Source organism: Agrobacterium albertimagni AOL15, from assembly GCF_000300855.1.
Lineage (GTDB): Bacteria > Pseudomonadota > Alphaproteobacteria > Rhizobiales > Rhizobiaceae > Allorhizobium > Allorhizobium albertimagni.
Genome location: NZ_ALJF01000006.1, coordinates 57,672 through 113,708, shown reverse-complemented (window position 1 = coordinate 113,708; position 56,037 = coordinate 57,672). Strand labels below are relative to the sequence as shown.

The following is a 56,037-nucleotide window of genomic DNA, read 5'->3' as shown; positions in this document are numbered from 1 at the left end:
GTTGTCGTCGGCGACGAGGAGGTCAGCCTTCCTGCCGACCGCGATCTCACCGCGATCGGAAAGTCCGAGCGCCTGGGCTGGATTGGACGTCGCCAGCCGGCAGGCACCGGGAAGTCCGTGCTTGTCGGTCTTTGCCAGTTCCAGCACCGCCGGTAGGATGGCCGAGGGATGATAATCGGCGGCAAGGATATCAAGCAGCCCGGCGGCATGAGCGTCGCGCGCGGAAAGATTGCCTGAATAGGACTGTCCGCGCAGCGCGTTTGGTGCGCCCATGGCGTTCATCAGGCCGAGCCTCTTAGCCTCGGCGGCGGCCTCGAGGGTGACCGGAAACTCGCTGATCAGGACGCCAAGCGAGTGCATCAGTTGCACCTTGACGACGGTGTCGTCGTCATGGCTGGCGAGTACCACACCATGGGCATGACAGGCTTTGGAGATCGCATCCAGCGTATGCGTCATCACGTCGGCTGGCTGGGTGCGTTCCTCGATACGCCGCGCGATCGACTGTGCGGCCTCTTCGAGGCTCACGCCCTTTTCGCGGGCGAGCTTGTCGATGTGGCGCTCGACATCGCGATACTGACCCTGTCCCGGCGTATGATCGTTGAGCGAGATCAGATCCACCGAACCCTCGGCGATCAGCTCCTCGATCACGGCGAGCGCCTTGGGGAAGTTGATCTCGAAGCGCGCATGGACTTTGTGGTCGACCAATAGCTGGTCGCGCATAGTCTTGATCGCGCGGATGACGCTGCTGGTATGATCGTAGCTGCGCAGGTGCCCGTAGGTCGAGGCAGGGCTGAAGGACAGCGCGGCATAGGCGGTCGTGACGCCGGAAACGGCAAGACGGCGGTCGAGATCGCGCAAACCGAGCTCAAGCGGCATGCGCACATTCGGCCGGGGCTCTACCTCGCGTTCCACCATGTCGCCGTGCATGTCGATGAAGCCCGGCATGAGGATCAAGCCTTGGGCCGACATGTCGGCATTGGCGACGGGTTTTTCCGAAATTTCCGCGATGATGCCATCCTCGATGCGTACAGCACCATTTGGCAACACGCGATCTAACAGCACCACCCGGCAATCAGAGATCCACATTGGCAAGTTCCTCAAAGGCTTGAAGTTCGATTTCCCGGTCGATGAGCCCAGCCACGTCTCCCGGATGATGAAAAACGCCGATCATAGCGACGCCCTGCGCCTTGAGGTCGGCGAGACGGTCTACCAGCGCCTTTCGAGCGCCGGCATCGAGCGAGGCCGTTGGCTCGTCGAGGAGCAGTAGCCGCTGTGGAAGGATGAGTGCCCGGGCGAGGTTGACCTTCTGCTGTTCGCCGCCTGAAAAGGTGGTGGGATAGGCCTTCCAGAGAGTGCGCTTGACGCCGAAGGCTTCCAACCAGTGCCGTGCCTCGAAGAGCGCCTCGTCGCGCGGCATGCCCGCCTGTCGCAAGGGCTCGGCGACAATATCCTCGGCAGGAACCCGCGGGCGGGCGATCAGGAACTGGGTGACGAAGCCGATCTCGCGCCGGCGCAATAGCGCGATGTCGACGTCGGCTGCCCTGGCGAGGTCGATGCGGCCCTCGGCCGTGTGGTACCAGATCTGCCCCGCGCGCGGCAGGTAGCTGCGATAGAGTGTGCGCAGAAGTGTCGACTTGCCGACGCCGTTTGGTCCCCTCAATAGCAGGAACTCGCCGGGGTTCAGCGTAAACCCGATGCCGGAAAATGCGTGAAGGTTCTGGTCGAGATGGTGCATGTGGAAGGTTTTCGAGAGGCCTTCCACCTCCAGGACGGGCTGCATGGCGGCCTCACAATTTGGCGTGAACGAGTTGCTGGGTGTATTCGTGTTGCGGATCCTGGAAGATCTGGTCAACCAGGCCTTGCTCGACCACGCGACCGCGCCGCATGACCATGACCCGGTCGGCCATGGTGCGGATCACGCCGAGATCGTGGCTGACGATGACCATTGTGATCGCCCGATCCCGCTGCAACCGCTTCAAGGTGTCGAGCACCAGCGCCTGCACGGACACGTCGAGGCCGGTGGTCGGCTCGTCGAGCAGGAGCAGTGCCGGTTCGAGCGCAATCGCCTTGGCGAGCTGTACGCGCTGCTGCATGCCGCCGGACAGTTCGATCGGCCGCGCATCCATGCGCTCCAATGGAAACTCCGAGGCATCGAGCGCCTCTCGTGCCTTCGAACGCAGTTCGGCGAAACGCCGCTCGCCGGCGATGAGCAGGCGCTCCGCCACGTTGCCGGAACTGGTATGGCCCATCAACAGACCGAGATGCGGGTTCTGGTAGACGATGCCGATCTGGCGCGCGCAAAGCATGCGGCGGGCGAAGCGGTCGAGATCGAACAGGTTGCCGTCGAACTCCGGCAGGGCCAGGCGATAGTCACCGCTGTCGGGCGTGTCCTCTAGGTTCAGCATTCTGAGAAGGGTAGACTTGCCCGAGCCGCTTTCGCCGACGATGCCGAGCACTTCGCCTGGATAGACGGTCGCCGAAACCTCGTGGAGCGCGACCACGCTGCCGAAGCGCTTGCTGATATCGGTCACGGTCAACAGTGGCGGGGTGGTCATCAGTTGCGGCGCGTTCTGCAGCCGCGGGGTCAAATTTTCAGCGATCATGGGCGGAATTCTCCGTTCTTATACCAGGTTTCGCCCTGTTCAACATCGAGCCCCTCGGCGCGGCGGATGGCCTTGATGCCGAAATTGCTGTCGGACAGCTCGAATTGCGAGCCGCCGTCGTCCTGCGGAATCTCGTTCATGAAGTAGCCGGTGACACCCGAGCGATGGCAGGTGAGGGAAGCGTGGTCCTCCACCTTGTAGGGCACGTCGGAGAAGACCAGCGGCTCGACCCGAGTGAAGGGCGGCACGGCGTAGAGCCGCTTCTCGCGCCCAGCCGAGAGGAAGGTCAGGTGTCTTGCCATGTCGAGCTTCGGTACGTCCCAGCGCGGGATCGGCGACGGGGTCATGACATGGCGGCCGTTGACGAGCGAAGGATAGGACGCGCCCTGCATGATACGGCCCGAACGTACCATTTGCTCGTAGAGTGTCAGCCACAGGCGACCGTAATCGGCGTCGGCATGCATCTGGCGGGCGGTCGACATGTTGGGCTCGACCGGGCGCAAGGGCTCAGGATTCGGCACCTGCAGCACGAGGATCTGGTCTTCGCGCAGTTTTTCCTCAGGGATACGGTGCCGGCTCTGAATGATTGTCGCTTCCTGGGTGTCCCAGGTCTCGCCGGCGCCGGAGACGCGCGACAGGAAGCGGCGGATCGAGGCGGCGTTGACGCTGTCGTCGGCGCCCTGGTCGATCACCTTGATCACGGAGGAGGGCTTGATCAGGGTCAGTGTAACCTGCAGGCCGCCGGTGCCCCAGCCGCGCGCGATTGGCACCTCACGGCTGGCATAGGGCATCTGGCAGCCCGGCACAGCAATCGCTTTGAGCATCTTGCGACGCAGTTCGCGCTTGGCCGAGGCGTCTAGGAAGCCGTAGCTGAAGGCTTCCCATGGCTTTGTGAGTGAGGAAAGGCTCATGCCGGCTCCTCCACGAGCTTGCTGGTCTTGGGGGTGTCATCGGTGGAGGCGGCCTTCTTCTTCGCGTCGCGCAGGGCGTCGAGTGAAGACTGGAAGGTGACGTAATGCGGCAGCTTGAAATGGATGCAGAAGCCCGAGGCTTCGACGGGTTCGGTGTGGTAAAGGAAGAATTCCTCGCTGACGGGTGAATTCTGATCCGCTGCTGCGGAGTTGAGATCCAGCGTCGCGCCCGCGATGGTCTTGATTTCGTTCCAGCCGAGGGTCGCGCAGAAGCCGAGCTCAAGCTGACCGTCTTTTCCCTTGCTCGTGACTTCCGCCTGCGAGACGCGGACGCGACCAGCCGAGAAAATCGTGCCCGCCGGATGGCGCACACGCACGTCCGCCTCTGCGAGACGCAGTTCATTGACGGTCGGATGCGCATTGCCATAGCCGCGCATCGCGGAATAGCCAAGCGCCAGCACGCCGCCGGTGTCGGCGCGAGCCAAGCTTTGCAGCGTATGGGCACGCTTGGCCGGAAAGAGTAGCGGCTCGCGGGTGAGGTCTGGAATGTCGTCCGGGGCCACCTCGTCGGCGGCGATGTCAGCAACCAGCCCTTGCGCCTTCTGCCAGGCGGCAAGCGATGGCTGGCGCGCAGGCGCGGGTTTTGCCGCAGGTTCGACCGGGGCCGGCTGGAATGCTTTGCCTTCCAGCACCCCTGTCGCCAGCAGTCGGTGCGAATAGTCGAGCGTCGGACCGAGCAACTGACCGCCGGGGATGTCCTTGAAGGCGGCGGAGATGCGGCGATGGGTGAAGAGGCTTTCCTGCGTCACCGGCTCGGCGATCGCAAGGCGCGGCTGGGTGGTGCGCCAGGCGCGCAAAAGGAGCACGGCCTCGTAGAGATCGCCGCCGGCCTGGGCGAGCGCAAGCGCCGCGAGATCCCGGTCGTAAAGCGAGGCCTCGCCCATCACGCGGTCGATCAGGTAAGGCAGGCTGTTGCGGATTTCCGTGACGCGTTCGATGTCGATCGCGCCAATTTCGGCGCGGTAAAGCCGTTCAGACTGTTCAATGGCGCGTTCGCCGCCTCGGGTTGCCACATAGGCCATCAGAGTACCTCCACCGTGGTTGAGCGCGGCAGACCGACAACGTGGTCGCCGTCGACGAAAAGGAGTTCGAAGCCGGTCGGATAGAGGCAGCGCGTCGCGCGGAGCGTCCAGACATCAGGCTTGAGGCCTCCGATACGGATGTCTGCATAAGTTTCGATACCGGGGCCGCTCAGGCGGAGCCTCTGTCCTTCGCCAATCCTCGCCGATGAAAACACGGTCGCGCCGTCATCGGGATAGAGGTGCGACCCCGCGGGCACGACGGCCAGTTCGCGCAGGCCCGCCTCAGCTCCCAGATCGATAAAGGCGTGGTCGGCGTCCCGCGCGCCGGTAATTGCCGCTCCGGTCGAGGCGATCAGCGGCTGGAGCGTCTTGTGGCTCGAAAAGACCCGGCATTCGCGGTCGACCAGCGTGTCGACGATGGCCTCCAGACCCGGCTGAGGCAGAGTCTGGACAGTGCCGGGGCGGGCGAGCGCCCACATCAGGGCATCGTAGGTGGCATTGTGAAGCCGCTCCAGGTCGTTCGGAACGGGGATAGCGATCAGGGCGGAGGCATCCATCAGAAGGTCTCCATGTCTACGCGGGTCGCCTCGACCGCGCGAAGGCGCTCTGTGTCTGCGCCCACGATCTTCAGGGCCTCATCTTCCACGAAGTTGCTGACGCGCGCGGCAAGGGTTTCGATCGACCCGGCTGCGTCCACGATCGCCATCGCCATGGCACGCTCGAGGTCGCGGCCAACGATCATGCCATAGCCTTCCGTGCCGTTGGACCGGAGCCGGATATGCGCTTCCGCCACCAACACCTCGCCGAGATGAAAGTCTGTGCCTTTTACCGTGTCGCGCATCGGCAGCATCGCGAGCCCTGTGCGGCTCTGAATGACGTCGATCGCGCCGAGCGGTGCAAGAAGCTCTTCCGCGAAGGCCTTCAGCGCGGCGGCATCGGCGCGCGCAAGGGTTTCGAGCCGGCGGGCGTGGTCTTCGCCTGGCACACCGGCATGCTGGAACTGTGTTGTCATGGGGTCTTGCCTTCCTCGCCCACGAAGGGGTCATCGAGACTGTCGAAAGAAAACTGGACGCGGTCGCCCGCCCAGACCGCCTCGGAATATCCAAGCGCGGTGCCCTTGGCATCGACGTCGATCTTTGTGACGACCATGACGGGATGATCTGGGTGTTGCCGCAGCAGCCTGGATTCCTCCGGCTCGGCGCGGCGGGTGAAGATGGTGGTGCTCTTGCGGAAATAGTCGGTGACCCCGTGGTCACGATAGATTTCGGTCACGGAAACGCCGGCCTCACGGCGCGCGCCGAGATCGGGAAAAAGCGCGACCGGATGAAAGGCGATGCCGAGATTGATTGGCATGTCGTCGGCCAGACCCCGCCTCATGATCCGATGGACCTCGGCCCCGCGTGCGATCCGCAGCGCCTCAGCTACACGGTCGGGTGCCGGCACGATCGTGGAGGAAAGATGCTCGCCGTACGGCTTATAGCCCTGGCCGATAAGGTTCTCGCGGAAACGCGTCCTGCGCCCGATCTGGTAGTTGATCAGCCGGGTCGCCTCGACGAAGGTGCCGCGCCCCTGTTCAACCCTGAGCTTGCCCTCGACCGCGAGCGCTGACACTGCACGCCGGACTGAGTGGCGGCCAACGCCGAAGACCTCGCACAGCTCGGGCTCCGTCGGCAGCCGTGTGCCGGGAGCAAGCTTGCCTGAGGCGATGTCACTGGCCAGATGGTCCTTGACGATTTGCCAGGTGTCTCTTTGCATGCGCTATCCATGATTCATTCGAATGAATCATGGATAGCGCATGCGTATGACGCGGCGATGACGCGGCCTTGATGCTCAGGACAGGGAATTGGGTTTGGGTTGGCGAGGTACGATCATGAGTGGTGGGCCCGGAGGGCCTGCCGAACTCAAATAATTTCAACCTGCTACATGCACATGGGGCAAAAACCAGATGTGAGGAAAATCAAAGGCTTAAGATTTTGACTGTCCCACTTTCTTGGGTCGAATTCAGTGCGTTTCCCGCGTTTGCACGGAGGGTGGTATGAGTGCCCGTCGTCCATTCCGCGAAGTAAAGTTGCAGTGGCTCCAGCAGCTGAGCTGCGACAATGATCTGAGCGACAACGCTCGGTCGATCGCTTTATACATCGTTACCACGCACATGAACGGCCACACCGAGAAGGCGTGGCCGTCCTATCAAACGATTGCCGACGCGACCGGCAAGAGCGTCAAGACCATCCAGCGTGCGATCCGGGAGCTCGAAGACAAAGAGTGGTTCGACGTCCGGCGCGGGAATGGCATAGGGCACAATACAGAATATCGTCCCTCTGCATTGTCGATCGTACGAGCATCCGAGGCACGTGAAAAGACGGACAGAATTGTCACCCTTCGAAGGAGGGCAGATCCGTCCCCAAAGGCAGTCAGATATGTCCTGCGAAGGCGGTCAGATATGTCCACCGAATCCAGAGAAAGAAAATATATATAAACCTAACGCGCGCGAGGAGCGCTCGCCATCTGGCAATCGGTTACCTGCGGTGCCCGCCATTTTCGTGGCGGACGTCAAAATCGAGCAATTGCACCAATGGCAAAAATGGCTGGGTTCTTGTGGTCTCGGAACGCTCGATACACTTTGCGTTCGCGCGACGGTCAACGGGCAAACAGGCTATCGTCTGCCGGGTCACTGGCCTCCTGCTGAAACGGATCCGAATTCAGGGAGCTGGATTAGTTTCTTCAGCCGCCGACGCGCCGGCGTAGCCGAGCGTCGCGATGGTAGCTGCGATGCACAGTCAAGAGGCAGCGAATTAAGTCCAATTCTCTCCCGTGCTATAGGTGCGCTATGAGGATCACAGCAAGGCGCACCCACCGCGAACATGTCGACCGGCTTCCTGACAACAAGGGGCAACCCGCTGTGAAGGCCGCGCTTGATGCGTGGTTCGACGAAGTTTGCAGGACGCAATGGACCGGTTCGGCGGACGTGAAGCGACTGTTTGCAACTGCAAGCATCGTCAGCGCTGAACGGAGCGTCTTCAACATCAAAGGCAACGATCATCGATTGGTTGTCGCGGCAGATTTCGAAAAAAGGCATCGTCTGGATCAAGTGGGTCGGGACGCACAAGGCATGCGACAAGATCAAGGTGAAGGAGATCGAACATGGCAATTGGTCTGAAGCCCATCCGGTCGGAAGCGGATTACGACGCAGCTCTTGCCGAGGTCGAAACCTTGTGGGGAGCAAATGCTGGCACCCCAGAAGGAGACCGGTTGGATGTTCTGGCGACCCTGATCGATGCCCACGAAGCAACGATTCATCCCATGGATTCTCCCGATCCGGTGGAGGCAATCCGGTTTCGGATGGAGCAGAAAAGTCTGACCCCCGGGGATCTCGAACCAGTAATTGGGCCGCGTAATCGTGTGGCAGATGTTTAAAATCGCAAGCGAAGCCTCTCGATCGATATGATCCGCGAACTTCACGCTCGATTGGGGATATGTGCAGAAGTCCTGATCAGGCCGAGTCGTGGGAAGGGTGCCTGAGCGGACCTCGGTTTCACCGAACAGTTTGTATTTACGGTGTAGGTAGTGCGGAAGGCTGTCCGCTCTCCTCGAAGTAGCCAACTAAAGCGTTCGCGTTCGCGGGATGCTCACTCCAAGCAACGGATTGCGCGCATTGCCCATGCCAAGTCCGCCGACCGGAACGATGTTGATGGCAGCATCGAGGAACTGCAGCAATGAAGCTGTTGCCAGTGTGCCTCTGCGACCTCCCAGATCCTGTGTTGTCTATTCGTTGCGAGGTGACCTCAAGGGAACAAAGCCAACGCCGAAACCGAAGAGGCGACCAATCCTCTCCAGTGTCTCGAGTGTGGGGTTCGCTGCACCGGCTTCGATCTCGGCTACTTGGCGCCTAGTGAGCGAAAGTGTCTTGGCGAACTCTTCCTGGGTCATGCCAACACCCCTTCGAATGTCGACGACCGCCCCCGGCAGCCTTAGATCGCCCTCGCGCGCACGCGCGGCGAGCGTTTGGCGATTCTGAAGGATCTCTTCTTTCGTCGGTTTTTTCCAACGAGCCATTTAGATTTCCTTCGGCGTCACTGGCATGTCTCCAGAACGTGGTCCGTAATTGCCCAGCATCGTCCCATCGCGCGCTCCAGAAGTTCCGAAGATGCGCCAAGGTCTTTCGCCATGGTCGGTGCCTGCTGCAGACGTTGGGCAAACGCGCTGATCGACGTCATCAAAGCCTTTTGCTCAGCATGATCGGGTACAATCTCTGCGCAAATGCGTCGCCAATCGGGCATGTGATCGCGGCCGCTGTCACGCATCATACCCCAACGGGTTGAGCGGACGATGCCCTCCTTTGCGAGACGCATCGGAGCGAAATCAAAGAGTGGTGACAGGCGGATGGTGCCGTCCTGGTACTTGCTGAGAGCAGAATTGCGGCCGTGATTGTCGGGGTTGCCAAGCGCGAGGTTGGCAATATCGCGCTTCAGATATTCCTCTATGTCTTCCAAGGGGCTGGCCGTATATCGGCGCAGGATGTCGATGTAGGCCTCGTGTGTACCGACATGGCCAAAATCAGCTATGCCAATCGCGGAGACAAGGCTTTCCTGACCCAAGCGGATGGTTCCTCCACCTTCCTTCATTTTCCGATCGAAACGTGGGATGATCAGCACGCCTTCGGCATAGCTGGAGGGTTCGCTGACATGCAAACCCATCGATTGAGCTATTCGCGAGTAGAGGGCTTCGCCTTCGAGTATAAGGCGATCCACAGGATCGTTGCTGCGGACCAATTTGACGATGACGTGGCGCACGGCTTCATCATCGTTCACGAAGCTATCGGGATAGTAGAGCTCGTCACTCGCTTTGGTCATCGAGACCTTGGGCCATTCACCTTGCAGCCCGCTTGAGCCGGATGCAAGCATTCCAAAGCGATCGGCGACTTCCATGAAGCGATCGGACCGCTCAAGGATTTCTGTCTCGGTCACCCCCACGCGTTCGACGCCGCTCATCCGCTCCTCCTCGGCGTCAGCCGCCTCCTTGATCCGGATATTGCCTATCCCGCCCGTTGCTGATCGCAAAAGCAGCGGAAGATCCGAGGAGCGGGCGCCTTCGGCAAGTCCGAGGTGCTCGGCAAGCTTTCGCCTTGCATGCCCCTGTGGCATGAGATCCAGAAGGAATGGCGGCCAATTGCGACCGAATCGATTCTCAAGGTCGACAGGGAAACCAACAGACAAGGCGCGGTGATCGCGTACCGTTTTGCCAGCCGAGAAATCCGCTGACGCGACAGTGATAAAATACTCGATATCGTAGTCGACGATTGACGCACCCTGAAAGCCTGCCGCGTCTTGCTTGAATTCGAGCGTTGCAGCGTTGTGCCATCTGTCATCAAAGTGAATCTGCAACGATAGGCGCATCAATTGACCCCTTTGATGGATCAATATAACTTCATGTAGGTATTTTTCAACCCACTTTATGGGGTTAATATTCCTTGTGCAGTACCCACCGGGGCAGGGCGATCAGCACGGTGTGGGACTTCTTGACAAGTGAAATGGCATTGCGCCGGGACTATCTTCGCTGTTGTCATCCATCCACAGCGTCGAGCGAAAGCATGGTTACGTTGAGCGTGAACCTGGAACGATCGCCAACGATGGTCGGGGGGAATGTGGGAGCGAGTAAAAATGCCGCCCGGCATCTGACCTTGAACCTTTTCTGTCGCTTCTGAAGGCTGTTAGAGTTTCGACAGCAGGTGTGTTATCCCCGCTTGAGCACATTCACTATCCTGTGCCGGGGTGCCTGAGCTCAGACCAATGGCTCCGACTACCTCTCCCTCGACGATCACCGGCAGGCCCCCAGCGACCACCATCAATCGGCCTCCGATGGCCGAGTTGATTCCGTATGCGGGGCTGCCTGGCTGGCTTGCGGCGCCGTAGCTTTCTGTAGTCCGTTTTGCACCCGCTGCAGTATATGCCTTGTCTTGCGCAATAATCGTGCTGGTGATCTTCCCGCCGTCCATGCGTTCAAAGGCAATCAGCTGCCCCGACTCGTCCGTGACCGCGATGCACATCGGCACGCCGATCTCTTCAGCCTTGTTGCGAGCACCTTCGATCAGCAAGCGAGCATCTGTGAGGCTCAGGCGTTTGACAGTCAGCATTTTGGTCTCCTTACGTTAGTCTCTGGGAAAGCGTTGGCGGGTGATGGCGCTGACATCAGTTGCTAGGTCGAAGCAGGTCCTGAAATTGCGAGGCCACACCACTTCGCAATGATCATTGCCGTCGTTGCGACGAACCTTACATGATCTTCGCTGTCGACCCATTCGTCAGTTGCACCATTTTGCGTCAGACTGCCGCAAAGCGGCCCAAGGCCGATAGTTGGGATGTTCTTCTGCACCATCGGGTTTCGTATATCCGAGCCGGTATGCATCGGATTGATCCAGGGTTCGAAGCCGCAGATCATATTAATCGACGAGGCCGCAGCCTTGACCAAGTCGTGGTCGACGGGGACTTCAGCACCGGCAACGCCGGCGTCCCACAGGATTTTCGGAGGGTGAGTTGCCAACCACGGGTCATTGGCGGTGACGCGTTCAATAGCAGTCTCGATCTCGGAGCGCACGTTCTCGAGCTTCTCAAAAGGGGGAAAGGCAATCGCAGCGCCCAGCGTACACCGGTCTGCGCCGCGAGATAGCCGGTCTGCATTGCCTGCTTGAATGAATGACACCATAAGATTGGTCGACCGGCCAACTTCATCCTGAAGCGCCGGATGGCGAACGGCGGACGCCCGCTCCTCATCCAAAGTCCTCAACGCCTGAACAAGAAGAATTGCTTTTTCAATTGCATTCACGCCCTTATGCGCAAAGGCAGTCTGATGTGGCTCTGTGGTCGGCGGTGCCTGGCCCTCTATCTCGATACGAAACTCGATCTGACCGGACGTGAAGCCTTTGATTTCCTTCATCCCGACACCAGACTCCGCGGGATGGAGGTAAACGACAGCGTCGGCGCTCAATCCATGTTGCAGGACATGTGAAACGCCACGCGCGTGCCGCTTGCTGGGCGTGCTTGCAACAAGAACGTCTCCCAATGGGCGAAGTCCGAGAGAGTTGAGCAACGCAATAGCCTGCAATCCGGCCGCGACACCTGAGAGGTCATCGGCAACGCCCCAACCGTAGAGTTTGCCATCGACGATTTCACCTTTGAGAGGATCCTGCTTCCAGCCGCTGTCGGCCCTGAATGCTTCGCTGTCGGGGTGAGCGAACAGGATCAGGCTGCGTCCGCTACCCACTCCCTTCAAATGAGCGACAACGCTGGTGCGCGGCTTAGGATTGATTGTTGCGCCATTTGCAAACTCTTCCACGAGGATGACTTCGGCCGGATTGTAGGTGCTGGCTTCTACCGCGCATCCAAGTGCTTCGGCATTTCGGCGAAACATCGCCTGCACCGCCGGTTCTCCGCCTTCTTGAGCGGCAATATAATCCCGCAGGCCCGAGATAATCTCGTCGCGGTGTTCCTGTGCTCTGCCCCAGATCTGTGTGAGAATATCCTGCATTGGGGTACTCCTAAATGGCCACAGAGGCACATCGCCTCTTCAAAAGGCGAATGACCGAAAAACTCGTATGATCGATAGGGTCTTCATCGACGGTCGCGTTGCGGCCGTCGACCCTAATCGTGATCGGTCCAGAGCCCGAAATTGCATCGATCTGGAACCAGGCTTGGGGGATCGTCGGATCCGCTACCAAAATGACGTGTGTGCGATCGAGGCCTAGCCCTGCAAGGGCCGCACCGGTGACGACGTTAAGGTGGCCTGGAAACAGCCTTGCTACCTCACGGGCGCTGGCTTCCAGAAAAGCGGTCGACTCGAGCACCTGGTCAAGATCAATGAACCGCAGCGCCCCCATCGATTTCCAGCGTTTGGTGGGATATGCAACGGTGACAGTGACCTTTTCCAGTTCGTGCTCGCGCGCCCCTGCTAGAAAACCGATTGACCCGAGCGCGCCGGCAGGAATTTCCAGGCGGCCGGGTCCTGAAGCTGCTGCATCGTAAAGGCGAAGCTGATGACGCTCATCGGCAAAGGCGCCCAAAGACAGCGGAACGACATCACAGCCCGCTTTTAACAGAAGGGGACCAAGGGTCGCCAGGGTATTTGCGGATGCACATTCCGCAACGACTGACGGTGACGCCTCGAGAAATTCTTCGAAATTGGTGCAGACAGTTGCCTCAGGCGCCACCGCACGAGCGTTGGACAGCTGACGGTCTCGCACCAAGATTGCACTCGTTCTTGGCCCATGCTCGGCCGATGCGAAAAATCTGGCAAGCCGTGCGCCGATCGCTCCAAAGCCGATGATGCCCAGGCGCTCAGATGTCGGATGAAAACTCATGGCATCCAGCATCCGCGCTTGGTCAGGAAGATGAGCTGACTCTTTCCGATCAAAATATCCTCCCCGCCAGTTGCCAGCGCACTCCGCTGCACAGTCTTGTATTCGTTTGGTATACCAATATTATGCCGCGGACAAGCGTCAGAATGTCATTGGAGGATCGCGAGTGAAGCAGGGTATGGTTCAAACGGTAAATGGCAGTGTTCAGGCTTCAGGCTTGGGGTTGACGCTGATGCATGAGCACATCCTGTGCGACCTCACACCGGCGGCGCGGCGCGTTGATCCACGAGAAGAGGTGGTGATCACGCTGGAGAACGTCTTTGATGTCACCTACCGCCCGAATGATTATCCGGGCAATCACAGGCTTCAAGATGTCGAAATTGCTCTTAGAGAGGTGGAGCGATTTGCGAAGCTAGGCGGGGGTACGATCGTCGAGATGACGACCGGCGGGCTCCAACCCGATCCAAGGGGCCTGCAGATGATTAGTGCCAAGACAGGGGTCAACATCGTTTTGGGTGCGGGCTTCTATACGGAACCCTATCAGGATGAGAAAACCCTCGCCCTCGACACAGATCAGATGGCGGAAACCATCGTCCAGCAGCTGACCGAAGGCGCCTGGGACACGGATGTGCGCTGCGGAATTATCGGTGAGATCGGTTGCTCATGGCCTTTGACGCCGTTTGAGGAATGCTCGCTCCGGGCCGCTGCCAAAGCCCAGGACAAGACCGGTGCTGCGATCACTGTCCATCCTGGACGCCATCCAGATGCCCCTACCCAGATCCTCGACATCCTAGAGAAGGCCGGCGCGGACCTGAGCCGAACGATCATGGATCATATGGAGCGCACCTTTACCGAAGTAGAGCAAGTCTTAGAGTTGGCACGCCGCGGCTGTGTGGTGGAATATGATTTCTTTGGTATCGAGCAGTCGCAATATTGGCTCGGCGTTGCCGATCTGCCGACCGACTGGATGCGCATCTACGATATCGGGCGAATCTTTGAAGCTGGGTTGGGGGCAAATGTCGTTATCTCACAGGATATTTGCACCCGTTCACGACTTCAATCTTACGGCGGGCACGGCTATGGACACATGATTTCGAATGTGATCCCGCTAATGCGCGATCGCGGCTTCAGCCCAGACGAAATCAAACGCATGCTCGTTGAGACCCCCGCACGCCTGCTGGCGTCGGTTTAGGCTGCCCAAGACGCCGTCATCGCTTAGTCGTTGACCACAATATGCATCCGGGCGAATGCGATAAGGCTCTCAACATGCGCCGCGACAGCCTTGTGGGCGGCCACCGGATCCTTTCGCTGCAAGGCATCGATGATCACGAGGTGTTCGGTTGAATCAGGCTTGAGCCGGTCCTTCAATTGTCCGATTTCGAAGAGGCGTGTGGTGGCTCTCAGGCTCCGAAGTACGCCAGCCATGACTTCGTTGCCGCAATAGTCGATAATGAGGTTGTGCAGGTGATCGTCCGAAAACCAATGTGCATCGGTATGATAGGCCGTCGCCCCCATGAGTTCGTCGATTTCGCGGTGAACTTCGATGAGCTTGCGTCCTGGGATGTTGTGCATTGCCTCAACGGCCGCCTGTGGCTCGATCAGAAGTCGAAGCTTGAGGCTCTGGATGTATTCGCCGATATCGACGTGACGTACCACGTAGTTTCGACCGTCTCCCTTGTGAACCAGGCCTTCGCCCTCAAGCCTTTGTAGCGCTTCTCGCAACGGAGTGCGCGACACCCCCAGGGTTTCAGCAAGCCGAGCTTCAACGATGACATGGCCACCGCTCAAACGACGATGACGGATCATGTCGGAGACTGCATTATAGGCGAGCGCTGCCAGCTTGTGCCCGCCTTCTTTTGCAGTTCTGTCGATTTCGCGATGCGAATCAATATTCGTCACGATGCATCTGGCCTCCCGGCCCCCATGGTGCTTTGATCCATTGATATTTGCCTAAAGGGTTTTCTTGCGACAAGCCATGGTCCATACGGGGCGTGGATGTCAAATGGCTTGGAGTGACGGGACATGGACGAAGCCACCGCGGCCGACAGGAGCCTTGCGGATGAAACCTACAGCAGCCTCCTCGAAGAAATTCTCTCGGCGCAGTTGAGCGGTGGTGCCGTCATCCAGGAACGGCGGCTTGCTCTGCGCCTTGGGGTGTCGCGGTCGCCCATGCGTGACGCGCTGGGGCGCCTTGAAGGGCAGGGGCTTCTGGTCCGCAATGCCAAGGGTGTTTTGACCGTCAAGGTGATCACGCTTGCGGATTACCTCAACAGTATCGCAGTCCGGCTTATGGTCGAGCCGAGTGCGGCAGCGCTTGCCTGCAACATGATATCCAGTGAAGTGCTTGCGGCCCTGAGAGAGATGCTGGAAAAGATCGAGTCTGATCCAGACCCGCTGCCGGCCTTCGTCTGGGCCTTCGATGATGCCCTCCACAATGGTATTGCGACAGCAAGCGGCAACCGTTTTCTCGCCGACATCATTGGTCAGATGCGACGTTATACGACAATTTTCGAGCGTCAGCGCAAGCTCGCGCAACGCAAGCCTGGACTTTCTGACCATCAGGCAATCCTGGACGCACTGACTGCGCGGGATGCTGAAGCGGCCCGAAATGCCATGACCGAGCATCTCGAGCATATCCGCCGCAACGTGCTGTCGACATACTGAGCGGCGCTCCCACCCCTGCGTTCCATTGAGATTATCAAAATTGCGCGCCCACCAGATGAACAGCTTGCGGTCTCCGGAATTTTGTGTATGACTTTGGTATACCAATTGAATGCGAAGTGAAGCATTCGAGGGTTGGTCCACCAGAAGATCAAAAAATCACCAGAGGTTCTCATGTCTTTTCGCACCATTTCCGTCGCAGCCGGACTGCTGCTCACGACTGCTGTTTCAGCATATGCACAAGACTGCACCCCCAAGGTCGCGGACAGCGAGCTCGTCAAGCCTGGCACGCTCGTCATGTCGACAAACCCCACGCTCCCCCCGTTGCAGTTCGTTGACTCCTCAGGGGAGCTGAAGGGCATGCGCGTCGAGCTTGGCACGGAGATCGCCAAGCGGCTCTGCCTGACGCCTGAATACGTCCGCATCGAATTTTCAGCTATGATCCCAGGGCTTCAGGCGGGTCGTTGGGACATGATCAATACCGGCATCTTCTTTACGCCCGAACGCGCGGCCATGATGCAGATGATTCCGTATGAAGATCAGGCAATCAGCATCTCAGTCGCCACCGACAACGAGACAGTCAAGACCAAGGAAGATCTCGCTGGTATGCGCATCGGGGTCGAGATTGGCGGTTTTGAGGAAACCAAGACGAGGCTCCTTGATGAGGAGCTGAAGGCCGCTGGCAAGGAAGGTTTGGCGATCCAGACCTTCGACAATTTTGCGCTGGCTTATCAGGCGCTGCGTGCAGGCCAGGTGCAGGGCGTTGTGTCGATCGATGGCGTGGCAAAAGAATATGATACCCGCGGTGATTTTCGGCGCGCGGTAAGCGGACTCTATCCCGCACCGGTGGCCGTCGCCTTCAAGAGTGTCGCTCTTTCGGATGCAGTGTCGACGGTGCTGCAGGAGATGAAGGCTGACGGTTCGCTCGCCAAGCTCTTTGATGCCTACGGAATGCCCATGGTCGCTGGCGACTATACGGTTAAGGGGCCGAACCGCTAATCCAGAGCGGTTCAGTTTGATACTGGGTGTCGGTGAGTACCGGCACCCTCATGAACTCAGAAAGGCGCCCGGCATGTCATTTTGGAGTTGGTCCGGTTTCTTCGACTATCTCGTAAACCCATTCATTCTGGGTGGGGTGGTCACGACCATATGGTTGACCTGTGTATCGTTGATCGCAGGGCTTGTCCTCGGCTTTGTCGTCGCCTTGATGCGTCGCTCAAAGCTCCGCCTGCTCCGAAGCATCGGCTGGGTCTACATCTGGATATTCAGAGGCACGCCGCTCCTGGTCCAGCTCATCGTCATCTACACCGCCCTGCCGCAATTGGGACTGCGTTTCTCCGTTGTGGAGGCAGCCCTTATCGGTCTTGCGCTCAACGAGGCGGCCTATCTTGCTGAAATCATCAGAGCCGGGATCGAGGCGGTCCCTGAAGGGCAATCGCGTGCGGCAAGAGCGCTTGGCATGACTGAGCGCAAGATCATGCGCTATATCGTGATGCCGCAGGCCTTCAAGGTAATCATTCCGCCGCTCGGGAACTCCGTGAACGGTCTCTTGAAAACGACATCCGTTACCTCGGTCATCTCAATGGAAGAGCTGCTTCGCCGCACTCAGGTGCTCATTCAGGAGAAGTTCATGGTGCTCGAACTCTTCGCTGTTGCCGCCATCTATTATCTCCTTCTGACAACTGTTTGGGACTTTATCCAGCGACGGATTGAAAGGCGTTTCGGGCAGTCGACAGCACCGGTCCAGCTCGCAGAGCAGCGCTGATTTATACAAAAAACAAGGAATAGATTTCATGTCCAAGACGTTTCGCGGTGTCTTCACCGTGATGATTACGCCTGTCGATTCAGAAGGCAGGGTCAACCTGTCAGCGCTCGCTGCGTTTACTGATTGGCAGATCAGGGAGGGGATCCACGGGCTGATCCCGCTCGGTTCCACAGGTGAGTTTTTGTCGCTCTCCGGCGAGGACTGGGAGGCCGTCGCCCGAACCGTCATTGAGACCGCTGCCGGGCGCGTGCCTGTCCTGATCGGAACCGGTGCCGAAGATACGCGAGAGTCTGTTCGTCTGAGCCGGAAAGCTGAAGAACTCGGCGCCGATGGCGTGATGATCATCCCGCCCTTCTATTCGACGCCGACGGACGACGAGATCGTCAAGCATTATGAGACGATCGCCGCATCCATCACCATTCCGATCATGGTCTACAACAATCCTGCGACCTCCAACGTCGACATGAGGCCTGAGCTTCTGGCGCGCATCGCAGAAATTGACGGCTGCGACTATGTCAAGGAATCGACGCTTGAAGTGACGCGTATCCGCGATATCGTCCGGCTGGCCAAGGGCAAAATGACGCCATTTGGCGGTATTCTCGGCTTCGAGTCTTTCGTCATGGGCGCTGAAGGTTGGGTTGCCGTCGCATCCAATGTGGCGCCATCGGTCATGTCACGGATTTTCACGCTCGCTGCAGATGAGAAGAAGTATGATGAAGCCCGCGAGCTCTATCTGGAGTGGTTGCCGATCATTCAGGCCGTCGGCGGTCAAGCCTATGTCGCAGGCTCAAAGGCTCTTCTTAAACATATGGGCTTTGCCGCGGGAGCTCCGCTTCCTCCGCGCCTCCCGTTGCCAACTCAGCAGGATGCCGAGATGAAGGCGTTGGTCGAGCGTTTCGGCATGACCTTCGCTTAAAGGCGAGATTGGAGCTCCCCGGTGGCAGCCGAACCCTTGAAGGACGACCAAAAGACCCTCTTGATCAACGGTGTAAAACACCGTGTCGAGACGGGCCTTTCTGTGGCCGCTGCGCTGACAAGCATCGGCTGCGCTGATTTTTCGATCGACGCAGCAGGTGCAGGTCGTGGCCTGTTCTGCGGTATGGGCGTATGCAACGAGTGTCTGGTTACCATCGACGGAAAAACGAGCCAGCGATCCTGCATGACGCAGGTTCAGGATGGCATGCGGATCGACTGGCAGGCGTCAAAACCCGATATCGCGGAGCCGGCACTCCAGGACCTGAAGCCCATACCCGAGAACATCCCTCACTTCGACGTGGACGTGATGATCGTTGGTGCTGGCCCAGGCGGTCTCGGAGCTGCCATTTCTGCAGCCGAAGCTGGCGCCCGCGTTACCCTTGTCGACGAAAGACATACGCTTGGGGGACAATTCTACAAGCAGCCAAACACGCCAACTGCCGTGAGCTCTATTGACGGCGATCGCCAGGCTGCCGATGGCCGTGACCTGATCGGTCAAGCCCGTGCGCTCGGCGTAACAATCTTGCCGGGTGTCACTGTATGGGGGGCTGGTCAAGACGGAACTGCGACGGTCATTTCGTGTCTTGGGCCCGATGGCGCATTCTATTGCCGCCCGCGCATGCTGGTTATCGCTACAGGTGCCTATGAGCGTCCCAATGCGGTTCCGGGATGGACCTTGCCAGGCGTGATGACCGCCGGCGCGGCGCAGACGCTTTTGCGCAGCTATGGAACGGTACCTGGAAAACGCATCCTGATCGCTGGCAATGGACCGCTCAACATTCAGGTTGCAGCAGAGATCGTGAAGGCGGGTACTGAAGTCGTCGCTTTGGTGGAGCGGGGTTCTGCTCCTTGGTCGAAACCAATCGAGGCTCTGGCACTGCTCAGGCTTGATCCAGCACTGGCGATCAAAGGAATGCGCGAGCTGGTTCGGCTTGAGCGTGCCGGGGTTGATGTCGCCTGGCAGTCACAAGTCGTGTCGATCACAGGGCATGGCAAGGTCGAAAAGGCGCTCGTCAGGGGGCCAAAGGGCGACACCGAGTTCGAGATCGATACTGTCTTGCTGGGCGGTGATTTTGCTTCATCCAGTGAACTGTCTCGGCTCCTCGGTTGTGCTCATCGCGTCGGGGCCGACGGACAACTTCGCGCTGAATGCGACGGCGAAGGCATGAGCTCCCGGCCCGATGTTTACATCATCGGTGAGGCGCGACGGTTCGCTGGCGCACAGGTTGCCCTGGCCGAGGGTAGACTGGCCGGACGCGCCATTGCCAGAAAGCTCGGCCTCACTGTCCACTCGGCGACATCCCATGAGCGCAAGCTCACTCGCGCAACGTCTTTTCAACAATCCCTCTGGCAGCTCTTTGCGTCTCAAACACCTACTCTCACGGTTCCCGACGATGTTCTTGTATGCCGCTGCGAAAGCGTGCAGATGGGAACCCTCAAGGCAGCTGCCAGACAAGGCCCTCCCGATATTGCAACGCTCAAGCGATTGACGCGTGCGGGCATGGGCCGTTGTCAGGGGCGGTACTGCTCTCCAACACTGACTGCGCTTACGGCACACCCCATCAATGAAACGGTGGGTGTGCTCGCCCCACAAATGCCGCTCAGGCCGCTGCCGCTTGCAGCATTGGCGGTCGAAAAGCCCGAATGGGGTGGCCACAAGCGTGCGCTTCTGCCGGATCGCCCGCCCATCCCACATGGCGCTACTTTGCCTTTGAAGGAAGCAGCGACGGTGGTGATCGGCGGGGGAATTGCAGGTCTATCGACAGCGATGTTCCTCGCCCGGGCCGGCGAAGACGTGATCGTGTTGGAACGTGGATTCCCTGGGGGGCTCGCCTCCGGCGGCAATGCGGGAAGCCTCCACGCGCAGCTTCTCTCCTTTGATCACGGCGCTCGGGCTGAAGCCGGCGGTGGGCCCGCTGCGCAAAGCCTGCCCCTCCAAAAGGATTCTATCGCGCTGTGGCAACGGCTTCAGGATGAGCTTGGTGTCGACTTCGAAATGAAGATCACCGGAGGCTTGATGGTTGCCGAGACGGAAGCGCAGATGCGCTTCCTGGAAGAGAAAACCAGCCTCGAAAGACAGCAAGGCATTGAATGCCATGTGATAGGGCGTGCCGAGCTTAACGCATTGGAGCCCCTGCTATCCACTGACTTGATCGGTGCCGCCTATTGTCCTCAGGAGGGGAAGATCAATCCGCTGGTCGCCACGCGTCACGTTCAGGACGCGGCCGTCGCCGCTGGCGCGCAGATCTTCGACCGTACGGAGGTACAGGCGATTGTTCGGCTTGACGCAGGATTTGAGATCCAGACGTCGCGCGGTACTATAAGGGCCGGCCGGATTATCAATGCTGCTGGTGCCTTTGCATCGCGGATAGGCGCCATGCTTGGCCTGAAGGTGCCTGTCTTTGGTGCGCCGCTTCAAATGGTCGTCACGGAGGCTGCAGCACCTGCGATCTCACATCTTGTGGCTCATGCCGACCGTCATTTGACGTTGAAGCAGGCCGCCAATGGCAACTTCATTATCGGAGGCGGATGGACGGCCGGTCTCGACCCGGTACACAGCCATCCTCGTCCTATCTTCTCCAGTCTCGAAGGCAATCTGTGGGTTGCTCAGCATGTCGTTCCCGGACTGCGCAAACTGCATGTCATCAGAAGCTGGGCTGCGATGAACATCAATATCGACGGTGCACCCATCCTCGGTGAGCATCCAGACATGCCCGGTTTTTTCAACGCAGTGACATCCAACGGCTACACGCTCGGCCCGATCGTCGGACAGATCACTGCAGACTTGGTACGCCGTCGCGATCCAGGTCGAGACCTTTCAGCATTTTCGATTTCTCGCTTCAAAGGAGGGCAGCCATGATCGAGATCAACGGCATCTTCAAATACTATGGCCACCACCCCGTTCTGAAAAATTGCTCGACCAGAGTATCTAAAGGTGAGGTGGTCGTGGTCTGCGGACCATCAGGGTCGGGAAAGTCGACGCTGATCAAATGCGTCAATGCGCTGGAACCAATTCAGAAAGGATCCATCCGCGTCGATGGGATCGAGGTCAATGATCCATCGACCGACCTGCCTGATCTGCGCTCCCGTATAGGTATGGTTTTTCAAAACTTCGAACTCTTTCCGCATTTGACGATTGAAAACAATATCATGCTGGCTCAGCGCATTGTATTGCACCGCACGGAGACCGAGGCCCGAAAATGCGCCATGGATCTTCTGGACCGGGTCGGCATGTCAGGACACGCTCATAAGTATCCTGGTCAGCTGTCAGGCGGCCAGCAGCAGCGCGTGGCGATTGCGCGGGCGCTGGCGATGAATCCGAAAGCCATGCTGTTTGACGAGCCGACCTCAGCGCTTGACCCGGAAATGATCTCAGAGGTTCTCGATGTCATGACAGGTCTTGCGCGTGACGGCATGACGATGATGGTTGTGACACATGAAATGGGTTTTGCGCGAAAGGTCGCAACCCGCGTGGTTTTCATCGATCAGGGCGAAATCGTCGAAGATCTGCCGACGGACGAGTTTTTCGAGAACCACACTAATCCGCGTACTGAGGCCTTCCTCAGCAAGATCCTGCATCACTGAGGCAAGGCAATGAGTGACTTTGACCTAATCATTCGTGGTGGCACGATTGCAACCGCATCGGATGTCTTCAAGGCTGACATAGGGATTCGGGGCGGACGGATTGTTCAGATTGGCGACGGTCTCGCTGGTGCCCGAAAAACCATAGACGCCAATGGCAAGTTTGTCCTGCCTGGCGGCATCGATAGCCACGTCCACATGGCCCAGCCCTCAGGCGAAGGGATCGTCATGGCTGATGGTTTCGAGAGCGGAACGCTGTCGGCGCTGTTTGGCGGAAACACGACCGTCATGCCCTTTTGCCTTCAGGAAAAAGGGCGTCCTCTGCGCGAGGCTCTGAATGCCTATCACCAGCTCGCAGACGGGAATTGCTATACGGATGTGAGCTTTCACCTGATCGTCAGCGATGCGACCGAAAGCCTGATCGGGCAAGAGCTTCGAGCCCTTGCGGCCGATGGCTATGCGTCCTTCAAGGTGTTCATGACCTACGAGGATCTTCGCCTGAGCGATGCTGACATTCTCAAGACCCTCGATGTTGCCAGAGAAACCGGTGCGACGGTCATGGTTCATTGCGAGAATGAGGATGCGATCCGCTTTCTGATCGATCGTCATGAGAAGGCGGGGATTGTTTCCCCTCACGCTCATGCCTCCACCAGACCGGTTGCCGTTGAGCGCGAAGCCACACATCGGGCGTTGACGCTTGCCGAAATTGTGGATGTTCCCATCGTTATCGTTCACGTCTCCAACGGTGAGGCAATGGACGAGATTGCACGGGCGCGCGCCAGAGGCGTGAAAGTGGTCGGAGAAACATGTCCGCAGTATCTGATGCTGACTGCCGATGATCTTGAGGGGATGGATTGGGAAGGTGCCAAGTTCGTCTGCTCACCGCCTCCTCGTGACAAGGCTGCACAAGACGCTTGCTGGCTCGGCATAGAAACGGGGGCCTTCGACCTCTTTTCCTCCGATCATTGCCCCTTCCGCTACGACGATGCGCAAGGCAAGCGTAATCCGAAGGGATTGAAGAGTTTTCGCCATATTCCAAACGGCATTCCCGGGGTTGAGACAAGGCTTCCCATCTTGTTTTCGGAAGGCGTGATGAAGGGTCGGATTGATCTTCCCCGCTTCGTAGCCCTGTCGGCCACCAATCACGCAAAGACCTATGGCCTCTACCCTCAAAAGGGCACGATTGCGATCGGAGCCGATGCGGATCTCGCAATTTGGGACCCGGTGCAGCGACGGCATATACGGCATGCCGATCTTCACGACGCAGCCGACTATTCGCCATACGAGGGCCTTGAGGTCACCGGTTGGCCAACCACCGTCATTCTATCCGGCCAGGTGATGGTCGAAGACGGGGTTCTCGTCGGTGAGAAAGGTGCCGGAACATACCGTTCGGCAAAGACCCGCCCACCAATCGACAGCATGAACATGAAGGAGATCTGATCATGAAACTGAAAGTTACCGCCGGCCCCTTCGTCTTTGACGCAGTGCTCGAAACCGAGAAAGCGCCAGAGACTTGCAAGGCCTTCATGGAGCGCTTGCCATTTGACGGACAGATCGTCCACGTTCGCTGGTCGGGAGAAGGCGTCTGGATCCCGCTTGGCGATTACAACTTCGGTGTCGGCTACGAGAACCATACGAGTCATCCTGCTCCAGGCCATATCATTCTCTATCCAGGCGGTATCAGTGAAACCGAGATCCTGCTCGCCTATGGCGGTGTCGATTTCTCATCGAAGATGGGCCAGCTCGCTGGCAATCACTTCATCACGCTGACGTCCAACCTCGACAAGCTTCCCGAGCTTGGCAACAAAACACTATGGGAAGGTGCACAGCCAATCCGGTTTGAACTGGCTTGATGGGAGACTGTGCTGGGAGACGTGTTAATGCCTTGCGCCTCCCGCACCCTGACCGAAGGCAGGGCAGGGGGCGCCACATGTGGTGGCTCCTGCGGCCAAGCCTCTGAGCTCTTAAGAGCACTGGCCGTTGCTCACTTGACCGTCTCAGGCATTGCGTGATCGGTCCGGCTTTCTCGAACCTTATCTGAATGGCCTTCGATGGAGCGAGGGTCCGTATTCCGAACAGCATCCAGGGTTGTCTTGTCTATCCTTCACCGCATGCCCGCACGTGGGCGGTCGCTCTTTATGGCTATGGACTGGGCGCCATGCCAACAGAAGTTAGTGCGTTGTCGGCCCGCTTATTGCGCTCACAGCCTTCCTTAAGGGGCCATGATGGCGGTCGAGTGTTGTTCCGGTGAGGTCGCTGCGGTTTAGGCTAGGATCATGACCCTAGCTGTACGCTGCGGCCAGAAAGGCGCGCCAGCCGCCGAGGTCTGTGATATCCTCGGCGCCCGAGAGCCCGGCCGGTTCACAGAGAAAGCCCTTGACGGCAGATCCGTCATCAAGCCTGACGGTCCCGATCGAGAGCGGTGAGGGGACGCCCGTCATGAAGGTGCCGAAGTGATCGAGGGGAAGCGCCCAGACCTCAAGTGCAATCGCCTGTCCACCTTCGTTCACCCTGACAAGCCCCGGCCGCTGAGGCGGTCCGCCAGCAAGTGCGTAAAGATGGTATTCGGCGGCGGTTCGGCGCTGCGCAAGAAAGCGGCCACCAAGACGTGTGATCTCGCCATTAAGCGGTAGGCCGCGCATATGAGCGCCGACCAGTGCGATTGCAATCTCGGCTGGGCCGGCTGCCGGGGCGAGGGCCTCGATTGGCTCGAGCTCCCAGTCTGTGGAACCAAGTGGAGGGGAAGCTTCAGCCTGCAGGCTGGCCGCCACGCCGGCGATGCGGCCATCCAGCGCGGCAGCACCCAGCAGGGTCACGTTTCCAGGACGTCCATCGGTGCGTGCCGCGACCGGCACGGCGATCCCGCAAAGATCCAGCAGGTTGACGAAATTTGTATAGGTGCCGAGCTTGGAATTTGGCCCCACGGGATCCTGTTCCAGATCATTCACGCTGAAGAAGCACGGAATGGTGGGGACACAAAGAAGATCGGCAGCGCCGATCAATGGTGCGGCTTTGCGCTTGAGATCAGCAAGCCGGTAGATGTCGCGGAAGGCATCTGCCGCCGTCAGGGTTTCGGCGCGTCCGATAATCCTGCGGGTCACTGGAAAGAGTGCGTCGGGCGTGGTGCGGAACACCTCTTCGATGGCTGCATAACGCTCCGCTACCCATGCTCCCTCGTAGAGCAGCTCGGCAATGCGATAAAGCGGTGTGAAATCGAGCGGCACGATGCGGTGCCCCTTGGCCTCAAGAACAGCAAGCGTCGCCTCGAACGACACCTCCTGTTCAACGTCGCCGAAGAACCGGCGTGATGCGGCATCGGGAACGCCGATGCTGAAGCCCGCCCCCGGGGTTTCCAGGAAGGGTGCCGCAACATCGCGCGAATAGGCGTCGGCCTGGTCATATCCGGCAGCTGCAGCGTAAGCAGCGAATGCGTCTGTGACCGACAGGGCGAAGATCGAGATGGTGTCAAGCGTGCGGCATGCCGGAACCATGCCGGTGGCCGATAGCGTGCCGAGCGTCGGCTTCAGCCCGACAATATTGTTGAGCGCCGCGGGCACGCGGCCGGAGCCGGCCGTATCCGTCCCAAGTGCGAACGGCACAATGCCACGCGCTACAGCCACGGCCGAGCCGCTGCTCGACCCACCCGGCACGATGGACGGATCAATGGCGTTCCTGGGGATCGTATAGGGGGAACGTATACCAACCAGGCCGGTCGCGAACTGATCGAGATTAGTCTTGCCGATCGGCAGAGCGCCGGCGGCTTTCAGTTTTGCCACCACAAAGGCGTCAGCCGTTGCGGCATACTCGAAGTCCGGGCAGGCGCAGGTGGTCGGCATGCCCGCGACATTGATGTTGTCCTTTACTGCGAAGGGAATTCCATAGAGCGGGCGTTCTTGATCGTAGGGGCCAAGCTCTGCGGCAGCGGACAGAATTGTCTCTTTCGGTGCCAGGTGGATGAAGATTCCTGGATCGTCAGCCTCTTCAATGCGCCGGTAGACTTCCTCAATCACAGCCATTGGGCTGAGGCCTGCGGCATAGGCGGTGTGCAACTGCTTGAGGGTGAAGGGCATGGTCATCATGTTCATGACGTCACTTTCAGATGTCAGAGGATTTCGACCGGCTTCGTCCACTGGATGAGGACGACGCAGCCTTCTGCCGAGGAGACGGAATGCACGGTGCCTTCGGGATTGGCGACAAGCGAACCTGGCCCGTAATGGCCGTTTTCGTCGCTTTGCGAGCCCTCCAGTATCAGAATGGTTTCCAGCCCCGTATGCCGGTGCTGCGGCACGCTGGCGCCCGGCGCATAGCGCAAGAGCGCCAGTTCCGGTTCACCCTGGATGAGACGGCAGATCTCCACGCCATCGCGAAAATGTTCGAAGGGGGCTTCCTTCCAGCGGCTCGCCAAGAACTGTGCCATATGCAGGGTCTCACGCATCGAGGGCCTCGACAATCTGGTCCACCGTCGCCGCCCAGCCGACGATCGCGCCTTGTGCGGTCATCATGTCGATGGCGGCCTTCTTGAATTCTGGGAAATAGCTTTCGGTCGCGTCGGTTGCGAGCAGGCACTCATAGCCCCGGTCGTTTGCCTCGCGCATGGTGGTCTGCACGCAGACCTCCGTGGTCACGCCGGCAAAGACGAGTTGCGAGATACCCTTCTCCTGCAGGATATCGCCAAGAGGGGTTGCGTAGAACGCGCCCTTGCCGGGCTTGTCGATGACAGTCTCGCCAGGCAGCGGCGCAAGGGCCGCGACGATGTCGGCCCCGTCCTCGCCGGCAATCAGGATACGACCCATCGGACCGGGATCGCCGATGCGCAAGGATGGCTTTCCACGCGCTCGCTTGGCAGGCGGGCAGTCCAAGAGGTCTGGCGCATGGCATTCGCGCGTGTGGATCACCGGCAGGCCGGCACGCCGAAAACCGTCAATCAGCCGCGCGGTGGCAGGGATGATCGCCTGCAGCAGCGTGACGTCATTGCCAAGCGTGGCGCCGAAGCCGCCCGGCTCGATGAAGTCGCGCTGCATGTCGATGACGACCAAAGCGATCTTTTCCGGTGTGATCGTGATGTCGAAGGGGCGTGCCTTGATAACTGCCATCAGTGATGTCCTGCCATATGTCTTCCAATTTCCCCGATATCGGCTCCGTCAGCTTGCGTCTCAAAGACGATTGCGCCTTCCGACATGACAAGGATGCGGTCAGAGAGTTCGAGGATCTCGTCGAGATCCTCGCTGATCAGCAAGACGGCAGCACCCCCATTGCGCGCCGCCATGATGCGCGCGCGGATTTCCGCCACGGCCGAGAAATCAAGACCGAAGCAGGGATTGGCCATCAACAGCAGGTCTACCGTCCCGTTCAGCTCGCGCGCCAGCACGGCACGCTGAACATTACCGCCGGAAAGAGATGCTATTGGCGTCTCCAGAGACGCAGTCTTGACTTTGTAGTCGCCGATCAACCGGGCTGCCAGAGCGGCCATGCGGCGCCGATCCAGCCAGAATTTGCGTTTGTCTGTTGCGTAATCGAAATCGCGAAAGAAGATGTTCTCGGCAACGCTCATCTTAGGCGCGCAGGCATTGCGCAAGGGCTCTTCCGGCAGCGTGCGCACATTCAAAGCCCGCATCTCGCTACGGCTGGCCCGAAACGGCGTGCCACAGACCTGTACAATTCCCGCAGACAGCTGCCGCTGCCCCGACAGGATCTCCATCAGTTCCATCTGTCCGTTTCCGGAAATGCCGGCAATGCCGACGACTTCCCCAGCTCGCACCGCGAGGTGATCGATGCTGATCGTCTTGAGGCCCGATCGATCCGGCGCCTTGGCGCTGGAGACGGTCAACACCGGCGCGCCGTTCATCGGGACGCGGGCAGCAGGACGCATCAGTTCCTTTTCGCCGATCATCATCGCCGCCATCTCTGCAGTCGTAAGGTCAGCCACCTTGCCACCCCCCACATGCTCTCCGCGGCGCAACACCGAGACTGCGTCGGCAAAGGCTGTCACCTCGCGGAACTTGTGCGAAATCATAAGGCAGGTGAGTTCGCCAGCGGTGGTCAGGCCGCGCACCATGCCGAGCAGCTCGTCGGCCTCCGAAGGGGTCAACACCGAGGTCGGCTCGTCCAGAATGAGAAATCGGCGCCCGAGATAAAGCTGCTTCAAGAGTTCCAGCTTCTGCTTTTCGCCCGCCGCGAGCCGTCCGACAGGCACGTCCAGCGGAACGGTAAAGGGCATTCTTTCCATGAAAGCGGCAAGGTCGGTGCGCTCCTTGCCCCAGTCGATGCGGGCCGGCACATCCGCGCGGCTGATTACCAGGTTCTCTGCCGCCGTCAGTGAGGGCACAAGCGTAAAATGTTGGTAGACCATGCCGAGGCCGAGCTCATGAGCGTCACGCGGGTCTCTGACCTGCACCTCACGGTCGGCAACCATCATCTGGCCAACTGTCGGTCGGTAAAAGCCCATCATGCATTTGACGAGGGTCGACTTGCCTGCTCCGTTTTCGCCGAGCAGGACATGGAAGGAGCCCGCTTTGACCTTCAGCGAGACGTCTTTCAGCGCTGTGAACGATCCAAACCGCATCGTCATGCCGACCGTTTCCACACCGATGGCGCGCGTCAGTGCCTTGGCTTGCTGAGCGTTGGTGCTCATGGCAGTGCCTCGACAAACTTGCCACTGTCGGAAACCGAGCCGAAAACGCCGCCCTGCATCTTCACCATCTTGATCGCAGCCGCATGGTTGCCGGGGTCGGTGGCAGCGCAACAGTCTTCGAGGAGCAGGCATTCAAAGCCGCGATCGTTCGCCTCGCGCATGGTGGTATGCACGCAGACATCAGTGGTGATCCCCGAGAGCACTATGTTTTCGATACCGCGGGTGCGCAGGAGAAGCTCGAGGTCGGTGGCGCAGAAGGAGCCCTTGCCCGGTTTGTCTATGACAGGCTCACCGTCCATGGGTTTCAGTTCGTCGATGATCTCCCAGCCTGGCTCGCCGCGCACCAGGATGCGCCCGCAGGGACCAGCATCGCCAATACCGGCGCCGATCTGTTGTGACCGCCAGCGCTTGTTCCCAGGCAGGTCGGAAAGGTCCGGCCGGTGACCCTCGCGGGTGTGTATGACGTGGTAGCCCTTGTCACGCATGGCTTGAAGCACGGCCTTGATCGGCTCGATCGGCGCTCTGGTGAGCCCGATATCATAGCCCATTTTGTCGACATAGCCGCCTGGCCCGCAGAAATCCGTCTGCATGTCGATGATGATCAGGGCCGTATTGTCCGGTCGCAGATCTCCATTATAGGGCCAGAGATAGGGATCGGCCTGAATGGTGGTCATCACGGTCTCCATTCGCTTGCCGCTGCTGCGGCACTGTTTACTTGACTATGCTGAGTTCGCCGGGTGCAGACGGCATGGCGCGGGTGCGCGAGCTGGTCGCGACCAGTAGTCCCAGGGTGAGCACATAAGGAGCGGCATAAAAGAGATAGTAGCCGCTCGTGATGCCGACGGACTGCAACGCCGGACCGAGCGCGCCGGCGCCGCCAAACAGCAGTGAGGCATAGAGGCAGTTGACCGGATTCCAGCGGGCGAAGATCACCAGTGCCACCGCCATCAGCCCCTGGCCGGAGGAGATCCCTTCGTTCCAGCTTCCGGGATAGTAGAGCGAGAGATAGGCGCCACCGACACCGGCAAGCGCACCGCCGGCCGCTGTGCTCCAGAGCCGCACCCGGTTGACGTCGATGCCAAGGGCACGCGCCGCATCGGCGCTGTCGCCGGTCACGCGGATCGTCAGCCCGACGCGGGTGTTCTTCAACATCCAGGCCGTGGCGAATGCGAGTACGATGCCCACAAGGAACAGCACATTGACATTCAATGCGGCCTGCACCTGCGGCAGGCTTGACCAGAAACCGAGCGGGATGGCCGGCAGGTCCGGTGCAACTGGCTGCACGTAAGGCTTGCCGAACAAGAAGGCGAGGCCCGTGCCGAAGATCATCAGCGCTATTCCGATGGCGATGTCGTTGACGCGCGGCAGGCGGCAGAGCCAGCCGTGCAGCAGGCCGAACAGCAGGCCGGAGAAGGCGGCGGCCAAGGTGCCGAGCCAGGGCGATCCCGTGTGATAGGCGACCGCATATCCACTCATGGCGCCGAAGACCAGAGTGCCCTCAAGCCCAAGATTGATACGCCCCGACCGTTCCGTCAGGCACTCCCCGATGGAGACGAATATGAAGGGCGTGGAGACACGGATTGCACCGCCAAGGATTGCAAGGGGTACTCCCCACAGGCCGATCTCGTCGGTCATTTCTGCCTCCGCTCGAAGAATGTGAGGAAGCGGACGCGACCCTGCAGCGTGTCGGTCAAGAGGATGGCGATGAAGACCATGCCCTCCAGAACGAGCACAGTCGCATCGGGCAGGTCCATGCGCCTCTGTATAAGCCCGCTCGACGCCTCGATGCCGGCAAACAGAATGGCGGCCGGGATGATGGCGAGCGCGTTGTGGCGGGCGAGAAAGGCAATGAGGATGCCGGTGTAGCCGTAGCCCGCCGCAAGCGAGGCGTTTGCCGAGCCGTGGATCGCGGCGACCTCGACCATGCCGGCCAGCCCTGCGAAGGCGCCGCCAAGCGCCGTGAAGCCGATGGCGAGGGTGCCCGCCGGAAGTCCCTGGATTTCTGCCGCGCGCACGTTGCCTCCAACGATGCGTGCTGCAAAACCGATGGTGGTCCGCTCAATCAGTACCCAGGCGAGGATACAGGCGAGAATGCCCAGGGCAAGCCCCCAGTGGACGCCGATGCCTGGCATCTCGCCGATGCGCCAGGCTTCGGGCAGCGGTGCGGTGGAGGGCTTGTTGAGGCTTGCTGGATCACGAAAAGGCCCCTCGATCAGGTGGTTCATCACGGCAATTGCGATATAGGCCATCAGCAGGCTTGAGATGGTCTCATTCACGCCGCGCAGATGGCGAAGCGCACCGACAGTGCCAATCCAGAAGCCACCGACCGCCATGCCGGCAATGGCCATGAGACCAATGCCGATGACAGCCGGAAGGCCCGGCATCAGCATGGCGACGGCGCCTGCCGCGACGCCCCCAAGCACGATCGCACCTTCGCCACCAATGATGACGAGCCCGAGACGGGCCGGCAGTGCAACGCAGAGCGCAGCCAGCAGAAGCGGGGCTGCACGCGTCAGGGTGTTTGTCCAAGAGAAGGCGGTGCCGAAGCCCGCCTTAAAGACGAGCCCGTAGAACTCAGTCGGTGACTTGCCGAGCAGAAGCAGGAAGATCGCGAAAGCCAGGATCCCAGCAAGCACGGCTGCCAGCGGCAGTAGGACTGCTTCGATGCGGCGGGCACCGGCCTCGTCAAGGAAGCCGGTCCGCCCGGAAAGTGATGCCATCTGATAGACCTGCAGGCTCATTATATGGCCTCCTGTTCTCGGTTCTGTCAGGAGGTGGAGCCAACGACGCCCTCCACGAGGTAGTCCATGCTCTCGAGCGCAACATCGGTCTCGGCCAGAGCCTGGCCGGCAGTTGCGACCACATTGCCCCTATTGTCTTTGAGGGGGCCGGTGATGGCGGCGAAACCGCCCTTCATGATCTCGGCCTGGACGGTCTCGAAGCGGTTTCGCGCCTCCTCGGTCACGGCCGGTCCGAGCGGGCTCATCTTGATGAAGCCGTCTGCCAGGCCACCGCGGACGAAATTGTCGATCTGGCCGCCCGCAAGTGTCGTCTTGACCATGTCGGTATAGACCTTGGCCCAGTTCCACTCCGCTCCGGTCAGATACTTCTCCGGTGCAAGTGCGCTCTGGTTCGCGTGATAGCCACACAGATACATCCCGCGACCAGCCCCGGTCTCCATCACCACTTTCGGGCCGTCCACATGGCAGGTGATGACATCAACGCCCTGGTCGGCAAGCGCATTGGTGGCCTCTGCCTCCTTTACCGCCAGCGACCATTCGCCGGTGAAAATGACCTGGCAAGTGATCGACGGATCCACTGCACGCGCGCCGAGCAGGAAGGAATTGATATTCAACAGCACCTGCGGAATGGGCTTTGCAGCCACGAAACCTATCTTCTTCGACTTCGTGGCATAGCCGGCCGCTATGCCGTTCAGATACTGGCCCATGCCGATATAGCCGAAATAGGAGCCGACATTTTTCGGTTTGTCCGGAGTCCAGAGGCCGCCGCAATGCTGGAAGCGCACCTCCGGGTTCTTCGGCGCCAGAGCCAGGATGTGGGGATCGAAGTAACCGAAGGATGTCGGGAACAGGAGTGTCGCGCCATCAAAGCTGATCATGCTCTCCATGGTCTTTTGCACATCGACCGTTTCGGGAACCTGCTCCTCCTCGATAACGGTCACGCCCTCCATGGCCTTGACGGCGGCTGCGCCCTCGGCATGTGACTGATTGTAGCCGAAATCGTCCTTCGGTCCGACATAGACGAAACCAACGGTAAGATTTGCCGCATGCGCCATGCCGGCCGGCAACAAACCCGAAAGGGCAGCAGCACCGGCGAGACTGGCTGAGTTCATCAGAAACTGGCGACGATTGGGCATCAGGATCCTGGACATGTGAACGTTCCCCGCTGTGTTCGTTGAGCCGACATTGCCCGGGTTCAATGGGTGCGTCTGGCTTTCGATGGCAGTAATCCAGATGGACGCGCTTCTGTCTTGTGCTATGTTTTGGCCGGCCTGCTGCAAAAAATGCAGCAGCGTACGCAAGGGCTTTCATGCGCTACCTGGCTTCCATTCGCTACATCGATGCTGTGGTGAAGGCTGGCTCTATCCGGGCCGCAGCCGATACGCTCGCCATCACGTCGACGGCGCTCAACCGACGCATTCTCGCCATGGAGGAGGAGCTCGGCGTGCCGATCTTCGAACGCTTGGCCCATGGCGTACGCTTGTCGGCCGCCGGAGAGATCTATATCCACCACATTCGCAATCAGCTCTCGGACATGGAGCGGGTGCGTTCGCAGATTGCCGATCTTTCTGGCGTACGGCGCGGCCATGTGTCGATTGCCTGTAGCCAAGCGCTCTTGCCTTACTTCTTGCCGCGCCAGATCGCGCTCTATCGCAAGGAGCATCCGAATGTCACTTTCGGCGTCCATCTGCGGGACCGTGAGGCGGCCGAACAGGCGCTCGTCGATCACAGCGCTGATCTGGCCATCGTCTTCGAGCCTGTGCGTCTCACGGATTTCATGACGCTCATCCGTGTCCGCCAGCCGCTGCATGTCGTCATGTCTCCCGACCATCCGCTGGCAGCGAGGCCGACGGTCAGGCTATCTGATTGTGTCGATTACCCGATTGCGCTCCCGACGACTGCCTATGGCGTACGCCACCTGCTCGACATCGCCATGCGCATTGCCGGCGTACGCCTCGACCCGGTCATCCAGTCCGATAATTTCGAGTTCCTGCGCAATCACGCTGTGATAGAGAACATCATAACCTTCCAGATCCCCATCGGTCTGTCGGACCAGACCTCAACGGGCCGCATGGTCTCACGCCCGCTCGATGGACGCGACGTGCCCGCCGGCATCCTCTATCTTGGGCAGTTGAAGGGCCGCACCTTGCCAGTAGCTGCCGCCCGTTTTGCCTCGCAACTGACCAATGGTCTCGCCAGCCAGTTCGAAGTCTCTTGAAGCCCTGACGAGATCGCCCCAGAGTTTGAGAGGGCATTTGCACAGCGGCACCCTTGATCCAGCGGCCTTGGCCGCGCTGATCCGCGGTCACAATTTGCAAGGTCCCTTTCTATGCGGGCTAGCAGCAGCCAATATAGGCTTGGTTCCACTCAGCGAGCGCCGTCTCGATGAGGGGCCAGTCCCGACGCAATGTCTCGAACCGTCGGACAGACTGCCGGTAGCTGCTGCGCAATTCGTTTTCCAGGGAATCGAGGTCCATGCCGGGTAACCGTCCCTGCGCGACGATGGTCTTTCCCGCCACGATCACCTGCAGCACATGTCTTGCATTTGCGCGTGCAAAGAACAGGTCGACAGGCTCAACCTCCATGATCCTGTCGCGATCGAGGCGGTCATAGTCCAGCGCAAGAAAGTCGGCCGGTTCTCCCGCCGCAATGCTGCCGGTACCGGGCGAGCCGATAGCCTGGCGTCCATGGGCGACGCTCTGCCGGAGGAAGTCTTGTCGCGACCAGTTCTCGGCAAAGCCCGTTCCACCGTGCAGAGCGTTGGCAAGCCGGATCTCGCGGATCATGTCGTCGTCCTCGTCGAAGGCCTGACCATCAACACCGATCGCGACATTGCAGCCGCGCCTTCGCGCATCGGCAACTGGCCCAAGGCCGGAGCGCAGATGCAGGTTGGATCCGGAGTTGGTGACGATGCGGCAACCCGCGTCTGCGATCATAGCCAGCTCGTGTGCACGGGCATGGACGCAATGCGCCAGGGTCAACCGCGGCGAGAGCAGGCCGATGTGCTTGAGATAACTGATGATCCCTTGCGGGAAGGTGAGGTCCGCCCACCGTCTCTGATAGGGCGTCTCAAGGAGGTGCATATGGACCCTGCGACCGGTTTGCGCAGAGCGCTGAGCGATGGCCTGGAGCAGTTCGTCGGAACACCATTGCACGCCCGCTGGTCCGAACTGCACATCGACCATCGGTCCCTGGATGGCTTCGGCGATCTGTTCCGTCGCCTCGATCAAACGCTCGGGAGATAGGGGCGGCCGGCAAAAGGTTTCCCGCAGCAGAGCCGCGGTGCTGGCCGGAAGCTTAGCGAGGAGCTCCGTGTCGTCGCCATAGACGAGCGGGTTGCGGTCCCTGATCGCCGGGGCGAAGGCAATCCTGACGCCAACGTCCCGTGCGGCCCGTGCAACTTCGCAAGCTTCCTCGACAGGGTCGAGCTTGCCGCTGGGCCGTGTATAGTGAACCATGACCGCACCACAGCCGGAAAGAGCCGCCCGCGCGAGCGACGCCAAGGCGGCCTTGTAGGCATCCGGCGGGGTCGCAAGGATCGTTCTCGGCAACCATGCCTCGAGAGGCAGAAAGGCGGTTCCGAAGGATGACATTGGCAGTGGCCGAACATGATCATGGGCATTGGCCAGCGCCGGGATCACCAGAGTGCGCGGGACCCCGGCCGCCACAGGGCCGGCGTCTTCCACCGCCGTGATGACGCCGTTCTGCCACCGAATACGGCGGTCCTTCTGCGGGCCCTGAGGCTCGCCGATCGTGTGGCTGGCGTATAACTCTCCGGAATGCGTCATCGGTTCCGGTCCGGTCATAAGCTGAAACCAGCTGCTGAGCCGTTGCCGCGCGGATCATGGGCACCTTCCACACTTCCATCGTCGGACAGGTGGATCACGCCTGCCTGTCCGAAAATTGGTGAAAGGGCGGGGAGCATGGCAACTTCATGGCCGAGGGCCGAGAGTGCTTCGGCCTCTTGTGGACGTACCGATCCCTCGATCTTCAGGCTGTCACGGCTGTCGGAGAAGGTTCGTCCCAGCAGGAATCGTGGCTGGGCCAGCGCCTGCTCGGGTGTCATGCCGTCGTCAATCAGGCTGGTCAACAGAACGGATAGCGTCTGTGGCTGACCGTCGGCACCCTGCGTGCCGTAGAGGAGATAGGGTTCGCCGTCGCGGATGGCTACGCCCGGGTTTAGGGTGTAGAAGGGCCGCTTGCCGGGCACCAGGTAATTCGGGTGGCCGGGTTCAGTCGAAAAGGCCGCGCCACGATTTTGCCAGAGGATGCCTGTTCCAGGAACGGTGACGCCACTGCCCCAATCGAAATACGTGCTCTGCAGGACGCTGGCGCAACGTCCCTGAGGATCTGCGACGGCAAAAAAGACGGTATCTGCGCTGTTGACCGGATGGGGCCAGGGCGTCGCGCATGTGGGATCGATCCTGCGCGCTGCGGCGTCGAGCGTGCCTGCTTCGAGCATGGCTGCGGCCGCGTCATTGTTTCTAGTATCGAAGTCTGGATCGGCGACTGATGAACGCTTCAGGAAAGCCTGTTTGGTCGCCTCGACCAGCAGATGGATCCGGGCGGCGGTTCCCGGGGAAGTTTGCGCGAGATCGAACCGGGAGAGGATGCCCATGATGGCGAGCGTTGCGCAGCCCTGCGTCGGAGGCGGCGGCGCCAGGAGGAGAGTTCCGCGGTAATCCAGCGTCAGTGGATCGACTTCGCGCGTGCGAGTGGCAGCCAGATCTTGGGCGTTGAGCGGCGACCCTGTTTTTGTCAAGCCGTCCGCGATCGCTTGCGATAGTGGCCCCTCGTAGAAACTGCGGTATCCGTCGTCCGCAAGGCGCTGGAGGCTTGCGGCCAACTCCGGTTGGCGCAGGAGCCCCGCGTCGCTGCGATGGTTGAAGATTTCGGAGAATCCGGGCCATGCGGGATGATCGTCAGCGCGAAAATCCAGCCAGAAATCCTGGGAAGGACTTGGGACATAACCGCCATCTGCCAGTTCGATCGCCGGGGATATCAGGTCGGAAAAGCTTTGCCGACCAGCCCAGTTTGCTCCGCTGAAGGTGAGTGCATGGCCCCAGCTGTCAACCGCGCATGCAGACGTCAGCATTGATGACGGGCCACGGGTTGGAATGGCGTCTTTCGGAACGGTGACCCCGGCGGCCGCCTGGCCTATGCCAAGAAAGCAGCGACTACGCCCCTCCCGGTCGCAGACCAACCAGACAGCATCGCCGCCCAGGCCGCAAAAATGGGGCATGACGACGGCGAGAACGGCACCAACTGCAACCGCTGCCTCGATCGCGTTGCCTCCGCCTGCCAGCACGGATCTGCCGGCTTCCGTTGCGAGCGGGTGAGGGCTCACGACCATGCCTGATTTCAGTCGGTCGGCGTTTGTTGGTTGCATGAATGTTGCTCTCGAAGGATTTGTGGCCGGCGGCAGAAGCCGCCGGCCGTGCCATTGGATCAGTTGACCGTGTAGGTGAGCTTGCGCTCTTCGAGCGGTGGCAGGAACTGGCGGTCGAAGATCTTTTCGGTCGTCGGCTTGGACGGCAGCTGATAGCCTTCGGCCACGATGTCGATGGAGCGGGCAAGACGGCTGTCATCGACATCGCCCAGGCCAAGCTTTTCGACTTCCGGGGAGACGATCAGGTTCTCGTAGGAGAATTTGAGGCGGTCGTGCTCCAGGTCACGCTTGACGAGGTTGTCGTAGGCGACGACGGAATCCATGCCCTTTTCGGTGTCGAGCCCAATTTCGATGGCGGCCTTGTTGACCGCACGGACCAGGCCGGCAACGGCTTCAGGGTTCTCGGCGATCAGCTTCTGCGACACCATGAGGCCGTTCGAGTAGAGATCAAGGCCGTGATCACCGAACAGCAGCCAGTTATAGTCCTTTGCCGGATCCTGGCGGTTGTTGATCAGGTTGAACCAGCTGGTGATGTTGAACACCAGCGCGCCGTCGATATCGCCCTTGATCAGCATGGGTTCCTGCAGGTTCGGACCCATGTTGTCGATTCTAACCTGGGTCATGTCGACTTTGTTGAGGGTGGCAAGGACAGTGACCAGGCGGGTCGTCGGCGTTCCCTGCGCTCCACCGAGCGTCTTGCCGATGAGGTCGGCCGGCGTGGTGATATTCGTCTCCTTCTTGCTGACGATTGCGAAGGGGGGCTTGTTCCAGAGCTGGTAGACCATCACAGGCGCTTCATCTGGACGGGTCGCGGCATTCTGGATGATGGCGTTGATGTCGCCGAAGCCGGCATCATAGGTGCCCGACATGATGCGCGTGACGGTGGCTGCCGAGCCTTCGCCCTGGTCGATGGTCACGTCGAGACCTTCCGCTTCGAAATAGCCGGCCTCCTTGGCCAGTAGGAAGGCAGCGTCCGATCCTTGCGTCTTCCAGCCCAGCGTGAACTTGATGGCGGTGTCGGCAAATGCTGCGCTGTTGAGGCAAAGGCCCAGAGCGACGGTGGAGAGAAATGTCTTCAGCATGGTGAGCTCCAATTGTTCGAGGGGTCAGGCGGTGGTGGTGAGATCGTTGCGGCGGTTCGCCCAGCCGGCGACACGCATTTCGACGAGAGAGAAGGCGGCGTAGAGAAGCACGCCGAGCACTGCGAGAATGAACAGTCCCGCAAAGACCAGCGGCACGTCGAAATTCGAGGATGCCGTCATCATGACGTTGCCGATGCCGCGATTGGAGGCGACCGTCTCGGACAGGACAGAGCCGACGAAGGCAAAGGTCGCGGCGATTTTCAGAGATGCAAAGAAGAAGGGCATGGTGCGCGGCAGCCCGACATTCCACAGGATGTCCAGCTTGCTGGCCCCCATCGACTTCAAGACGTCCTCAAGTTCAGGCTCGGTGGTGGCGAGACCCGTTGCGATGTTGACGACGATCGGGAAGAAGCACATGGCGAGCGCCGTCAGGATCGCCGGCACGGAACCGGATCCGAACCAGAGAACGAAGATCGGAACGACGGCCACCTTGGGGATCGAGGAAAAGCCGATCAGCAGGGGATAGGCCGTATCGTAAGCAATCCGCGAGGTGCCGATACAAGCCCCGATCAGCAGGCCGACCGTGACGCCGAGCAGGAAGCCCACCATCGTCGTCCACAGTGTCTGCAGGATATGCGGCCAAAGGACATCGAAGCGGTCTAGCAGGGTCGTCACGACCTGCGAGGGGCGGGGCAGGACGAGGTCGGAAACCTGCAGCGCGATGCAGAGGATTTCCCAGAGGCCGAAGAAGGCGAAGATCAGGAATGCTGCCCAGATACGGCGGCGAATGGCGTAGGACATCTCAGGCCTCCTCGGCGACGTCGGTGCGGGCATCGATGATCAGCTCGCGCAGGCGCTGGTTAAGCGCCGTGAATTCTGGCTCGAAGGTCATTGGGACCGTGCGGGGTCGGGCGAAGTCGACGGTGCTGTCGTCGATGATCCTGCCGGGGCGGGCGCTCATCACGCAGATGCGCGATGCCAGAAAGCCGGCTTCCTTGAGGTCATGCGTGACCAGCAGCACCGTCGGTTTGCGCTTCATCCAGAGCGACTGCATCGTCGCCCAGAGCTCCTCGCGGGTGAACTGGTCGAGCGCTCCGAAGGGTTCGTCGAGCAGGAGAAGGCTCGGTTCATGGACCAGGGCACGACAAAGATTGGCGCGCTGCAACATGCCTCCGGACAGCTGCCAGGGGTAGTGGTTCGCGAAGCGCAGTAGCCCGACATCGGCCAGAAGGGCGTGGACGCGATCGCGGTACTCCGTATTCTTCTTGGAACGGTACTGCGAGCGGAACGGGCGCACGATCTTCAGCGGCAGCATGACGTTGCGTTCGATGGTCAGCCAAGGAAGAAGTGTTGGGTTCTGAAAGGCCATGCCAATGCGCAGGGCCTTGGCGCCGACCTCCTTGCCGCCGACGATCACCGCGCCGCTGCTCGGCTGCAACAGGCCGGAGGCCAGTTTCAGAATAGTAGACTTGCCGCAGCCTGACGGGCCGACGAGCGCGAGGAACTCGCCCTCGGCAATCTTGAGGCTCGTTTCCTGCAGGGCCGCAACTGCTCTTTCCCCGCGGCCGAAGGATACTGCCGCCTGCGACAGCTCTACCGCCACAGGATGCCTGACTCTCGTTTCTGAATAATCGATCATGCACCTCACCTTCAGTTGCTGCGAGAGGTGTATGCAATGGGCGTGCCAGACGGTCACAAGGAGGGCGAAGTGCAGGAATCAAGGCGGTTTCAACAACACGGAATGTCCATGCGAAAAGTGCATGCAATTAATTTGTGCAGTTTGCTTGCTGTCGCGGCATTGATGCGAGTTGAAAAAGCGGCGTGGGTGGATTATCCAGAGCGGCATGAAGGGAACTTGTCATGGCATCTGAGAAGCGTCGGCCGCGGAGCGAAATCGATCGCGTCCAGGGCATTTGCCATGCTCTGCGCACGGCCATCATCGAACGCGCGCTATTGCCGGGGGACCGGCTGCCCGAAGATGCGCTTGGTGAACGTTTCGGCGTCAGCCGCACGATCGCCAGGCATGCGCTTGGTCAGCTCGCATCCGAAGGTCTGGTGGACCTGAGACGAAATCGAATTGCTGTTGTGGCGACGCCCTCATTTGAGGATGCCAGGGACATCTTCGACATCCGTGTCGATCTTGAGCGCCAGGTTGTGCGCCATCTGGCGGGCAAGCTGACGGACGCACAAGTCAAGCAGTTGAAGGCGATCGTTGAGGCAGAGCATGAAGCTCGCCACGGCGCAGAAGGCACGTCAATCCGACTGGCCACAGAGTTCCATGTTCGGCTTGCGGAAATGACTGGCAAGCCGATACTCGTTCGCTACGTGACGGAGATCTGCTACCGCGCCGGTCTGTCACTGTCCGCTTTTGCGCGGCCTCATTCCTCTGACTGCGCCGTCAGCGAGCACCTGGAGCTGATCGACGCAATCAAACAGGGCCCCGCCGAGCGGGCCTGCGCGTTGATGGATGAACATCTGGAGGCCGTCGCATCGCGGGCGCTGCTGCAAAGCGCGGGCGCCAGAAGCCGGGATCTCATGAATATCCTTGCGCCCTACGCCGACTGACACTTTCTGAGCGGCGATCTCATTGGCGTGCGCAGGTGGGATCGAGGATCCATTCGGCGCTGTCGTTCCAGACGTCGGTCTCGACGATAAGCCCGTTGCGCACGACGAAGCGGTCGACATAGCGATTGTTGTCGAAGCGTTGCCCGCTCGGCCATTCGCCGTAAAGGTATCCGAGGCTGTAGACGATCGTCTCGCCTTCGCCTGGCATGACATCGTAACGCTCGATACGCTTCTTGACCCATTTGTAGCGAGAGGCATTGAACCCTGTCGGACCGCTTGGCGTGTCAAACACCCGGTTGCCTGTGAACCTGCAGATGAAGCTTGCATCCACGTATCGCGCTGCCCGAACGGGATCTGGCGCCATGGAGGCTTCCAAATAATCCTTGACTGCCTGAAGGTCACGCTGGGAGCTATCGTTCATTTTGTCATCCCCGTCTGTTGCCATGTTCGGCATTAAACTGCATACAGTTCCATTACTCAATACGTAATCCGGCTTCAAGCATGAGTTCCACTCCCGTTTTCGATACCCTGATCCGCAACGCAGCCCTCCAGGGTAGTCAGTCTTTGACGGACATCTGCATTCGCGATGGGCGCATCGCCGAGATCATCCCTGTTGCGCAGCGCCGGGAAGCAAAAGCCCGTGTCGTCGAGGACGTCGGCGGTCGTCTGGTGCTGCCGGGGTTCGTGGACACCCATGTGCATCTGGACAAATCCTGTCTTCTTGCGTGCTGCAGGGGTGTTGGGGGAGGGCTGAAAGGTGCAGTTGCGGCAGTGTCACGGCTCAAGCAGGACTTCACGGAAGAGGACGTCTACCGGCGCGGTGCCAGAACCATCGAAATGGCTATCCTACAGGGCACAATGCATATGCGCACGCATGTGGAGGTCGATCCGCGCGTCGGTCTGCGAAGTCTTGCTGCTATCCAACGGCTGAAGCGCGACTATGCCTTTGCCATTGATCTCTCCGTCTGCGTCTTTCCGCAGGAAGGCCTGTTTAATGATCCCGGTACCGAGGCGCTGCTTGAGAGGGCGCTGGTCGGTGGCGCGGATCTTCTCGGCGGATGTCCCTACACGGACAGCGATCCTGCCGCGCATATGGAGCGTTTGTTTGAAATGGCAGTGAGCCATGACGTCGATCTCGATTTCCACCTTGATTTCGACCTTGATCCGAGCTGGACCCATATGCCTGACATCTGTCGCTTGACGGAAGCCAGGGGGTGGCAGGGGCGGGTGGCGATCGGCCATGTCACCAAACTGGCCGCAATGGAGGAGGCGGCATTCGATCGTCACGTTTCGCAGTTGCTGGCCGCCGGGGTTGCGGTTACGGCCCTTCCGTCGACTGATCTCTATCTCAATGGGCGCGACAAGGGGTTTCGTGCGCCGCGGGGCGTGGCGCCCGTGCATGTCTTGGCTGAGCGCGGCATCACGACGTCTATTGCGACGAATAACGTCATGAATCCCTTCACGCCTTACGGCGATTGCTCCTTGCTGCGCATGGCCAATCTCTACGCAAATCTGATGCACATTGGACCCGAAGGCTTCTCCCGGTGCCTTGATCTGATCACCCGAGATGCTGCCCGGCTGATGCGTATCGACGCCTACGGGCTTGCGCCTGCCGATTTTGCAGATCTGATCATTCTCGATGCGACAGATGAAGACGAGGCTTTCGGCAGCATCGCTCCCGTCTTGATGGGTTTCAAGAAAGGCAGGAAAACCTTCGAACGACGAGCAGAAATTCTGGCATGCTCGGTGAAAGGTGATCCGACAGCCTGAAACTGTTGCCACACACGCAGCAAGATCCGTTGGCCGGACGGTCGGCCTTAGTGTCGAGCGCAAGCTTGATCGGCCTCCGACTTGGACGTCGCAGATCGACATCGCCACAATTTCTTCCGACGCCAAGCAGTGGCGGGTGAGGTGTGAAGACGCTGTCCAGACCTGTTGGCAGATGTCAGTCCCCTTGACCTTGACAGGTCAGGCCGCCTGCAATACCGATGATTAATCGTTTAATCACGCGAGATCACGGCAAGTGGCAGGCCAACGATCAGGTGCAAATCTCGGCAATATCGCGAAAGCGCTTGGCGTTTCTGTCGCCACCGTATCCAATGCACTCACGGGCAAGGGACGCGTGTCGGCGGAATTGATCGAGAGTGTCAGGGCCAAGGCTGCCGAGTTGGGCTATACGCCGAGCCATATTGGGCGGGCTTTGCGTACCGGGCGCAGCGGCGTTTTGGGGCTTGTTCTGCCCGACATTGCCAACCCGCTGTTTCCGCAGATTGCCCAGGCGATAGAATTTGCCGCGAGCAGTGCCGGTTACGGTGTGCTGATCGCGGATTCCCGCGGTAGCGTCTCGATGCAGACAGAGGCGATCAATCGCCTCATCGAGCGCGGCGTCGACGGAATCGTCATTGTACCTCGGCTTGGGACCCGGATTGCCGATATCGGCTGCCCTGTCGCTGTCATCGACAGCCCCTCGACCCCCGGCAATACAGTTTCCGCCGACCATTGGCAGGGCGGGCAGGCTGTGGCCGAGCATCTTGTATCGCTGGGGCATCGCAAGCTTCTGCTGATCGGAAACAACCCTGCGTCCAATGTACAGGGCGACCGTATCGGGGGGATGAAATCGGCTCTGCCTGCCGGTGGCCAGGCGGGTGTCTTATGGATCGAGGCGCATGAAGAACGTCATGGCCGCGGAGCTCTGCTCGGTTTGCAGGCGAAGGTCGAGGAAGGTTTCACCGCCTTTGCCGCCGTGTCCGATCTGATCGCGCTGCGGGTTCTGACCGAACTGCAGAGTGCCGGTCTCTCCGTCCCGGCGGATGTCAGCGTGACCGGCTTTGACGATCTCGTCTGGTCCTCGGTGGTTACGCCGAGCCTCACCACCGTGCGCATGAACATGGCCGCCATCGCCGAGATCGCCATTGCCGCTCTTGTGCGGGTGATCGAAGCGGATGCCGTCAATAGCGATGACATTCCGAGGATGGCGACGAGCACTGCTGTTGCCGCCGAGCGAAGCAGCGTTCCAATGACGTTGATCGTCCGTCAGACCTCGGGAGCCCCATGCCCCTCTTTCCGTGATGAACCAATAAAATCGATAAAAGGAGAACGCACATGACCAAGACACTACTGGCCTCGGCCACCGCGCTGATGTTGACGATGGGGGCAGCGCAAGCTCAGGAAAAGACCCTGACGATCTCCGTCTATGCCTTTGCGCAGGACGAACTCAAGGAGATCGTCTATGATCCCTTCGAAGCCAAATGCGGCTGCAAACTTGTCGTCGAGACCGGAAACAGTGTCGAACGACTGGCCAAGATCGAGGCGAACAAGGCAAATCCGGTTGTCGATATGGCCGTCGTTTCCATGGCCGACGCGCTCATGGCTTCACGGGGTGATCTGATCGAAAAAATCGACACCTCCAAGCTCAGCAATTTCGACAAGCTCTACGACATCGCCAAGGATCCGAATGGCGATGGTATGAGCGTTGGTTACACGTTCTATGCGACGTCGATCGTCTATCGGACCGACAAGATGACGATCGAGTCCTGGGCTGACCTGCTGAAGCCCGAATATGTTGGCCATGTCGCGTTTCCGAACGTGACGACCAACCAGGGGCCGCCGGCTCTTTACATGCTTGGCCAGGCGCTGGGCAAGGATACCCCGGATCTCAAGGGAGCCATCGAAGCCGTCGGCGCGCAGAAGGACGAGATCGTGACTTTCTATGTGAAGTCATCGCAGCTCGTGCAGCTGATGCAGCAGGAAGAAATCTGGGCGGCACCGATCGGTCGTTTCTCGTGGGCGCCGTTCACCAAGCTCGACCTGCCGCTTGGCTGGGCGTCGCCGAAGGAAGGCCAGACTGGCGGCATGAATGTCATGGTCGTCACCAAAGGGTCGAAGAATCAGGATCTGGCACTCGAGTTCATGGATTTCTGGCTTTCGACCGAAGTCCAGACCAAGCTTGCCGAAAAGCTGGTCGACAGCCCGGCAAACCGGGAGGTCAAGGTTTCCGATGAGGTCGCCAACAATCTGACCTATGGTGAGGAGACTGCCAAGAGCCTCAAGCTGATCCCTTCCGCCGACGCGCTCGACAACCGCGATGCCTGGCTGTCCGAATGGAACGCCAAGGTCGGGCAGTAAGCATCGATCACACGAATGCCTCCCAAGGCAAAGGGGCGCGGCGATCGGCCATCAGCTCGAAGCCGCGCCCCGACTGTGACTTTGGCCACCTCTATGAAGGGCGAATTGCCATGTTCAACAACCGGGCGGAAGCTCTGGCGCTAGCCCTGCCGGCAGCAATATTTGCGGCCGTGGTCTTCCTCGTGCCTGTCATTCTTTTGCTGTCTGAAGGCTTTCGCTCGGCCGATGGCTGGACGCTGTCGGCCTATGGGGATTTCTTCTCCCAGCCTCTCAACCAGACCGTATTTCTGCGCACGCTTCGGCTCGGCGTCACGGTGACCGCGGTTGCCGCGGTCATCGGTTACGCGGCAGCCTATGCCATTGTCAGCCTGCCGCCCGGCGCCAAGGGTCGGATGATCGGTCTGGTCGTCCTGCCGCTCATGATTTCGCCTGTTGCCCGCACCTACGCCTGGATCGTTATTCTCGGGCGCACTGGAATCGTAAATCAGGCATTGATGGCTGTCGGTTTGAGTGACGAACCGTTCCGGATCCTGTTCACCGAAACCGCCGTTTTCATCGGCCTGCTGCAGCTTTTCCTGCCGCTGATGATCATCTCGCTGGTCAGTGCGCTTGAGAATTTGCCGCGGGATACCGTGCCAGCAGCTCGGGTGCTCGGCGCAAACTGGTTCCAGGTGTTCTGGAAGATCATTCTGCCGCTGACCCGGGAGGGCCTGGTGGTCGGCGGAACGCTCGTCTTCACCGGTTCGATGACCGCCTATATCACGCCGGCCATTCTGGGCGGCTCCAAGGTGCTGATGCTGGAGACCTTGCTCTATCAGCAGGTGACTGTCGCCAACAATTTCGTTGCCGCAAGCGTCATCGCTTTCATTCTGATCGTCATGAGCTTTGCCGCGAACATCCTTTTGAAGCGCATCGCAACGGCAAGGAGCAAGACATGATCCAGAGACTGTTTGCGCCGCTCACACTGGCGCTCGTGCTGCTTTTCCTGATCGGGCCATTCCTGATCATTGTCGCCGCATCGTTTTCTGCCGGGGACACGCTTGCTTTCCCGCCACAGGGATTTTCCTTCAAGTGGATCGTCAAGGTGTTCACCATCGAAAGCTTCCGGCAGAGCTTCCTGATGTCGATGTTCCTGGCGATCGGCGGCACGTTCGTAGCCCTGATGCTGGGGATCCCAGCCTCCTATGCCATGTCGCGTTACAGGCTGCCGTTCTCTGAGACCGTCCGCACGATTGTCTCGGCACCGATCATCGTGCCTGGCATTATCGTCGGCCTGGCATTGCTGCGCTATTTCGTTGTTCCAATCGGTGTGTCGATCACGCTCGCACTCTTCCTCGCCCATACCGCACTGGTTCTCCCCTATGCAGTGCGGGTCGTCTCGGCCAGCCTCAACAATTTGCGCTCCGATATCGAGGAAGCAGCGGTTCTGCTCGGCTCATCACGGCTCGGGGCCTTCATGCGTGTCGTCTTGCCAAACATCCGCGGAGGGATACTGTCCGCCTTCATTCTCGGTTTCGTCACCAGCTTCAATCAGGTTCCGGTTTCGCTGTTCCTGTCGGGGCCTGGCGTTCGCACCCTGCCGATCGACATGATCGGATACATGGAGATCGTCTTCGATCCGTCGATCGCGGCGCTTTCTTCACTGCTCGCCTTCCTGTCAATCGGCATCGTTTTTGCCGCCGAACGTTTTCTGGGGTTCTCCCGCTATGTCTGACGCATCCTTTCTGACACTCGACAAGCTGTCTCTCGCCTACGGGAAGACGATCGCCGTCAAGGACCTCGATCTTGAAGTCCGCAAGGGCGAGCTGCTCGCTCTCCTTGGTCCTTCCGGCTGCGGTAAAACCACGACCATGCGCTCGATCGCCGGGTTGATGAATCCAGTCAGCGGCAGGATCCGACTTGATGGCTCGGATATTACACGGGTATCGGCCAACAAGCGCGCGGTTGGCCTTGTTTTCCAATCCTATGCGCTGTTTCCGCACCTCTCGGTATTCGACAATGTTGCATTCGGTCTCAAGCTGAAGGGTATGCGCGGTGCCGAACTGGACGCGAAAGTCTCGGCCGGTCTGAAGTCCGTCGGCCTGTCTGCCTTTGCCAGCCGCAAGACCCCCGAATTGTCCGGCGGCCAGCAGCAGCGTGTGGCGCTCGCCCGCTCCATGGTCATGGAGCCGAAGGTGCTGCTGCTTGACGAACCATTGTCCAATCTCGATGCGCGCCTGCGCCTGGAGATGCGCACCGAATTGCAGCGTGTGCAGAAGGAGAGCGGCGTGACCATGATCTTTGTGACCCATGACCAGGTCGAGGCCTTGGCGCTGGCGGACAGGATTGTGGTGATGAAGGGCGGAGCGATCGAGCAGATCGGGACGCCTCAGGAAATCTACAACCATCCTGTCTCGAGCTTCGTTGCCGATTTCGTCGGCTTTGAAAACATCTTTGCCGTTCGTGACGGCAAGCTTGTCACGTCTGGCGGCGATATCAGCCTTCGTGACGAACTTCCCGTGGCTGAGGGATTGGCCTGGCGTCCACGCGCGGTCACCATGGGCTCAGGTCCGCTGACGGGTGTCGTGCGCGGCGTTTCCTTCGCCGGAGGCACGCGTGAATATGTGCTGGAGTCGCGCCTCGGCGTGATCAAGGCAGAGGTTGACGCGGCTTTGCCGGCACATGGACTTGGCGCCGAAATCGCTTTTGATTTGCCGGTTGCCGACGCCGCTCCCCTTCAAAGGTTCGGGTAACCGCGTATGGGGATCTGGATCGATACGGATATGGGTTTCGATGACATTGCGGCTATCCTGGTCGTCTTGGATCAGGGCCTTGAGATAGACGGTGTCTCGCTGGTGTTCGGCAATACCCCGCTCAACCAGGTCAAACGCAACGCCGCTGGCGCAAGAAAGGCCTTTGATTGGCGATTTCCGATCTATTGCGGGCGGGAGAGGCCGGTGATTGGCTCCTTGGAGACGGCTGAGAAAATCCTCGGTGAAAGCGGCATCCCGACGACTGGTCTGACGCTGCCCGAAGGCGATGAACTGCCCGGCGGCGATGCATTTTCCGCCCTCTGCACCTGGCTTGAGAAAGCCGCTGCGCCGCGCCGCATCCTGGCGCTCGGGCCCTTGACCAATCTTGCGGCGCTGGCTCTCGCACGTCCGGACCTCGCTGCACGGATCGATGATCTGACCTGGATGGGGGGCGGGCTGACATGGGGCAACCACACGGCATCGGCGGAGTTCAATGCGCTGGCCGATCCCGAGGCGGTGGCCATCATTCTGGCGCATGGTCTGCCGCTGCGAATGGTCGATCTCGATCTCTGCAGAAAGGTGGTGGCGACCCCCGATGACGTCGCCCCAATCCGCGGTGCAGGCGGAAAGAACGCGGCGCTCATTGCCGATATGCTGGCAGGCTTCATCGATATCGCGGTGAGCCGCGGTCGTTCGGCCATGGCGCTTTACGATCCGGTCGCAGCCGCTGCCTTCGTTCGCGGCGATCTCGTGACCGTGCAGAAGGCTCGGATCGACATGGAATGTGGCAATGGTCTGACCCGGGGACGAACCATCGTCGAGACGCGATCGTCGCATGCCGTCTTCAACGCGGAATTCGTGGCTGATTGCGATGCCGCTGCGATCAAGGCGATCGTGGCTTCTGCTCTGCATTGGGAGGCGGCCAAGTGACGTTACAAAGCGGGGCAGAACCAACGGATCTGAACGATGGCGACCTGCGCGCGCGCGCCGTGGCGGCCGCTCGGGGAGATGCAGCCTTTGATCGACTGATTATCAATGGCACGCTCATCGACATGGTCACAGGCGAGCGTCGCCAGGCCGATATCGGCCTGGTCGGGCCACTGATTGCCAGCGTTCATGCAACCGGTCGTCGCGAAGACGCCGGTGAGGTCTTCGACGCCCAAGGTGGCTATCTGTCCCCCGGACTGATCGATACGCATATGCATATCGAAAGCTCGATGGTGACGCCTGCGACTTACGCGGGCGCCGTTCTGCCGCGCGGCGTGACGACCATCGTTTGGGACCCGCATGAATTTGGCAATGTGCATGGGGTACCCGGTGTCCGCTATGCAGCGGAAGCTGCGCGCCCGCTGCCGCTCAGGATGATCCTGCTTGCGCCTTCCTGCGTGCCCTCAGCGCCTGATCTTGAACTGAACGGTGCGGATTTCGACGCCGCAGTCATCGCGGATCTCTTGAGATGGCCCGAGGTCGGCGGTGTGGCTGAGGTGATGAACATGCGCGGCGTGATCGACCGCGATCCGCGCATGAGCGCAATTGTCCAGGCAGGCCTTGCCTCGGGCAAGCTGATCTGCGGTCATGCGCGTGGCCTGAAGGATGGCGATCTCGCTGCCTTCATGACGGCAGGCGTCAGTTCAGACCACGAGCTCGTGTCCGGCGATGACTTGATGGAGAAGCTCAGGGCCGGTCTGGCGATCGAATTGCGTGGCTCACATGACCATCTTCTGCCGGACTTCGTCGAGGCGCTCAACCGGCTCGGCCATTTGCCACAAACAGTGACGCTGTGTACCGACGATGTCTTCCCTGACGATCTATATGAGGGCGGCGGGCTCGATGATGTGGTGCGCCGTCTGGTCCGTTACGGGTTAAAGCCCGACTGGGCATTGCGGGCGGCAACGCTGAATGCGGCGCAACGGCTTGGCCGATCCGATCTCGGTCTCATTGCGGCAGGGCGCAGAGCCGACATCGTCGTCTTCGATGACCTGACAGATCTGAAGGCTCGGCTTGTCTTTTCCAATGGAGTGCTCGTTGCCCGCAACGGGGAACTGCTTGCAAAGCTGACCTCTGTCGATCCTTCCGCGCTCACCCGGTCTATGAAAATCGAGCCTCTGACCTCCGATGACTTTCGGGTTGCAGCCAAGGGGCAGAGCGTGCGGGTTGCCACCATCAATCGACCAAGGTTTACCGAATGGGGTGAGCGGCAGGCGAGGGTGGAGAATGGCTTTGTCGTGCCCCCGGAAGGGACGACGCTCATAGCGGTTGCCCATCGCCACGGCCGCAGTGACAGCCGACCGCGGGTCGGATTTCTCGAAAACTGGGGTGAATGGCGCGGTGCTTTCGCCACCACGGTTTCCCATGACAGCCATAACCTGACCGTGTTCGGCAGCGATCCCGAGGATATGGCAATGGCTGCCAATGCGGTTATTGCATCCGGCGGCGGCATGGCGGTGGTCTCTCAGCGGCGGATCGCGGCACTCCTGCCGCTGCCTCTGTCAGGTCTCGTCTCGGATGTTCCGCTGCAGCAAGTTGCGCGCGATTTTTCTCTACTCCGATCGGCAATGGATGAGATCGTCGACTGGCAGCCACCTTATCTGGTGTTCAAGGCCTGTTTCGGGGCAACGCTTGCCTGCAATGCGGGGCCGCACCAGACCGACCGCGGTATCGCCGATGTCGGTACGGGCAGGCTATTGGAAACCCCGGTCCTCCCGGACGCTTGAAGAGGTCGACGACACGGCTTAGGTGCGCTCCAGTTCCTGTTCGACGAGCGTGCTCCAGAAGCTGACGCCCGGACCGAGTGCCTCATCGTTGAAATCATAGGCGCTGTTGTGATGCAGCGCGCCGTCCATGGCCGGTCCATTTCCCAGCCAAACGTAGCAGCCTGGGGCCTTGCCGGCGAAGTAGGCGAAATCGTCGCCCGCGGTTGATGGGGGGAAGGCGGTGCGGACCTTGTCGCCAAAGACGGAGCGGGCCGCTTTAAGCGCGCGTCTCGTGGCATCGGCGTGGTTGATGACGGGTGGAATGCGGCGCTGGAAACTATAGTCGACCGCAATGCCGAACATGGCGGCCGTACCTTTGGCCAAACGGCCAATCTCGGCCTCGAGCTGGTCGCGCACATCTGCTGAATAGGCGCGCGCTGTGCCGCCTATCTCCACGGTGTCGGGAATGACATTGAGCGCTTCCGGATTGCCGGCCTGTACCGAACAGGCGCTGACGACTGCTGGCTGCAACGGATCGATCACACGGCCGACGATGGTCTGTAGCGAGGATAGGAATGTGCCGGCAGCGGTTATCGGGTCCTTGCCGAGATGTGGCTTGGCACCGTGGGTGCCGGTGCCACGGAACGTGATGCGCCAGCTGTCGGAAGAGGCCAGTTGCGGGCCTTCGACCACGGCGATCTCGTCTGGGTAGAGGCCTGGCATATTGTGCAGGCCATAGACCGCATCGCAGGGAAACTTCTCGAATAGCCCATCCTCGACCATGCGGCGGGCGCCGCCGCGCCCTTCTTCCGCAGGCTGGAAGATGAAATGCACCGTGCCGGAGAAGTTGCGGGTCCGGGCCAGATGGCGCGCAGCGCCAACAAGCAGCGTTGTGTGTCCGTCATGGCCGCACGCATGCATCTTGCCGTCTATCTTCGATTTGTAGGGTCGGTCGGCCTTTTCCGGCATCGCCAGCGCGTCCATGTCGGCGCGCAGGCCGACCACCCGTGTCCCGTTGCCCACCTGCAATGTGCCGACGACCCCGGTGCCCCCGAGGCCAAGCGTGACTTGCAAGCCTGCCTCTTCCAGCAGTTTGGCGACGATTGCGCTGGTGCGGATCTCCTCGAAGCCGAGCTCCGGATATTGATGCAGATCGCGGCGAAGTGCCGTCAGGATGCTGAGGTCAGCGGCGATGTCTGGGTTGATCTGCATGGGTCCTGGGTGCCTTGGAAACCTGGGAAAGAAGCGCGGGATGTGGGTGTGCCGGCTCATCCAGGCGCATGAGAAGGTTACATTTGTGGTGCCATTGGTATAGATGGAAAGTTGAGCAATTTGAACCGTTTCGTTGTGCCGGGCAGTGCTTTTGCACCCGTGGCGCTGGCTCCACTCGAGGACGACCGCATGCAGCCCCATGATTTCTGGCAGGAGACTTATCCGCCGGCGAGTTTCGATCCCAAAGGCGGGCATTCGAATTTCTATCCGGCGACGCTTGCCGACGGACGACAGATCCGCTTGCCGATCCGGCCGCTTTCCGACGGGCGGCATGCGCTTGCTTCGCTGATCGTCAACCAGGCCAGTTTTACTGTGCTCGATGCCCTGGCCGACGATCTTGCCGGACAATTGGCCTTGCTGGAACCCGATGTCGTGGTGGGCCTGCCGACGCTTGGTCTGACGCTTGCATCAGCCGTGGCGCAGAAGCTCGGCCATCGCCGTTACGTTCCGCTCGGGACCTCGAAGAAGTTCTGGTATTCCGACGAACTGTCTGTGCCGCTGAAGTCGATTACCACCCCTGACCAGGAAAAGCGGCTCTATGTCGATCCGCGCATGTTGCCCCTGTTGAAGGACTGTCGCGTCGCTCTGATCGATGACGTGATTTCAAGCGGCGCCTCGATCCGGGCCGGGCTCTCGCTGTTGAAGTCTGCAGGCATCGAACCCTTGGTTGTCGGCGCCGCCATGCTGCAGTCGGATCGCTGGCGAGCGGCTCTGGCCGGGAAGGGGCCGCATTGGCCGGAGCGGGTGCGTGGCACGTTTTCAACACCGATGCTGGTCAAGGGTAACGACGGTTTGTGGTATCCGGCCTCTGAAGATTGATAGGCTTGTCGCGGTTTTGGCCGCACCTAAGGCCGCTGTCCAAAGACAGGTTTAAGTCGGCGCGTCAGGGACGGTGCGGATGCTCGGCATCTACCGCACCCGTCCTTGGTTCGATGCATCACTCAGTTGCCTTGCCCTGAGAGCCGCCATGGCGTCGCGCAAGGAACTCGAAGAGACGCGCGACAGCCTCTGCACCTGGATCGATGTGTCCTTCGAGCTGCTGAGCATTGATGTAAGCGGCCCGCCCGGCTCGGGCCTTGACGTAAGTGGCGGTGAGGTTGGCGCCTGCGCGCGCAGCACTTGCCGCTGCCGCGAAACCCTTGTCATAGGCGTCAAGCGCGGGCGAGAGCGCATCGATCATGGTTCGGTCACCGAGCTCGGCGCCGCCAATCTCCTGCATCCGGGTGAGGCCGGCCTTGAGTGCATCGCGCATACCCAGACCACTTGAGGCCCCATCGCCCGCCGCAGCGAAGAAGATGGCGAGCAGTACACCGGAGGAGCCGCCCATGGTCTGGCTCAGCTCCTGGCCCATGGCGCGCAGCAATTGCGTATGATCAGCAAGCGGCAGCCTGTCCAGCGCCTCCATCAGGGCCCGTGCGGCACTTGCAAGGGTAGAGCCGGTATCACCGTCACCGGATTTTGCATCAAGCGCGTTGAGATCCTTCTCCGCCTCAATCAGAAGCTTGCAGCATTCGGTCAGGAACTGCCGCGTCGGCACATGCTGCGAGGCAAGTGGCGCAATCGGGGTCAGTCCGTCGGGCAGGGCTATGACGTTGACCGGTCGGACAACCCTTACACCGGGCCATGCCGCAAGATCGACGGGCTTGGCCAGAAGGTCGAGATCGGCTTTTTCCGCCGGCATGACCGAGATCGAAAAGCCCTGCATGTCCAGCGAGGTCATCAATGGGGCAGGTCCGACGATATGAGAGATCCGCGAGCCGATCGCCGACTGGACCAGTTCGTTGACGACCACCGCCATTTCGAGGACGGAGGTCCCACCGAGATTGTTGATGAGCACGACATGCGGCTTGGCTTCCATGCCTGCGCCTAGCCGTTCCACCATCGCGGCCACCGCGCCGCACACGCCGTCATATTCGATCTGCTCCACACCCGCCTCGCCATGGATGCCAAGGCCAAGTTCGGCACGGCCTTCGGGAATTCTCGATTCCTTGGGCGAGCCCGGCACGGTGCAGGTGTCGAGCGAAATGCCGATCGAGCGAATATTGGCGATCACCCGGCGAGCCGTATCGGTGACGGCATCGAGGCTGGCTCCGTTTTCCGCCATCGCACCGGCAATCTTGTGAACGAAGAGCGTGCCCGCGACCCCGCGTGACTGCGGCAGGTCCGGAAGCGCGATGTCATCGTCAACGATCACCATGCCGACATTGAGCCCGAAGGCGCGGGCGCGCTCGGCCGCAAGGCCGAAGTTCAGACGGTCACCGGTATAATTCTTGACGATCAGCAGGCAACCGAGCGGTCCCGTTACCGCAAGGATTGCAGCCAGGATGGCATCGACGCTCGGCGAGGCAAAAACATCACCACACACAGCTGCCGTCAGCATGCCGCGTCCGACAAAGCCGGCATGAGCCGGCTCGTGGCCGGATCCGCCGCCCGACACAATCGCTACCTTCGACTTGTCCCAGTCGGACCGCACCACGACGCGGATGTGGGGATAGCCGTCCAGGCGGCTCAAAGCGCCGGCCGAGGCAATGAGCGCGCCGTCGATGGCTTCGGTAACGGCATTTTCCCTGCTGTTGAGAAATTGAGGCATGAGACCCTCCCTTAAATGAGACGCATTCCGGCCGCATCGAAATAGAGCGGCTCGCGCGGCTGGATTCTGATGACGTCGCCGCCCTTCAGGGCGGTATGGGCATCGGTGACAGTGATGATCGGGTGTTCCCCAAGGGTCAGATGAAGGCGCGTCTGATCGCCGAGATGCTCGACCCGGGTCACCCGGGCCTCTGGACCTTCCCCCTGGTGAATATGCTCGGGCCGCAGGCCAATGGAATGGGCCCTGGCCGGTGCGCCGGGGAAGAGGTTTGCGGGGAGGACGTTGATGCGCGGCTGGCCAAGCCGGGTTGCGGCATAGATGCTGACCGGCGTTTCATAGATCTCGCGTGGCGATCCGAATTGTACGAGCCGGCCCTCCTTTAAGACACCGACATGGGTCGCCATGGTCATCGCCTCGATCTGGTCATGCGTTACATAGAGGAAAGTGGCGCCCGACTGTGCCTGGATGTTCTTCAGTTCAACGCGGAGATCGGACCGGAGTTTCGCGTCGAGCGAGCTCAGCGGTTCATCCATGAGATAGATCTGCGGATTGCGCACGAGCGCCCGACCGATCGACACGCGCTGCATCTCGCCGCCGGAAAGGGCCGTTGCCCGGTTGTCCAGCTTGTGGGCGATCTGCAGGACCTCGGCGATTGCCTTCACCTTCTGATCGATCACCGGCTGCGGCGTGCGCAACAGCGGCGATTTCAGCGGGAATTCGAGGTTTTGCCGCACCGTCATGTGCGGATAGAGGGAATACTGCTGAAAGACCATCGCGATGTTGCGCTGTGCCGGTGTCAGGCCCGCCATGGAACGTCCGCCGATCCTGACGTCACCCTTGTCTTGGGTTTCAAGGCCAGACACCGTGCGCAGAAGCGTGGTTTTTCCGGCTCCGGTGGGGCCCAGAAGTACCACGAACGCGCCGTCGGGAACGGTCATCGTCACGTCATCGAGCGCACAGGTGGCACCGAACGACTTGCTGATGCTGGAAAGGACGACGTCAGCCACGGCTCAGCACTCCTTCATTGCCTTCGGATAGCAGGGCCCTTCCGCTCATCGCATCAAAGAGGGTGAGCGAGCGGCGATCCAATTCAAGACCAACGGAAGCCCCTGTTCTGATCACATCGCTCGATGCTGTCCGCGCCTTGATCTCTCCGTGGTTGGTCTCGATCGTGACGATCTGTGTGGTGCCCAGATATTCGACGGCGGCGACCCGTCCCCGAAGGTCGGCTGCGTCCGACAGACGAACATGTTCCGGTCTTACCCCGAGCGTGAGCGCGCCCTTGCGGCCTTCTCTGGATTTGGGAAGCTCGATGCGAGATTCACCGATCGTTACAGCGTTGCCGCCTTCTTCAATTGCGCCTTCGAATTCTAGGAAGGACATCGGCGGCGAGCCGATAAACTTTGCCACGAACCTGGTCGCCGGCCAGTCGTAGATCTGTTGCGGTTTGCCGAACTGCTCGATCACGCCATGGTTCATGACAACGATCTTGTCGCCCATCTGCATGGCTTCCAGCTGGTCATGGGTGACGTAGACCGTTGTAGCCCCCATGCGATCATGCAGGGCGCGCAGTTCCTCTGCCATATGCTCGCGAAACTCGGCATCGAGCGCTCCAAGGGGCTCGTCCATGAAGAAGGCTTTCGGCTGGCGGACGATGGCACGGCCAAGCGCCACGCGCTGGCGGTCGCCGCCCGAAAGCCCGCCGACCGGTTTGTCGAGGATGGATGCAATCTGCAGGATGCGAGCCACTTCAGCCACGCGACGATCGACTTCGGACCGTGACACGCCCTGGCTCACCAGGGGATAGGAGATGTTCTTGCGAACGTTCATATGCGGATAAAGCGCAAACATCTGAAAGACGAAAGCGATGTCACGCTCGCTGGCGCGCTTCATACCGACTTCCTCGCCGCCGATATAGATCTCACCACTGGTTGGTAGTTCAAGGCCGGCCATCATCCGCAATGTCGTCGTCTTGCCGCAGCCGGAGGGGCCAAGCAGCATGAAGAACTCGCCATCCTCGACGGTAAAGGTGGACGACTTCACGGCGTTGAAGGCTCCAAAGTCCTTGCGCAGGTTTTCAACGCGAATCTGGGCCATGACTTACTCCGGGAAATGACTGACGACGATGAACATGACGGTTCCGATCAGCGTCACCGGAAAGGAGAGGGTGAAGAGGGTCAGCGACAGCGGCTGCATGAGCATGATGACACCGAGGGCGATCAGGGCCGAGGCAAGCATTTCCCATTCGGACCGGCGAAGCCGGCTGAGGCGGGTTAGGAAGTTCATCATTTGCG

The 56,037-nt window shown here is 60.2% G+C and carries 57 protein-coding genes (2 of these 57 running past the window's edge); 23 read left to right on the top strand and 34 right to left on the bottom strand.

Annotation, left to right across the window (positions count from 1 at the left end):
- The 8 genes in view from QWE_RS07550 to phnF are tightly spaced (at most 7 nt apart) and all read right to left on the bottom strand, a layout consistent with a single transcriptional unit that may run on beyond the window.
- A protein-coding gene (locus tag QWE_RS07550; protein ID WP_006725512.1) for an alpha-D-ribose 1-methylphosphonate 5-triphosphate diphosphatase crosses the window boundary here: on the bottom strand, nt 1–1,086 show its 5' portion. The gene continues 84 nt to the left of window position 1, outside the view; only the first 1,086 of its 1,170 coding nucleotides appear in the window; the start codon lies at nt 1,084–1,086; its stop codon lies off the left edge, out of view.
- The gene (locus QWE_RS07545; protein WP_006725511.1) at nt 1,073–1,780 is read right to left on the bottom strand and encodes a phosphonate C-P lyase system protein PhnL; all 708 of its coding nucleotides are present in this window, start codon (nt 1,778–1,780) and stop codon (nt 1,073–1,075) included. The genes QWE_RS07550 and QWE_RS07545 overlap by 14 nt, the downstream gene beginning before the upstream one ends.
- Before the next feature lie 7 nt (nt 1,781–1,787).
- Nucleotides 1,788–2,603, bottom strand: coding sequence for an ATP-binding cassette domain-containing protein (locus QWE_RS07540; RefSeq protein ID WP_006725510.1), 816 nt, complete (start codon nt 2,601–2,603; stop codon nt 1,788–1,790).
- Entirely contained in the window at nt 2,600–3,514 is a 915-nt protein-coding gene (locus tag QWE_RS07535) for an alpha-D-ribose 1-methylphosphonate 5-phosphate C-P-lyase PhnJ (protein ID WP_006725509.1), read from the bottom strand. The genes QWE_RS07540 and QWE_RS07535 overlap by 4 nt, the downstream gene beginning before the upstream one ends.
- On the bottom strand, nt 3,511–4,596 hold the full coding sequence (locus QWE_RS07530; protein ID WP_006725508.1) for a carbon-phosphorus lyase complex subunit PhnI: 1,086 nt from the start codon (nt 4,594–4,596) through the stop codon (nt 3,511–3,513). The genes QWE_RS07535 and QWE_RS07530 overlap by 4 nt, the downstream gene beginning before the upstream one ends.
- Complete coding sequence (gene phnH / locus QWE_RS07525) at nt 4,596–5,153, bottom strand: phosphonate C-P lyase system protein PhnH (protein ID WP_006725507.1); 558 nt, start codon at nt 5,151–5,153, stop codon at nt 4,596–4,598. The genes QWE_RS07530 and phnH overlap by 1 nt, the downstream gene beginning before the upstream one ends.
- Nucleotides 5,153–5,608, bottom strand: coding sequence for a phosphonate C-P lyase system protein PhnG (gene phnG, locus QWE_RS07520; RefSeq protein WP_006725506.1), 456 nt, complete (start codon nt 5,606–5,608; stop codon nt 5,153–5,155). The genes phnH and phnG overlap by 1 nt, the downstream gene beginning before the upstream one ends.
- Entirely contained in the window at nt 5,605–6,351 is a 747-nt protein-coding gene (gene phnF / locus QWE_RS07515; RefSeq protein WP_006725505.1) for a phosphonate metabolism transcriptional regulator PhnF, read from the bottom strand. Before phnF ends, phnG begins: the two co-directional genes overlap by 4 nt.
- A gap of 280 nt (nt 6,352–6,631) precedes the next feature.
- Between phnF and QWE_RS25705 the strand changes: the two genes are divergently transcribed.
- From QWE_RS25705 to QWE_RS25695, 3 genes are all read left to right on the top strand, one after another.
- Nucleotides 6,632–7,072 (top strand): helix-turn-helix domain-containing protein, encoded by a 441-nt coding sequence (locus QWE_RS25705; RefSeq protein WP_006725504.1) that lies wholly within the window; start codon nt 6,632–6,634, stop codon nt 7,070–7,072.
- A 351-nt stretch (nt 7,073–7,423) separates the two neighbouring features.
- Nucleotides 7,424–7,753: a type II toxin-antitoxin system HigB family toxin gene (locus QWE_RS25700; protein ID WP_006725503.1), complete on the top strand. Its 330-nt coding sequence runs from the start codon at nt 7,424–7,426 to the stop codon at nt 7,751–7,753.
- Nucleotides 7,738–8,010: a helix-turn-helix domain-containing protein gene (locus tag QWE_RS25695; RefSeq protein ID WP_006725502.1), complete on the top strand. Its 273-nt coding sequence runs from the start codon at nt 7,738–7,740 to the stop codon at nt 8,008–8,010. Before QWE_RS25700 ends, QWE_RS25695 begins: the two co-directional genes overlap by 16 nt.
- Before the next feature lie 348 nt (nt 8,011–8,358).
- Here the strand turns inward: QWE_RS25695 and QWE_RS07495 are convergent, their stop codons facing one another.
- The 5 genes from QWE_RS07495 to QWE_RS24355 form a co-directional block, all read right to left on the bottom strand.
- The gene (locus tag QWE_RS07495) at nt 8,359–8,649 is read right to left on the bottom strand and encodes a helix-turn-helix transcriptional regulator (protein WP_006725501.1); all 291 of its coding nucleotides are present in this window, start codon (nt 8,647–8,649) and stop codon (nt 8,359–8,361) included.
- Between the two features lie 17 nt (nt 8,650–8,666).
- The gene (locus tag QWE_RS07490; RefSeq protein WP_006725500.1) at nt 8,667–9,989 is read right to left on the bottom strand and encodes a type II toxin-antitoxin system HipA family toxin; all 1,323 of its coding nucleotides are present in this window, start codon (nt 9,987–9,989) and stop codon (nt 8,667–8,669) included.
- 314 nt (nt 9,990–10,303) lie between these two features.
- A complete protein-coding gene (locus tag QWE_RS07485) occupies nt 10,304–10,726 on the bottom strand; it encodes a GlcG/HbpS family heme-binding protein (protein WP_006725499.1) in 423 nt (140 codons plus the stop codon).
- Nucleotides 10,727–10,788: 62 nt separating this feature from the next.
- Nucleotides 10,789–12,114: a M20/M25/M40 family metallo-hydrolase gene (locus QWE_RS07480; protein ID WP_006725498.1), complete on the bottom strand. Its 1,326-nt coding sequence runs from the start codon at nt 12,112–12,114 to the stop codon at nt 10,789–10,791.
- A gap of 10 nt (nt 12,115–12,124) precedes the next feature.
- Nucleotides 12,125–12,943, bottom strand: a complete 819-nt coding sequence (locus QWE_RS24355) for an aspartate dehydrogenase domain-containing protein (protein WP_167539689.1) — start codon at nt 12,941–12,943, stop codon at nt 12,125–12,127.
- 163 nt (nt 12,944–13,106) lie between these two features.
- Here QWE_RS24355 and QWE_RS07470 point away from each other — a divergent pair, with 163 nt between their 5' ends.
- A complete protein-coding gene (locus QWE_RS07470) occupies nt 13,107–14,132 on the top strand; it encodes a phosphotriesterase family protein (protein ID WP_052018098.1) in 1,026 nt (341 codons plus the stop codon).
- Between the two features lie 23 nt (nt 14,133–14,155).
- Here the strand turns inward: QWE_RS07470 and QWE_RS07465 are convergent, their stop codons facing one another.
- The gene (locus QWE_RS07465; RefSeq protein WP_006725495.1) at nt 14,156–14,839 is read right to left on the bottom strand and encodes a GntR family transcriptional regulator; all 684 of its coding nucleotides are present in this window, start codon (nt 14,837–14,839) and stop codon (nt 14,156–14,158) included.
- Between the two features lie 123 nt (nt 14,840–14,962).
- Between QWE_RS07465 and QWE_RS07460 the strand changes: the two genes are divergently transcribed.
- The 8 genes from QWE_RS07460 to QWE_RS07425 all read left to right on the top strand — a co-directional run bounded on the left by QWE_RS07460 (nt 14,963) and on the right by QWE_RS07425 (nt 23,776).
- Nucleotides 14,963–15,604, top strand: coding sequence for a GntR family transcriptional regulator (locus QWE_RS07460; RefSeq protein WP_006725494.1), 642 nt, complete (start codon nt 14,963–14,965; stop codon nt 15,602–15,604).
- 171 nt (nt 15,605–15,775) lie between these two features.
- A complete protein-coding gene (locus QWE_RS07455; protein WP_040299726.1) occupies nt 15,776–16,600 on the top strand; it encodes an ABC transporter substrate-binding protein in 825 nt (274 codons plus the stop codon).
- Nucleotides 16,601–16,673: 73 nt separating this feature from the next.
- Complete coding sequence (locus QWE_RS07450; RefSeq protein WP_006725492.1) at nt 16,674–17,366, top strand: amino acid ABC transporter permease; 693 nt, start codon at nt 16,674–16,676, stop codon at nt 17,364–17,366.
- Between the two features lie 28 nt (nt 17,367–17,394).
- On the top strand, nt 17,395–18,282 hold the full coding sequence (locus QWE_RS07445; protein ID WP_006725491.1) for a dihydrodipicolinate synthase family protein: 888 nt from the start codon (nt 17,395–17,397) through the stop codon (nt 18,280–18,282).
- A gap of 21 nt (nt 18,283–18,303) precedes the next feature.
- Nucleotides 18,304–21,201: an FAD-dependent oxidoreductase gene (locus tag QWE_RS07440; protein WP_006725490.1), complete on the top strand. Its 2,898-nt coding sequence runs from the start codon at nt 18,304–18,306 to the stop codon at nt 21,199–21,201.
- Nucleotides 21,198–21,926, top strand: coding sequence for an amino acid ABC transporter ATP-binding protein (locus QWE_RS07435; protein ID WP_006725489.1), 729 nt, complete (start codon nt 21,198–21,200; stop codon nt 21,924–21,926). Before QWE_RS07440 ends, QWE_RS07435 begins: the two co-directional genes overlap by 4 nt.
- 9 nt (nt 21,927–21,935) lie before the next feature.
- Nucleotides 21,936–23,363: a dihydropyrimidinase gene (gene hydA / locus QWE_RS07430; RefSeq protein WP_040299724.1), complete on the top strand. Its 1,428-nt coding sequence runs from the start codon at nt 21,936–21,938 to the stop codon at nt 23,361–23,363.
- A gap of 2 nt (nt 23,364–23,365) precedes the next feature.
- On the top strand, nt 23,366–23,776 hold the full coding sequence (locus QWE_RS07425) for a DUF3830 family protein (protein WP_006725487.1): 411 nt from the start codon (nt 23,366–23,368) through the stop codon (nt 23,774–23,776).
- Nucleotides 23,777–24,205: 429 nt separating this feature from the next.
- Here QWE_RS07425 and atzF read toward each other — a convergent pair whose 3' ends face one another.
- From atzF to QWE_RS07385, 8 genes are read right to left on the bottom strand one after another with little or no spacing between them, the layout of a single operon-like run.
- Nucleotides 24,206–26,008, bottom strand: a complete 1,803-nt coding sequence (gene atzF, locus QWE_RS07420) for an allophanate hydrolase (protein ID WP_006725486.1) — start codon at nt 26,006–26,008, stop codon at nt 24,206–24,208.
- Between the two features lie 17 nt (nt 26,009–26,025).
- The gene (locus tag QWE_RS07415) at nt 26,026–26,358 is read right to left on the bottom strand and encodes a cupin domain-containing protein (RefSeq protein ID WP_006725485.1); all 333 of its coding nucleotides are present in this window, start codon (nt 26,356–26,358) and stop codon (nt 26,026–26,028) included.
- A complete protein-coding gene (locus QWE_RS07410) occupies nt 26,351–27,016 on the bottom strand; it encodes a cysteine hydrolase family protein (protein ID WP_006725484.1) in 666 nt (221 codons plus the stop codon). The genes QWE_RS07415 and QWE_RS07410 overlap by 8 nt, the downstream gene beginning before the upstream one ends.
- Complete coding sequence (locus QWE_RS07405) at nt 27,016–28,554, bottom strand: ABC transporter ATP-binding protein (RefSeq protein ID WP_006725483.1); 1,539 nt, start codon at nt 28,552–28,554, stop codon at nt 27,016–27,018. Before QWE_RS07405 ends, QWE_RS07410 begins: the two co-directional genes overlap by 1 nt.
- Nucleotides 28,551–29,228, bottom strand: a complete 678-nt coding sequence (biuH, locus tag QWE_RS07400; protein WP_240532514.1) for a biuret amidohydrolase — start codon at nt 29,226–29,228, stop codon at nt 28,551–28,553. The genes QWE_RS07405 and biuH overlap by 4 nt, the downstream gene beginning before the upstream one ends.
- Nucleotides 29,229–29,265: 37 nt before the next feature.
- Nucleotides 29,266–30,189, bottom strand: a complete 924-nt coding sequence (locus tag QWE_RS07395; protein WP_006725481.1) for an ABC transporter permease — start codon at nt 30,187–30,189, stop codon at nt 29,266–29,268.
- Nucleotides 30,186–31,274 (bottom strand): ABC transporter permease, encoded by a 1,089-nt coding sequence (locus QWE_RS07390; RefSeq protein ID WP_052018110.1) that lies wholly within the window; start codon nt 31,272–31,274, stop codon nt 30,186–30,188. Before QWE_RS07390 ends, QWE_RS07395 begins: the two co-directional genes overlap by 4 nt.
- Nucleotides 31,275–31,321: 47 nt before the next feature.
- Nucleotides 31,322–32,446 (bottom strand): BMP family ABC transporter substrate-binding protein, encoded by a 1,125-nt coding sequence (locus QWE_RS07385; RefSeq protein WP_006725479.1) that lies wholly within the window; start codon nt 32,444–32,446, stop codon nt 31,322–31,324.
- A 158-nt stretch (nt 32,447–32,604) separates the two neighbouring features.
- Between QWE_RS07385 and QWE_RS07380 the strand changes: the two genes are divergently transcribed.
- Complete coding sequence (locus tag QWE_RS07380) at nt 32,605–33,513, top strand: LysR family transcriptional regulator (protein ID WP_006725478.1); 909 nt, start codon at nt 32,605–32,607, stop codon at nt 33,511–33,513.
- A 118-nt stretch (nt 33,514–33,631) separates the two neighbouring features.
- Here QWE_RS07380 and QWE_RS07375 read toward each other — a convergent pair whose 3' ends face one another.
- The 5 genes from QWE_RS07375 to QWE_RS07355 all read right to left on the bottom strand — a co-directional run bounded on the left by QWE_RS07375 (nt 33,632) and on the right by QWE_RS07355 (nt 39,405).
- The gene (locus QWE_RS07375) at nt 33,632–35,083 is read right to left on the bottom strand and encodes an amidohydrolase family protein (protein WP_240532513.1); all 1,452 of its coding nucleotides are present in this window, start codon (nt 35,081–35,083) and stop codon (nt 33,632–33,634) included.
- Nucleotides 35,084–35,097: 14 nt separating this feature from the next.
- Nucleotides 35,098–36,648: a gamma-glutamyltransferase family protein gene (locus QWE_RS07370; RefSeq protein WP_006725476.1), complete on the bottom strand. Its 1,551-nt coding sequence runs from the start codon at nt 36,646–36,648 to the stop codon at nt 35,098–35,100.
- A 95-nt stretch (nt 36,649–36,743) separates the two neighbouring features.
- Complete coding sequence (locus tag QWE_RS07365) at nt 36,744–37,766, bottom strand: ABC transporter substrate-binding protein (protein WP_006725475.1); 1,023 nt, start codon at nt 37,764–37,766, stop codon at nt 36,744–36,746.
- Between the two features lie 24 nt (nt 37,767–37,790).
- Nucleotides 37,791–38,567, bottom strand: coding sequence for an ABC transporter permease (locus QWE_RS07360; RefSeq protein WP_006725474.1), 777 nt, complete (start codon nt 38,565–38,567; stop codon nt 37,791–37,793).
- A 1-nt stretch (nt 38,568) separates the two neighbouring features.
- Nucleotides 38,569–39,405 (bottom strand): ABC transporter ATP-binding protein, encoded by an 837-nt coding sequence (locus QWE_RS07355; RefSeq protein WP_006725473.1) that lies wholly within the window; start codon nt 39,403–39,405, stop codon nt 38,569–38,571.
- Between the two features lie 221 nt (nt 39,406–39,626).
- Between QWE_RS07355 and QWE_RS07350 the strand changes: the two genes are divergently transcribed.
- Entirely contained in the window at nt 39,627–40,331 is a 705-nt protein-coding gene (locus QWE_RS07350) for a GntR family transcriptional regulator (RefSeq protein WP_006725472.1), read from the top strand.
- A 19-nt stretch (nt 40,332–40,350) separates the two neighbouring features.
- On the opposite strand, the gene QWE_RS07345 is transcribed toward QWE_RS07350, so the two are convergent.
- Nucleotides 40,351–40,752, bottom strand: coding sequence for a nuclear transport factor 2-like protein (locus QWE_RS07345; RefSeq protein ID WP_040299796.1), 402 nt, complete (start codon nt 40,750–40,752; stop codon nt 40,351–40,353).
- 80 nt (nt 40,753–40,832) lie between these two features.
- Here QWE_RS07345 and QWE_RS07340 point away from each other — a divergent pair, with 80 nt between their 5' ends.
- The 8 genes from QWE_RS07340 (at nt 40,833) to QWE_RS07305 (ending at nt 49,902) form a co-directional block, all read left to right on the top strand.
- On the top strand, nt 40,833–42,101 hold the full coding sequence (locus tag QWE_RS07340) for an amidohydrolase family protein (protein WP_052018096.1): 1,269 nt from the start codon (nt 40,833–40,835) through the stop codon (nt 42,099–42,101).
- Nucleotides 42,102–42,354: 253 nt separating this feature from the next.
- Nucleotides 42,355–43,437 carry a LacI family DNA-binding transcriptional regulator gene (locus QWE_RS07335; RefSeq protein WP_006725469.1) on the top strand — a complete coding sequence of 361 codons (1,083 nt, stop codon included), beginning with the start codon at nt 42,355–42,357 and terminating at the stop codon, nt 43,435–43,437.
- A complete protein-coding gene (locus QWE_RS07330; RefSeq protein ID WP_006725468.1) occupies nt 43,434–44,456 on the top strand; it encodes an ABC transporter substrate-binding protein in 1,023 nt (340 codons plus the stop codon). Before QWE_RS07335 ends, QWE_RS07330 begins: the two co-directional genes overlap by 4 nt.
- 110 nt (nt 44,457–44,566) lie before the next feature.
- Nucleotides 44,567–45,394, top strand: a complete 828-nt coding sequence (locus QWE_RS07325) for an ABC transporter permease (protein ID WP_006725467.1) — start codon at nt 44,567–44,569, stop codon at nt 45,392–45,394.
- Nucleotides 45,391–46,170: an ABC transporter permease gene (locus QWE_RS07320; RefSeq protein WP_006725466.1), complete on the top strand. Its 780-nt coding sequence runs from the start codon at nt 45,391–45,393 to the stop codon at nt 46,168–46,170. Before QWE_RS07325 ends, QWE_RS07320 begins: the two co-directional genes overlap by 4 nt.
- Complete coding sequence (locus QWE_RS07315; RefSeq protein WP_006725465.1) at nt 46,163–47,188, top strand: ABC transporter ATP-binding protein; 1,026 nt, start codon at nt 46,163–46,165, stop codon at nt 47,186–47,188. The genes QWE_RS07320 and QWE_RS07315 overlap by 8 nt, the downstream gene beginning before the upstream one ends.
- 6 nt (nt 47,189–47,194) lie before the next feature.
- On the top strand, nt 47,195–48,118 hold the full coding sequence (locus tag QWE_RS07310; protein ID WP_006725464.1) for a nucleoside hydrolase: 924 nt from the start codon (nt 47,195–47,197) through the stop codon (nt 48,116–48,118).
- Nucleotides 48,115–49,902, top strand: coding sequence for an adenine deaminase (locus QWE_RS07305; RefSeq protein ID WP_006725463.1), 1,788 nt, complete (start codon nt 48,115–48,117; stop codon nt 49,900–49,902). Before QWE_RS07310 ends, QWE_RS07305 begins: the two co-directional genes overlap by 4 nt.
- An 18-nt stretch (nt 49,903–49,920) precedes the next feature.
- On the opposite strand, the gene QWE_RS07300 is transcribed toward QWE_RS07305, so the two are convergent.
- Nucleotides 49,921–51,093: a M20 aminoacylase family protein gene (locus QWE_RS07300; RefSeq protein WP_006725462.1), complete on the bottom strand. Its 1,173-nt coding sequence runs from the start codon at nt 51,091–51,093 to the stop codon at nt 49,921–49,923.
- Between the two features lie 189 nt (nt 51,094–51,282).
- On the opposite strand from QWE_RS07300, the gene QWE_RS07295 reads away from it, so the two are divergent.
- Nucleotides 51,283–51,972: a phosphoribosyltransferase gene (locus QWE_RS07295; RefSeq protein WP_052018107.1), complete on the top strand. Its 690-nt coding sequence runs from the start codon at nt 51,283–51,285 to the stop codon at nt 51,970–51,972.
- 118 nt (nt 51,973–52,090) lie between these two features.
- On the opposite strand, the gene QWE_RS07290 is transcribed toward QWE_RS07295, so the two are convergent.
- The 5 genes in view from QWE_RS07290 to QWE_RS07270 are tightly spaced (at most 11 nt apart) and all read right to left on the bottom strand, a layout consistent with a single transcriptional unit that may run on beyond the window.
- The gene (locus QWE_RS07290) at nt 52,091–53,743 is read right to left on the bottom strand and encodes a dihydroxyacetone kinase subunit DhaK (RefSeq protein ID WP_006725460.1); all 1,653 of its coding nucleotides are present in this window, start codon (nt 53,741–53,743) and stop codon (nt 52,091–52,093) included.
- Nucleotides 53,744–53,754: 11 nt separating this feature from the next.
- Nucleotides 53,755–54,750 carry an ABC transporter ATP-binding protein gene (locus QWE_RS07285; protein ID WP_006725459.1) on the bottom strand — a complete coding sequence of 332 codons (996 nt, stop codon included), beginning with the start codon at nt 54,748–54,750 and terminating at the stop codon, nt 53,755–53,757.
- Nucleotides 54,743–55,840 carry an ABC transporter ATP-binding protein gene (locus tag QWE_RS07280; protein ID WP_006725458.1) on the bottom strand — a complete coding sequence of 366 codons (1,098 nt, stop codon included), beginning with the start codon at nt 55,838–55,840 and terminating at the stop codon, nt 54,743–54,745. Before QWE_RS07280 ends, QWE_RS07285 begins: the two co-directional genes overlap by 8 nt.
- Nucleotides 55,841–55,843: 3 nt before the next feature.
- Nucleotides 55,844–56,032 carry a hypothetical protein gene (locus QWE_RS07275; protein ID WP_006725457.1) on the bottom strand — a complete coding sequence of 63 codons (189 nt, stop codon included), beginning with the start codon at nt 56,030–56,032 and terminating at the stop codon, nt 55,844–55,846.
- Nucleotides 56,029–56,037: the final stretch of a carbohydrate ABC transporter permease gene (locus tag QWE_RS07270; RefSeq protein ID WP_006725456.1), read on the bottom strand. 936 nt of this gene lie beyond the right edge of the window; 9 of the gene's 945 nt are visible here — the last part of the coding sequence; its start codon lies beyond the right edge, outside the window — the gene reads right to left on this strand; its stop codon occupies nt 56,029–56,031. The genes QWE_RS07275 and QWE_RS07270 overlap by 4 nt, the downstream gene beginning before the upstream one ends.

Coding starts and splice junctions, on each gene's coding strand:
- QWE_RS07545 (WP_006725511.1), bottom strand. CDS start 1,780: ATGCAGCCCGTCCTGGAGGTGGAAGGCCTCTCGAAAACCTTCCACATG.
- QWE_RS07540 (WP_006725510.1), bottom strand. CDS start 2,603: ATGATCGCTGAAAATTTGACCCCGCGGCTGCAGAACGCGCCGCAACTG.
- QWE_RS07535 (WP_006725509.1), bottom strand. CDS start 3,514: ATGAGCCTTTCCTCACTCACAAAGCCATGGGAAGCCTTCAGCTACGGC.
- QWE_RS07530 (WP_006725508.1), bottom strand. CDS start 4,596: ATGGCCTATGTGGCAACCCGAGGCGGCGAACGCGCCATTGAACAGTCT.
- phnH (WP_006725507.1), bottom strand. CDS start 5,153: ATGGATGCCTCCGCCCTGATCGCTATCCCCGTTCCGAACGACCTGGAG.
- phnG (WP_006725506.1), bottom strand. CDS start 5,608: ATGACAACACAGTTCCAGCATGCCGGTGTGCCAGGCGAAGACCACGCC.
- phnF (WP_006725505.1), bottom strand. CDS start 6,351: ATGCAAAGAGACACCTGGCAAATCGTCAAGGACCATCTGGCCAGTGAC.
- QWE_RS25705 (WP_006725504.1), top strand. CDS start 6,632: ATGAGTGCCCGTCGTCCATTCCGCGAAGTAAAGTTGCAGTGGCTCCAG.
- QWE_RS25700 (WP_006725503.1), top strand. CDS start 7,424: ATGAGGATCACAGCAAGGCGCACCCACCGCGAACATGTCGACCGGCTT.
- QWE_RS25695 (WP_006725502.1), top strand. CDS start 7,738: ATGGCAATTGGTCTGAAGCCCATCCGGTCGGAAGCGGATTACGACGCA.
- QWE_RS07495 (WP_006725501.1), bottom strand. CDS start 8,649: ATGGCTCGTTGGAAAAAACCGACGAAAGAAGAGATCCTTCAGAATCGC.
- QWE_RS07490 (WP_006725500.1), bottom strand. CDS start 9,989: ATGCGCCTATCGTTGCAGATTCACTTTGATGACAGATGGCACAACGCT.
- QWE_RS07485 (WP_006725499.1), bottom strand. CDS start 10,726: ATGCTGACTGTCAAACGCCTGAGCCTCACAGATGCTCGCTTGCTGATC.
- QWE_RS07480 (WP_006725498.1), bottom strand. CDS start 12,114: ATGCAGGATATTCTCACACAGATCTGGGGCAGAGCACAGGAACACCGC.
- QWE_RS24355 (WP_167539689.1), bottom strand. CDS start 12,943: ATGAGTTTTCATCCGACATCTGAGCGCCTGGGCATCATCGGCTTTGGA.
- QWE_RS07460 (WP_006725494.1), top strand. CDS start 14,963: ATGGACGAAGCCACCGCGGCCGACAGGAGCCTTGCGGATGAAACCTAC.
- QWE_RS07455 (WP_040299726.1), top strand. CDS start 15,776: ATGTCTTTTCGCACCATTTCCGTCGCAGCCGGACTGCTGCTCACGACT.
- QWE_RS07450 (WP_006725492.1), top strand. CDS start 16,674: ATGTCATTTTGGAGTTGGTCCGGTTTCTTCGACTATCTCGTAAACCCA.
- QWE_RS07445 (WP_006725491.1), top strand. CDS start 17,395: ATGTCCAAGACGTTTCGCGGTGTCTTCACCGTGATGATTACGCCTGTC.
- QWE_RS07435 (WP_006725489.1), top strand. CDS start 21,198: ATGATCGAGATCAACGGCATCTTCAAATACTATGGCCACCACCCCGTT.
- hydA (WP_040299724.1), top strand. CDS start 21,936: ATGAGTGACTTTGACCTAATCATTCGTGGTGGCACGATTGCAACCGCA.
- QWE_RS07425 (WP_006725487.1), top strand. CDS start 23,366: ATGAAACTGAAAGTTACCGCCGGCCCCTTCGTCTTTGACGCAGTGCTC.
- atzF (WP_006725486.1), bottom strand. CDS start 26,008: ATGAACATGATGACCATGCCCTTCACCCTCAAGCAGTTGCACACCGCC.
- QWE_RS07415 (WP_006725485.1), bottom strand. CDS start 26,358: ATGCGTGAGACCCTGCATATGGCACAGTTCTTGGCGAGCCGCTGGAAG.
- QWE_RS07410 (WP_006725484.1), bottom strand. CDS start 27,016: ATGGCAGTTATCAAGGCACGCCCCTTCGACATCACGATCACACCGGAA.
- QWE_RS07405 (WP_006725483.1), bottom strand. CDS start 28,554: ATGAGCACCAACGCTCAGCAAGCCAAGGCACTGACGCGCGCCATCGGT.
- biuH (WP_240532514.1), bottom strand. CDS start 29,228: ATGACCACCATTCAGGCCGATCCCTATCTCTGGCCCTATAATGGAGAT.
- QWE_RS07395 (WP_006725481.1), bottom strand. CDS start 30,189: ATGACCGACGAGATCGGCCTGTGGGGAGTACCCCTTGCAATCCTTGGC.
- QWE_RS07390 (WP_052018110.1), bottom strand. CDS start 31,274: ATGGCATCACTTTCCGGGCGGACCGGCTTCCTTGACGAGGCCGGTGCC.
- QWE_RS07385 (WP_006725479.1), bottom strand. CDS start 32,446: ATGTCCAGGATCCTGATGCCCAATCGTCGCCAGTTTCTGATGAACTCA.
- QWE_RS07380 (WP_006725478.1), top strand. CDS start 32,605: ATGCGCTACCTGGCTTCCATTCGCTACATCGATGCTGTGGTGAAGGCT.
- QWE_RS07375 (WP_240532513.1), bottom strand. CDS start 35,083: ATGACGCATTCCGGAGAGTTATACGCCAGCCACACGATCGGCGAGCCT.
- QWE_RS07370 (WP_006725476.1), bottom strand. CDS start 36,648: ATGGTCGTGAGCCCTCACCCGCTCGCAACGGAAGCCGGCAGATCCGTG.
- QWE_RS07365 (WP_006725475.1), bottom strand. CDS start 37,766: ATGCTGAAGACATTTCTCTCCACCGTCGCTCTGGGCCTTTGCCTCAAC.
- QWE_RS07360 (WP_006725474.1), bottom strand. CDS start 38,567: ATGTCCTACGCCATTCGCCGCCGTATCTGGGCAGCATTCCTGATCTTC.
- QWE_RS07355 (WP_006725473.1), bottom strand. CDS start 39,405: ATGATCGATTATTCAGAAACGAGAGTCAGGCATCCTGTGGCGGTAGAG.
- QWE_RS07350 (WP_006725472.1), top strand. CDS start 39,627: ATGGCATCTGAGAAGCGTCGGCCGCGGAGCGAAATCGATCGCGTCCAG.
- QWE_RS07345 (WP_040299796.1), bottom strand. CDS start 40,752: ATGAACGATAGCTCCCAGCGTGACCTTCAGGCAGTCAAGGATTATTTG.
- QWE_RS07340 (WP_052018096.1), top strand. CDS start 40,833: ATGAGTTCCACTCCCGTTTTCGATACCCTGATCCGCAACGCAGCCCTC.
- QWE_RS07330 (WP_006725468.1), top strand. CDS start 43,434: ATGACCAAGACACTACTGGCCTCGGCCACCGCGCTGATGTTGACGATG.
- QWE_RS07325 (WP_006725467.1), top strand. CDS start 44,567: ATGTTCAACAACCGGGCGGAAGCTCTGGCGCTAGCCCTGCCGGCAGCA.
- QWE_RS07320 (WP_006725466.1), top strand. CDS start 45,391: ATGATCCAGAGACTGTTTGCGCCGCTCACACTGGCGCTCGTGCTGCTT.
- QWE_RS07315 (WP_006725465.1), top strand. CDS start 46,163: ATGTCTGACGCATCCTTTCTGACACTCGACAAGCTGTCTCTCGCCTAC.
- QWE_RS07310 (WP_006725464.1), top strand. CDS start 47,195: ATGGGGATCTGGATCGATACGGATATGGGTTTCGATGACATTGCGGCT.
- QWE_RS07300 (WP_006725462.1), bottom strand. CDS start 51,093: ATGCAGATCAACCCAGACATCGCCGCTGACCTCAGCATCCTGACGGCA.
- QWE_RS07295 (WP_052018107.1), top strand. CDS start 51,283: ATGCAGCCCCATGATTTCTGGCAGGAGACTTATCCGCCGGCGAGTTTC.
- QWE_RS07290 (WP_006725460.1), bottom strand. CDS start 53,743: ATGCCTCAATTTCTCAACAGCAGGGAAAATGCCGTTACCGAAGCCATC.
- QWE_RS07280 (WP_006725458.1), bottom strand. CDS start 55,840: ATGGCCCAGATTCGCGTTGAAAACCTGCGCAAGGACTTTGGAGCCTTC.
- QWE_RS07275 (WP_006725457.1), bottom strand. CDS start 56,032: ATGATGAACTTCCTAACCCGCCTCAGCCGGCTTCGCCGGTCCGAATGG.